This is a genomic window from Geobacter sp. AOG2, from assembly GCF_019972295.1.
GTDB lineage: Bacteria > Desulfobacterota > Desulfuromonadia > Geobacterales > Pseudopelobacteraceae > Oryzomonas.
This window is the reverse complement of the sequence record NZ_BLJA01000001.1, coordinates 1,657,762-1,715,432: the sequence shown is the minus strand read 5'-3', so window position 1 is coordinate 1,715,432 and position 57,671 is coordinate 1,657,762. Positions and strand designations below refer to the sequence as shown.

At 54.8% G+C, this 57,671-nt stretch carries 47 protein-coding genes, 3 tRNA genes, 1 other RNA gene, 1 pseudogene and 1 riboswitch; of the genes and pseudogenes, 21 read left to right on the top strand and 31 right to left on the bottom strand.

Annotated elements, in window-relative coordinates; translation table 11 throughout:
- Positions 1-518: 518 nt before the first annotated feature.
- Positions 519-873: a transfer-messenger RNA gene (gene ssrA / locus LDN12_RS07735) on the bottom strand.
- A gap of 45 nt (positions 874-918) precedes the next feature.
- A complete protein-coding gene (smpB, locus tag LDN12_RS07730) occupies positions 919-1,377 on the bottom strand; it encodes an SsrA-binding protein SmpB (RefSeq protein ID WP_223922090.1) in 459 nt (152 codons plus the stop codon).
- A gap of 139 nt (positions 1,378-1,516) precedes the next feature.
- Positions 1,517-1,683: riboswitch (M-box (ykoK) riboswitch) on the top strand.
- A 66-nt stretch (positions 1,684-1,749) separates the two neighbouring features.
- Here smpB and LDN12_RS07725 point away from each other — a divergent pair.
- Both LDN12_RS07725 and LDN12_RS07720 read left to right on the top strand, forming a co-directional pair.
- The gene (locus tag LDN12_RS07725; RefSeq protein WP_223922089.1) at positions 1,750-3,009 is read left to right on the top strand and encodes a magnesium transporter MgtE N-terminal domain-containing protein; all 1,260 of its coding nucleotides are present in this window, start codon (positions 1,750-1,752) and stop codon (positions 3,007-3,009) included.
- A 7-nt stretch (positions 3,010-3,016) separates the two neighbouring features.
- Positions 3,017-4,315, top strand: coding sequence for an Nramp family divalent metal transporter (locus LDN12_RS07720; protein ID WP_223922088.1), 1,299 nt, complete (start codon positions 3,017-3,019; stop codon positions 4,313-4,315).
- An 82-nt stretch (positions 4,316-4,397) separates the two neighbouring features.
- On the opposite strand, the gene LDN12_RS07715 is transcribed toward LDN12_RS07720, so the two are convergent.
- The 17 genes and pseudogenes from LDN12_RS07715 to LDN12_RS07635 all read right to left on the bottom strand — a co-directional run bounded on the left by LDN12_RS07715 (position 4,398) and on the right by LDN12_RS07635 (position 27,683).
- On the bottom strand, positions 4,398-4,937 hold the full coding sequence (locus LDN12_RS07715; protein ID WP_223922087.1) for a DUF4124 domain-containing protein: 540 nt from the start codon (positions 4,935-4,937) through the stop codon (positions 4,398-4,400).
- 19 nt (positions 4,938-4,956) lie between these two features.
- Entirely contained in the window at positions 4,957-5,304 is a 348-nt protein-coding gene (locus LDN12_RS07710; RefSeq protein ID WP_223924043.1) for a histidine triad nucleotide-binding protein, read from the bottom strand.
- A 21-nt stretch (positions 5,305-5,325) separates the two neighbouring features.
- Positions 5,326-6,051, bottom strand: a pseudogene (locus tag LDN12_RS07705) (TlyA family RNA methyltransferase); the annotation flags it as partial.
- A complete protein-coding gene (pyrE, locus tag LDN12_RS07700; protein ID WP_223922086.1) occupies positions 6,051-6,599 on the bottom strand; it encodes an orotate phosphoribosyltransferase in 549 nt (182 codons plus the stop codon). The gene pyrE and the pseudogene LDN12_RS07705, both read right to left, overlap by 1 nt.
- On the bottom strand, positions 6,592-8,019 hold the full coding sequence (gene purF, locus LDN12_RS07695) for an amidophosphoribosyltransferase (protein ID WP_223922085.1): 1,428 nt from the start codon (positions 8,017-8,019) through the stop codon (positions 6,592-6,594). The genes pyrE and purF overlap by 8 nt, the downstream gene beginning before the upstream one ends.
- A gap of 136 nt (positions 8,020-8,155) precedes the next feature.
- Entirely contained in the window at positions 8,156-8,983 is an 828-nt protein-coding gene (locus LDN12_RS07690) for a phosphoribosylformylglycinamidine synthase subunit PurQ (protein WP_223922084.1), read from the bottom strand.
- Position 8,984: 1 nt separating this feature from the next.
- Positions 8,985-11,975 (bottom strand): phosphoribosylformylglycinamidine synthase subunit PurS, encoded by a 2,991-nt coding sequence (locus LDN12_RS07685; protein ID WP_223922083.1) that lies wholly within the window; start codon positions 11,973-11,975, stop codon positions 8,985-8,987.
- A gap of 111 nt (positions 11,976-12,086) precedes the next feature.
- On the bottom strand, positions 12,087-13,223 hold the full coding sequence (locus tag LDN12_RS07680; RefSeq protein WP_223922082.1) for a mechanosensitive ion channel family protein: 1,137 nt from the start codon (positions 13,221-13,223) through the stop codon (positions 12,087-12,089).
- Positions 13,216-14,511 (bottom strand): adenylosuccinate lyase, encoded by a 1,296-nt coding sequence (gene purB, locus LDN12_RS07675; RefSeq protein ID WP_223922081.1) that lies wholly within the window; start codon positions 14,509-14,511, stop codon positions 13,216-13,218. The genes LDN12_RS07680 and purB overlap by 8 nt, the downstream gene beginning before the upstream one ends.
- Positions 14,512-14,663: 152 nt before the next feature.
- Positions 14,664-15,434 carry an MBL fold metallo-hydrolase gene (locus tag LDN12_RS07670; protein ID WP_223922080.1) on the bottom strand — a complete coding sequence of 257 codons (771 nt, stop codon included), beginning with the start codon at positions 15,432-15,434 and terminating at the stop codon, positions 14,664-14,666.
- Between the two features lie 336 nt (positions 15,435-15,770).
- A complete protein-coding gene (xerD, locus tag LDN12_RS07665; RefSeq protein WP_223922079.1) occupies positions 15,771-16,658 on the bottom strand; it encodes a site-specific tyrosine recombinase XerD in 888 nt (295 codons plus the stop codon).
- 101 nt (positions 16,659-16,759) lie between these two features.
- A complete protein-coding gene (locus LDN12_RS07660) occupies positions 16,760-16,987 on the bottom strand; it encodes a VF530 family DNA-binding protein (RefSeq protein WP_223922078.1) in 228 nt (75 codons plus the stop codon).
- 13 nt (positions 16,988-17,000) lie between these two features.
- Entirely contained in the window at positions 17,001-19,709 is a 2,709-nt protein-coding gene (glnD, locus tag LDN12_RS07655) for a [protein-PII] uridylyltransferase (RefSeq protein ID WP_223922077.1), read from the bottom strand.
- Positions 19,710-19,951: 242 nt separating this feature from the next.
- Entirely contained in the window at positions 19,952-20,944 is a 993-nt protein-coding gene (locus LDN12_RS07650) for an ADP-ribosylglycohydrolase family protein (protein WP_223922076.1), read from the bottom strand.
- A 249-nt stretch (positions 20,945-21,193) separates the two neighbouring features.
- A complete protein-coding gene (locus tag LDN12_RS07645) occupies positions 21,194-24,640 on the bottom strand; it encodes a pyruvate carboxylase (RefSeq protein ID WP_223922075.1) in 3,447 nt (1,148 codons plus the stop codon).
- A gap of 330 nt (positions 24,641-24,970) precedes the next feature.
- Positions 24,971-25,369, bottom strand: coding sequence for a response regulator (locus LDN12_RS07640; protein WP_223922074.1), 399 nt, complete (start codon positions 25,367-25,369; stop codon positions 24,971-24,973).
- Between the two features lies 1 nt (position 25,370).
- Positions 25,371-27,683 carry a PAS domain-containing sensor histidine kinase gene (locus LDN12_RS07635; RefSeq protein WP_223922073.1) on the bottom strand — a complete coding sequence of 771 codons (2,313 nt, stop codon included), beginning with the start codon at positions 27,681-27,683 and terminating at the stop codon, positions 25,371-25,373.
- Between the two features lie 435 nt (positions 27,684-28,118).
- Between LDN12_RS07635 and LDN12_RS07630 the strand changes: the two genes are divergently transcribed.
- Positions 28,119-29,561, top strand: coding sequence for a sigma-54 dependent transcriptional regulator (locus tag LDN12_RS07630; RefSeq protein ID WP_223922072.1), 1,443 nt, complete (start codon positions 28,119-28,121; stop codon positions 29,559-29,561).
- A gap of 114 nt (positions 29,562-29,675) precedes the next feature.
- Here the strand turns inward: LDN12_RS07630 and LDN12_RS07625 are convergent, their stop codons facing one another.
- From LDN12_RS07625 to serA, 6 genes are all read right to left on the bottom strand, one after another.
- Positions 29,676-29,981 (bottom strand): cytochrome c3 family protein, encoded by a 306-nt coding sequence (locus tag LDN12_RS07625; RefSeq protein ID WP_223922071.1) that lies wholly within the window; start codon positions 29,979-29,981, stop codon positions 29,676-29,678.
- A 564-nt stretch (positions 29,982-30,545) separates the two neighbouring features.
- Positions 30,546-30,622, bottom strand: a tRNA-Arg gene (locus tag LDN12_RS07620).
- A gap of 124 nt (positions 30,623-30,746) precedes the next feature.
- Positions 30,747-30,980, bottom strand: a complete 234-nt coding sequence (locus LDN12_RS07615) for a DUF1450 domain-containing protein (RefSeq protein WP_223922070.1) — start codon at positions 30,978-30,980, stop codon at positions 30,747-30,749.
- Between the two features lie 151 nt (positions 30,981-31,131).
- Complete coding sequence (locus tag LDN12_RS07610) at positions 31,132-31,653, bottom strand: ferritin (protein ID WP_223922069.1); 522 nt, start codon at positions 31,651-31,653, stop codon at positions 31,132-31,134.
- Positions 31,654-31,749: 96 nt separating this feature from the next.
- Positions 31,750-32,532, bottom strand: coding sequence for a prolipoprotein diacylglyceryl transferase (gene lgt, locus LDN12_RS07605; protein WP_223922068.1), 783 nt, complete (start codon positions 32,530-32,532; stop codon positions 31,750-31,752).
- Positions 32,533-32,545: 13 nt separating this feature from the next.
- Complete coding sequence (serA, locus tag LDN12_RS07600; RefSeq protein ID WP_223922067.1) at positions 32,546-34,171, bottom strand: phosphoglycerate dehydrogenase; 1,626 nt, start codon at positions 34,169-34,171, stop codon at positions 32,546-32,548.
- 153 nt (positions 34,172-34,324) lie between these two features.
- Between serA and LDN12_RS07595 the strand changes: the two genes are divergently transcribed.
- The 4 genes from LDN12_RS07595 to LDN12_RS07580 all read left to right on the top strand — a co-directional run bounded on the left by LDN12_RS07595 (position 34,325) and on the right by LDN12_RS07580 (position 37,983).
- Positions 34,325-34,807 (top strand): tRNA (cytidine(34)-2'-O)-methyltransferase, encoded by a 483-nt coding sequence (locus LDN12_RS07595; protein ID WP_223922066.1) that lies wholly within the window; start codon positions 34,325-34,327, stop codon positions 34,805-34,807.
- Entirely contained in the window at positions 34,807-35,187 is a 381-nt protein-coding gene (locus LDN12_RS07590; protein WP_223922065.1) for an HsmA family protein, read from the top strand. Before LDN12_RS07595 ends, LDN12_RS07590 begins: the two co-directional genes overlap by 1 nt.
- Positions 35,188-35,189: 2 nt before the next feature.
- Positions 35,190-36,410 (top strand): tRNA pseudouridine(13) synthase TruD, encoded by a 1,221-nt coding sequence (gene truD, locus LDN12_RS07585; RefSeq protein WP_223922064.1) that lies wholly within the window; start codon positions 35,190-35,192, stop codon positions 36,408-36,410.
- A 190-nt stretch (positions 36,411-36,600) separates the two neighbouring features.
- The gene (locus LDN12_RS07580) at positions 36,601-37,983 is read left to right on the top strand and encodes a TatD family hydrolase (RefSeq protein ID WP_223922063.1); all 1,383 of its coding nucleotides are present in this window, start codon (positions 36,601-36,603) and stop codon (positions 37,981-37,983) included.
- A gap of 60 nt (positions 37,984-38,043) precedes the next feature.
- Here LDN12_RS07580 and LDN12_RS07575 read toward each other — a convergent pair whose 3' ends face one another.
- The 4 genes from LDN12_RS07575 to LDN12_RS07560 all read right to left on the bottom strand — a co-directional run bounded on the left by LDN12_RS07575 (position 38,044) and on the right by LDN12_RS07560 (position 41,457).
- Positions 38,044-38,598: a nitroreductase family protein gene (locus LDN12_RS07575; protein ID WP_223922062.1), complete on the bottom strand. Its 555-nt coding sequence runs from the start codon at positions 38,596-38,598 to the stop codon at positions 38,044-38,046.
- 48 nt (positions 38,599-38,646) lie between these two features.
- A complete protein-coding gene (locus LDN12_RS07570; protein ID WP_223922061.1) occupies positions 38,647-39,411 on the bottom strand; it encodes an energy-coupling factor ABC transporter ATP-binding protein in 765 nt (254 codons plus the stop codon).
- Between the two features lie 159 nt (positions 39,412-39,570).
- Positions 39,571-40,374 carry a cobalt ECF transporter T component CbiQ gene (cbiQ, locus tag LDN12_RS07565; protein ID WP_223922060.1) on the bottom strand — a complete coding sequence of 268 codons (804 nt, stop codon included), beginning with the start codon at positions 40,372-40,374 and terminating at the stop codon, positions 39,571-39,573.
- 66 nt (positions 40,375-40,440) lie between these two features.
- Positions 40,441-41,457, bottom strand: a complete 1,017-nt coding sequence (locus LDN12_RS07560; protein WP_223922059.1) for an energy-coupling factor ABC transporter permease — start codon at positions 41,455-41,457, stop codon at positions 40,441-40,443.
- A 201-nt stretch (positions 41,458-41,658) separates the two neighbouring features.
- Here LDN12_RS07560 and LDN12_RS07555 point away from each other — a divergent pair, with 201 nt between their 5' ends.
- The 5 genes from LDN12_RS07555 to LDN12_RS07535 all read left to right on the top strand — a co-directional run bounded on the left by LDN12_RS07555 (position 41,659) and on the right by LDN12_RS07535 (position 44,738).
- A complete protein-coding gene (locus LDN12_RS07555) occupies positions 41,659-41,889 on the top strand; it encodes a ferredoxin family protein (protein ID WP_223922058.1) in 231 nt (76 codons plus the stop codon).
- 34 nt (positions 41,890-41,923) lie between these two features.
- The gene (locus LDN12_RS07550; protein WP_223922057.1) at positions 41,924-42,991 is read left to right on the top strand and encodes a 3-methyl-2-oxobutanoate dehydrogenase subunit VorB; all 1,068 of its coding nucleotides are present in this window, start codon (positions 41,924-41,926) and stop codon (positions 42,989-42,991) included.
- Positions 42,992-43,309: 318 nt separating this feature from the next.
- A complete protein-coding gene (locus tag LDN12_RS07545; protein ID WP_223922056.1) occupies positions 43,310-44,053 on the top strand; it encodes a thiamine pyrophosphate-dependent enzyme in 744 nt (247 codons plus the stop codon).
- A 17-nt stretch (positions 44,054-44,070) separates the two neighbouring features.
- A complete protein-coding gene (locus tag LDN12_RS07540; RefSeq protein WP_223922055.1) occupies positions 44,071-44,622 on the top strand; it encodes a 2-oxoacid:acceptor oxidoreductase family protein in 552 nt (183 codons plus the stop codon).
- A gap of 41 nt (positions 44,623-44,663) precedes the next feature.
- A tRNA-Gln gene (locus LDN12_RS07535) sits at positions 44,664-44,738 on the top strand.
- A 110-nt stretch (positions 44,739-44,848) separates the two neighbouring features.
- Here the strand turns inward: LDN12_RS07535 and LDN12_RS07530 are convergent.
- Positions 44,849-45,262: a hypothetical protein gene (locus LDN12_RS07530; RefSeq protein WP_223922054.1), complete on the bottom strand. Its 414-nt coding sequence runs from the start codon at positions 45,260-45,262 to the stop codon at positions 44,849-44,851.
- A gap of 75 nt (positions 45,263-45,337) precedes the next feature.
- The gene (locus LDN12_RS07525) at positions 45,338-47,407 is read right to left on the bottom strand and encodes an ATP-binding protein (protein WP_223922053.1); all 2,070 of its coding nucleotides are present in this window, start codon (positions 47,405-47,407) and stop codon (positions 45,338-45,340) included.
- Positions 47,408-47,644: 237 nt separating this feature from the next.
- Here LDN12_RS07525 and gap point away from each other — a divergent pair, with 237 nt between their 5' ends.
- From gap to LDN12_RS07480, 9 genes are all read left to right on the top strand, one after another.
- Positions 47,645-48,649, top strand: coding sequence for a type I glyceraldehyde-3-phosphate dehydrogenase (gene gap / locus LDN12_RS07520; protein WP_223922052.1), 1,005 nt, complete (start codon positions 47,645-47,647; stop codon positions 48,647-48,649).
- A 216-nt stretch (positions 48,650-48,865) separates the two neighbouring features.
- A complete protein-coding gene (gene pgk, locus LDN12_RS07515) occupies positions 48,866-50,065 on the top strand; it encodes a phosphoglycerate kinase (RefSeq protein ID WP_223922051.1) in 1,200 nt (399 codons plus the stop codon).
- A gap of 8 nt (positions 50,066-50,073) precedes the next feature.
- Positions 50,074-50,829, top strand: coding sequence for a triose-phosphate isomerase (tpiA, locus tag LDN12_RS07510; protein WP_223922050.1), 756 nt, complete (start codon positions 50,074-50,076; stop codon positions 50,827-50,829).
- A gap of 91 nt (positions 50,830-50,920) precedes the next feature.
- Positions 50,921-51,301 carry a preprotein translocase subunit SecG gene (gene secG / locus LDN12_RS07505; protein WP_223922049.1) on the top strand — a complete coding sequence of 127 codons (381 nt, stop codon included), beginning with the start codon at positions 50,921-50,923 and terminating at the stop codon, positions 51,299-51,301.
- A gap of 53 nt (positions 51,302-51,354) precedes the next feature.
- Positions 51,355-51,441: transfer RNA gene (locus tag LDN12_RS07500), tRNA-Leu, on the top strand.
- A gap of 236 nt (positions 51,442-51,677) precedes the next feature.
- Complete coding sequence (locus tag LDN12_RS07495) at positions 51,678-54,635, top strand: SLBB domain-containing protein (RefSeq protein WP_223922048.1); 2,958 nt, start codon at positions 51,678-51,680, stop codon at positions 54,633-54,635.
- Positions 54,635-55,855: a Wzz/FepE/Etk N-terminal domain-containing protein gene (locus LDN12_RS07490; protein WP_223922047.1), complete on the top strand. Its 1,221-nt coding sequence runs from the start codon at positions 54,635-54,637 to the stop codon at positions 55,853-55,855. The genes LDN12_RS07495 and LDN12_RS07490 overlap by 1 nt, the downstream gene beginning before the upstream one ends.
- A 99-nt stretch (positions 55,856-55,954) precedes the next feature.
- Positions 55,955-56,767 (top strand): phosphatase PAP2 family protein, encoded by an 813-nt coding sequence (locus LDN12_RS07485; RefSeq protein ID WP_223922046.1) that lies wholly within the window; start codon positions 55,955-55,957, stop codon positions 56,765-56,767.
- The gene (locus tag LDN12_RS07480) at positions 56,761-57,450 is read left to right on the top strand and encodes an HAD family phosphatase (RefSeq protein WP_223922045.1); all 690 of its coding nucleotides are present in this window, start codon (positions 56,761-56,763) and stop codon (positions 57,448-57,450) included. Before LDN12_RS07485 ends, LDN12_RS07480 begins: the two co-directional genes overlap by 7 nt.
- Positions 57,451-57,671 lie beyond the last annotated feature (221 nt).

Genomic DNA, 57,671 nt, shown 5'->3' with positions numbered 1-57,671 from the left:
GATTTGCAGGGATATGGGTGGGAGAATGTCTTCGATTCCAGAAAAGGCCATGACGAGACGCCTTCTTCGATGTTTAATTCTATTATGACCTTTCTGGATACGTCCGATGAGGGTTCCTGAGAGGCCGGCTTGCTCCGGCGGCATTGATTGCGGAATCAAGGACAGCATATTTCGGCTTTACCTTCGATCCCGGCCACCACTGGTACGACTTCGCCAATATTTTTTCTACAAGCTCTGCACAAAACCCCGTTACCGGTCTTCGGTGGCGGGGCTTTGTATTAATTGTGAACAGGTACAGAGGAACGGAACCAATTACGGTAGAAAGCTCCGTTTTGGTGGTATCCACTTCACGGTTTGGTGGTATTTGTGCTCGGCCCCAATCAATATACCCCCATAAATACCTCCAAAAATGCTGGCTTTAAGCATATCAAAGCGGACTTTGCCGGACAACACAAAAAGAAAAGCCCCTGATTTCTCAAGGGCTTTTGGTCTTGTCCGAACCATGCCGGACTATTAATTGGTGGAGGCGCCGGGAGTCGAACCCGGGTCCGAAGAACCTACAGTCTGAATTACTACACCGTTAGTCCTTTGCTCAATTTAACCGGCAGAATACGCCTAGGACAAAGCATCCTGCCAGCGGTCCCGTAAAGTTTCAGGTTGCGCTACGGGCGTTGCGCATCCCAATCCGATAGTGAATGACGTCCCCTTCTTACCATCGGCATCTGGGTCGGGGACGCCTGTTAAGCTGCGAGAGCTACAGGAGTGTTGTAATTGTCGGCAATTAATGCCGGTGCAGGTTTATTAAGGTCGGCCACCTGCCCCGACCCGGTGCAACCCAGATTTTCACTTCCCCGTCGAAACCTTTACGCCCCCCTTTGAAAATCTCCTACCAATTTTTCAGCGGCGTTATCCGCGCCGTTACGCCCTGTTTCTCGACTTCAGGGCTTGGGACATTTCGCGTTGCGTGTCCTTCTTCTTCAAGTCTTCACGTTTATCGTACAGTTTCTTACCTTTGGCAAGACCAATCTCCACCTTCACCAAGCCATCCTTGAAATAGAGCCTGAGCGGTATGACCGAATAGCCCTGCTCCCTGACCCTGCCGTAAAGCCGGGTGATCTCCTTGCGGTGCAGGAGCAGTTTGCGCTGGCGATCCGGTTGGTGGTTCGCGCGGTTGCCGAAGTCATAGGGCGCGATATGCAGGTTGTGCAGAAAGGCCTCACCTTCGCGAATCAGCATGAAGGAGTCGGTCAGGTTGACGTTGCCGCACCGTAGCGATTTTACCTCGGTCCCCTGAAGCACCACCCCGGCTTCCAGCTTTTCCTCGATAAAATATTCATGGTAGGCCTTCTTGTTGTTGCAGATCAGTTTCTCACCCATGGTGTCAATCATAGCAAAATCAACGATGAAAGGGAAATCATATCCTGTGTCACGAAACGGTAATTATTCCGTAACGTCTTTTTCACCGTGAGGAGGCTTTTGCGTGTTGACAAACAATTTTCTTTTGGATTATATGATTAAAGTTCCTCGTTAGCAGAGGCGTTTGCACAAACACAGGCTACTGCCCAAAAATGTCGAAAGACGCCAATGGGTAGACCAGGTATTGTCGGCCTAAGGCTTTACCTAAGGTAGCTGGTTTATCAACCTACGTTGTGCACTGCCGAAAGTCAACCAGTGGGGAAATGGTTTCTTTGCGCGCGCCAAAGGCCCTTTCTCCGAAAGGGCCTTTTTTTATTTCGCGAGGTTGCCATCATGAACACGGAATATAGCGAAATATACCTAAGCGCCGTCATTGGCCGTTCGGTAATCAACAGCAAGGGCGAAGAGCTCGGCATTCTCCGTGACCTCATCATGGTGCCGGGCGAGGTCTTTCCCGAGGTTTCGCACATTGTGATCAAGGGGCACAAGGGCAAGATGTCGCTCCCCTGGAACGAGGTATCACTGTTTACCCATGTGGTGATCTCGGCGTCCGGGATCACCCCGCCCGGCCTGTGCGCCTACGACTACCGCGAGGCGGAGATCCTGGTGCGCCGCGACCTTCTGGACAAGCAGATCGTGGACGTGGACGGAGCCAAGGTGGTGCGCGTCAACGATATCAAACTGGGCAAGCTCCACGACAAGCTGTGCATATTTAGCGTGGACATCGGCTTTCGCGGACTGCTGCGCCGTTTGGGATACGAACGGTTCGGCGAGAGTATGGCGCGGCTGATCAAAAAGGACATCCCCCATACCGAGATCAGTTGGGAGTATGTCCAACCCTTGGAACCCCACTCGTCCAAACTGGCCCTGAATATTGCCCGCAATCAGATGAACGAGATCCATCCGGCCGACCTTGCGGACATCATCGAGCAGATCCCGATCAAAAACATCAGGACGGTGCTGGACAGCATCGATGCCGAGACCACCGGTGATACACTTTACGAATTGGAACCGGAGATGCGCAGCGTGGTCATCAGCCAGATGGACGCGGAGCATGCCTCGGACATCCTTGAAGAGATGTCCCCGGATGATGCCGCCGACGTTCTCTCCGACCTGTCGGAAGAAACGGCCCAGCAACTATTAGAACTGATGGATGATGAGGAGAAGGAAGAGATTGAAGAGTTGTTGGAGCATGAGGACGATACGGCCGGCGGTTTCATGACCAGCGAATTCCTCACCCTGCCCCTGAACCATACCGTGGGCGCGGCCATCGCGGATGTGCGCCGTCTGGCAGGGGAGATCGAAAATATTAACTATGCCTATCTCCTGGACGACGACGAACACTTGGAAGGCACCCTCAGCATTCAGGAGTTGCTTGCCTCCCGGGATGACGAGCTTGTCGTTGATATCATGGAAGACAACATAAAAAGCGTAAACGTAGGCGACGACCCGGAGGAGATTTTGGAGACCCTTACCCGGTACGACCTGACGGCGGTGCCGGTGCTTGACGAGGAACAGCGCATGGTGGGGATCGTCACCGTTGATGATGTCCTTGCACACTATCTGCCTCGCCTGGTGAAGAAGAGAGGTTAGAGACGTAATGTTCACCGGTATATCCTTATTCAGGTTCCTCAAGCCGCTTAAAAGCGTGAATCCCCGGAACATCATGCTGTTTCTGGCGATTCTTGGGCCGGGTATCATCACCGCCAATGTGGACAACGATGCCGGCGGCATCACGACCTACTCCCTGGCCGGTGCCAACTACGGCAACGACCTGCTCTGGACCATGCTTCCCACCACGGTGGCCCTGGTGGTGATTCAGGAGATGTGCGCCCGCATGGGCGCCGTTACCGGCAAAGGGCTTGCAGATCTGATCCGCGAGTCGTTCGGGGTCAAGGTAACCTTCTATGTGATGATCGCTCTGCTCTTGACCAATATGGGCAACTCCATCTCCGAATTCGCCGGCATCGCAGCCAGCCTCGAAATATTCGGCATCAGCAAGTATGCCTCAGTTCCCATCAGCGCCCTTGTGGTCTGGCTGCTCATTGTCAAGGGATCGTACAAGACTGTGGAGAAGGTCTTCCTGGTGGCCTGCATGGTCTACGTCGCCTATCCCATCGCCGCTTTCATGGCCGGCCCCAAATGGGACATAATCCTTAAGGCCAGTATTACCCCGACGTTTCGATCCGACAGCGCCTTCACCATGACCATGGTCGGCCTTGTCGGAACCACCATTGCCCCGTGGATGCAGTTTTACCAGCAGTCGGCCGTAGTGGAGAAGGGGATCACCGCCGAACAGTATGCCTTTACGCGCCTGGATGTCATCTTTGGCTGCATCATGGCTATTGTGGTCGCTTTTTTTATCGTGGTGGCCTGCGCCGCCACCATCAATGTCCAGGGCTTGAAGGTTGAAACCGCCACCGACGCGGCCCTTGCGCTCAAGCCGCTTGTGGGCAGACACGCATCCACGTTGTTCGCCTTTGGCCTCTTCAATGCGTCGTTGTTTGCAGCCTGTATCCTGCCGCTCTCCACGGCCTTTTATATCTGTGAGGGCATGGGGTGGGAGTCGGGCGTTGACAAGGATTTCGAACGGGCCCCCCAATTTTTCTGGCTCTTTACCATCATCATCATCATAAGCGCCGGTCTGATCCTGATCCCCAGGGCGCCACTTCTCCAGATCATGTTTCTTTCCCAGGTCGTAAACGGGGCGGTGTTACCATTCATTCTGATCTTCATGCAGATCCTGGTGAACGACCGCAAACTCATGGGAAAATTTGTCAATGGCCCCATATTCAACACGATTGCTTGGCTGACGGTTGTGATTATGATCGTGATGACCCTCGTCATGACCATGGACATGGCCGTACCCGGTGCTATTAAGAACCTGCTGGCCTTCTAGCCGCATAATCTGCCCCATGATAAAAGGCCCGCCGAAATATCCGACGGGCCTTTATGGGTCTTCAGTTTTTGTGCGATTGCCGCTATTTTCTCAACTCCGCTGGCAGACCGACTTTGTTTGCGGCGTCATTCAGGTCGTTGTACGACTTGATGGCTTCATTATACCGTTTTTGCGTTTCCCTGAACTCCTGAGGCAACCCCCACATACGTTCCTGTGATATCCCCACAGGATTTTTGATAAGGCCCTCCAACTGCGTAAGCTCACGTTCCAACCGTTTGTATTCCGCTTCGCGGGCCTTGAACTCCTGCTGCCAAACCTCAGCCTTTTTTCCTCCGTACAATCCATTTGCGGAATCGGCTCCAGCAGTACCGGGATTACCAATCACTGATGTTGAAGGCCGCACCGGCTGCTGCCCCCCCCCATCCTTCGCAGTGTCGGCTGCTGCCGGCGCAGCATCCATATCCCCCAGCTTGCGAACCTTCCTGCGGTACTGTTTCGGTATGCTGGAATAATCGTCGCTGAAGTTGACGGTGCCGCTCTTATCGGTCCAGGTATAGGTCTCGGCCTTCACCGGCAACGACCAGAGGAGCGTCAGCGCCAAAACCGATATAATACGTTTCATGTTGTTATGTCCCCTTCTCTTACCCGGGAGGCCAAGTGAAATCGCGCCCAGCCAAAAGATGAAAGTGGATGTGGAAGACCGATTGCCCGGCCCCCTCACCGTTGTTCTGAACTATCCGAAATCCGCGTTCATCAAAACCCTTCTGGCGGGCAAGCTCCCCGGCGATTCGAAACAGGTGACCAACCCGCGAAGCGTCCCCTTCGGCCATATCAAGGCAGTTGGAAAAATGGCGTTTCGGGATCAGCAACAGGTGCAGGGGGGCCTTGGGAGCAATATCCTCGATTGCCACCATGAACTCGTCTTCATACACCTTGGTTGCCGGAATATCACCGTCGATAATTTTGCAAAACAGGCATTGCTGCTCCATATTCATATCCTCCGGTAGCGCTAACAATATCAGAAACTCCCGGTTGCCGTCCGCGCCCAGAATGGGAGAATCGCACACCCCGCACACCCGGATACCCAACTCCGTCGCAGCCTGCCGGACTCCGGCGACAGCCTTTTCATGCGCAGCCGGGTCACGGACGATCCCCCCCTTCCCCACCTCGCCCCGACCCACTTCGAACTGCGGTTTGATCAGGGCAATGATGCGGCCGCCTGGCCTGACAAGCCCGGCCACGGCCGGCAGGACCTTACCTAGGGAGATAAAGGAGGCATCGATGACCGCCAGTGCCGGGACCTCATCGAGCCGGTCCGGGGCAAGATAACGGACATTGGTCTTCTCAAGGTTGATGACCCTGGAATCCTGACGCAGTTTCCAAGCCAACTGGCCGTAGCCCACGTCCACGGCAAAAACTTTGCGCGCTCCAGACTGCAACAGACAGTCGGTGAAGCCGCCGGTGGATGCCCCCACATCTATGGCAACCAGACCGCCGACATCGACGCCGAATTCATCCAGCGCCTTCCTGAGCTTGAGACCACCCCGGCCCACATAGGGGAGAACCTCCCCCTTGATGCGGATCTCGGCATCCGCGCTTACCTGCTGCCCGGCCTTGTCGGCTGCATGATCTCCCACCACCACCTGGCCGGCCATGATGAGAGCCTGGGCCTTTTCACGAGAAGGGGCCAGGCCGCGGGTGACCATCAGCTTATCAAGGCGATCTTTTACCACCATTAAGCGACGAGTTCAGACCTTGTGAAAATGGTTTTCAACCAGAAACCTTCGGCCTCAATATTTTCCCGGCCGCCCTCCTCGCGGTCAACCAGGGTGACGATGCCCAGTACCTTCAGCCCTTCCTCTTCCGCCCGGCGTACGGCCTTCATGGAGGAACCGCCGGTGGTGACCACGTCCTCGACAATAACCACACCGGTCCCGGGGGGCAGATTCTTGCGCCCCTCCAGCCACTGGCCGGTACCGTGCCCCTTGGGCTCCTTGCGGATGATGAAGGCATGCATTCTTTTACCGTCCAGATGGGCGGCGATCGAGGTGGCTGTGGCTATGGGGTCGGCCCCTAGGGTGATGCCGCCTACCGCTTCAACACCTTCCACATCCTTGATCGCCTCGTAGAAAAGTTTGCCCACCAGAAAGCCGCCTTCCGCGTGCAAGGTGGTCTGCTTGCCGTCGAAGTAGAAATCGCTCTGCCGGCCCGAAGCCAAGGTCACAAGCCGTTTTTCATAGGACAGTTCCAGGATGATCTTTTTCAGTTGTTCACGGTCATTCATGCTCGCTGTACTCCTCTTCGAAAAGTCCCATCTGCGGCTTTAAGGCCGGCCGGGGGAATGCAACCGGGTAAGTTCCGGCAAAACATGCCTTGCAAAAACCGGTATTTCCCATACCGACCGAATTGACCAATCCCTCTTCGGACAGATAACCCAATGAGTCTGCGGTGATATAACGACAAATTTCGTCGTTTGTGTGGGAAGAGGAGATCAGTTCTTTGCGGTTAGGGGTATCGATACCGTAGTAGCAGGGATAGCTGGTGGGGGGAGAAGAGATGCGCATGTGCACCTCCTTGGCCCCGGCATTGCGCACCATCTTGACGATCTTGCGGGATGTGGTGCCGCGCACGATGGAGTCGTCAATGACCACGACACGTTTACCCTTAAGGATTTCCCGTACCGGGTTGAGTTTGATCTTAACTCCGAAATGGCGGATTGCCTGGGCCGGTTCGATAAAGGTCCGTCCTACATAATGGTTGCGGATCAGGGCCATCTCGAAGCGGATTCCGGACTCTTCGGCGTATCCCATGGCGGCCGGAACACCGGAATCGGGTACCGGAATGACGATGTCGGCATCGACGGCGTGTTCGCGGGCCAACTGCCGCCCCAATTCCTTGCGGGCCAGATAGACGTTCTTGCCGAATATATAGGAGTCGGGCCGGGCAAAATAGACGAATTCGAAGATACAGGGGGTCGGTTCGACCTTCTTGAAGGGAAACAGGGACTTCATGTTGCCGTCCCTGGTGCAGACAATCATCTCGCCCGGTTCGATTTCCCTTACGAACTCGGCCTCAATCAGGTCCAGGGCGCAGCTCTCAGAGGCCACGACCCAGGCATCACCCAGCCTGCCCAGGCAGAGGGGGCGAAAACCGTTGGGGTCGCGTACAGCAATCATGCGGCTCTCGGTCAAGAACAACAAACAGTAGGCGCCCTTGATACGATTGAGGGCATCCACGATGCGGTCCACCAAGGAATTGGTGTGGGAGATTGCCAGCAGGTGAATGATGATCTCCGTGTCCATGGTGGTCTGGAAGATGGAGCCGTAGGCTTCCAGCTCGGCCTTAAGCAGTTGGGCGTTCACCAGGTTGCCGTTGTGGGCCACGGCTATGGAGCCCCGGGAGTAGTCCACCATGATCGGCTGCACATTCTTCTCAACCGAGGCGCCGGCGGTGGAGTAGCGCACATGGCCGATGGCTGATTTTCCAGGCAGTTTCTTGAAAACCTCTTGATTGCCGAACACATCGGCTACCAACCCCATGCGCTTGTGGGCGTGCAGGGTCGTGCCGTCCGATGATACGATGCCGCAGCTTTCCTGCCCGCGATGCTGGAGAGCATACAGCCCCAGATACGTCAGGTTGGATGCCTCGGAATGATTGTAGACGCCGAAAACGCCGCATTCTTCGTGTGGCTTGGTGAAATCCATGGATTAAGGCTCCTTAAGCTTGAAACAGCGCATCGCCACAAAGACACCGAGACTAAGAGAAATGCAGGAGAAAACCAAAAGTATTTTTGCAAAATATTTTCTCTGTGTCTCAGTTACTCTGTGGCTGATTTTGAGTTTATACAAGATTTCCCCTCACATACTCCGCAGCGTTGCGGTACAGCTTCAACCCATCACCCTCTTCCGGCAGCTCTTCCCGGGTCCAACGGGGGTGTTGGGTGTAATGCACAAAGGCCTCGGGATGAGGCATGAGCCCCATCAAGCGGCCGGTCGGGTCACAAAGGCCGGCAATGGCGTTTTGAGCCCCATTGGGATTCAGCGGAAACTCCATGGTCGCAGCCCCGTAATCCGGTCCGGAGTATTTCAGCACCGCCAAGTGTTCCCGCTCGATACGCTCCAGGGTCGCAGCCGAATCGCAGAGAAACTTTCCCTCGCCGTGGCGCATAGGCAGGTAGATACCCTGTTCAATCCCTTGGGTAAAGACGCTGGGCGATGCGGGATCAGCCTTCAGGTACACCCAGCGATCCTGAAAGCGGCCGCAGTCGTTAAAAGTCAGGGTCGTGCGCTGGGTCAGAAAATCGCCGTCAAAACCGGGCAGCATGCCCATTTTGACCATCAGTTGGAAGCCGTTGCAGACCCCCAGGATCAGCTTGCCGGCAGCGATGAAGCGGGTGAACTGTTCCACCAACTTCTCGCCCGTACCGGCGACACCGGCATGTTTCAGGCGGTTGGCCTGGGCCTTGGCGCTCCCCAGGTCGTCGCCGTCCAGAAAACCGCCGGTCAGGTTAAGGAAATGGAAGTCGTCCAGACTGATCTCGCCGGAGAGGATCTCGGCGATATGGGCGATGACCGCCTCGTCGAAGCCCCCCAGGCGGCAGGCATGAGCCGCCTCGGTCTCGCAGTTGGTGCCGTTTCCGGTGATGACGATGGCACGGGTTTTTTTCATGTCACAGCTCCCTTAATGTCTTCTGCCAGGCTTCCTTCAACACCGCCAGCTCGGCGCGTACCACGGCAGTGCCGTTCAGTCCGGCAATGGCAAGCTCCGGCTCCGCGGTCACCACGCCGATGGAGGCGAAGCAGTTGCCGCTCATAACCGACTCGAACTCGTCCCGCTTCTCGGGATGGACCGTCACCAGGTGGCGCGACGCCGATTCGGCGAAGAGCAGCGCCGCATCGGATTTGCCCGCCGCGTCGCCCTTCCAGAGCGCCCGGGAGAGATCCAGACTCATGCCGTACCCCCCGGCAAAGGCCGATTCTGCCGCCGCCACAGCCAGGCCGCCGTCGGAAAGATCGTGACAGGAGGCCACCAGCCCTTGCGTGACCGCCTGGTGGTAGGCCTGGTACCGCTTGTACGCCCGGTTGGTGTCCACCAGGGGCACCTTGTTGCCGACGGCGCCCCTGAGGGCGAAATACTCCGAGCCGCCCAGTTCGTCGCCTGTCTTGCCCAGCAGATACACGATGTCTCCGGGCCGTTTGACGTCCATGGTGACAGCCTTGCGGGCATCCTCGATCTTGCCGATCACCGAGAAGAGCAGGGTCGGCGGAATCGAAATTTTGGTGGAGCCATCGTAAAAGTCGTTCTTCATGGAATCCTTGCCCGAAATCAGCGGCAGATTATAGGCCATGCAAATGTCGTACAGCGCCTGGTTGGAGCGCACCAATTGAGCCATCTTGTAGGGGCCGTCCGGGGTTTTCTCCGACAGGACCGGATCGCACCAGCAGAAGTTATCCAGGCCGGCCACCAAATCGAGGGAACCGCCCACTGCCACATAGTTGCGCAATGCCTCGTCGATGGCGTTGGCGGTCATGTGGTAGGTATCGATGTCGGAATAGCGGGGGCAGATGCCGTGGGCCGTCACCACACCTTCAAAGGAATCCAGAATCGGCCGCACCACGGCTGCGTCGGAGGGGCCGTCGTTGGTAACGCCGCCAAACGGCTTGACCACCGAGCCGCCCTGAACCTCGTGATCGTACCGCCGCACCACTGATTCCTTGGAGCAGATATTGAGGGACGACAAGAGGGCCGCCAGATCGTCGGAGTAATCCCCCTTGACCTCTACTACCGGCTCCGCATGCCGGGGCGGCACCCATTTGGCGGGCAGTTGCATGGGGGGCAGTCCCTCGTGCATGAACGCCATAGGCAACCAGGCCACGGTGCGGCCGTCGTAGAGGACGTGGAACACGCCGCTGTCGGTGAACTCGCCCAGAACCGTGGCCTCCACGCCGAAACGTTTGGCCATGCCCATGAACTCTTCGATCCGTTCCGGCGGCACCGCCAGGGACATGCGTTCCTGGGCTTCGGAGATGAGAATTTCCCACGGATTGAGACCGGGATACTTGAGGGGCGCCTTAGCCAGGTCCATCCGGCAGCCGCCACATTCGCCGGCCATCTCTCCCACCGAGGAAGAGAGCCCCCCGGCACCGTTGTCGGTAATGAAACGATAGAGCGCCTTGTCCCGCGCACGGATCAGGAAGTCGAACATGCGCTTCTGGGTGATGGGATCGCCGATCTGCACCGCCGTAACCGGCGAGTTCTCGTTCAACTCCTCGGACGAAAAGGTCGCGCCGTGAATTCCATCCTTGCCGATACGGCCGCCGGTCATCACGATCAGGTCGCCCGGATGGATGGATTTTTCATGGCTCGGCTGACCGTTGATTTCGCGCGGCATTATCCCGGCTGTACCGCAGAACACCAGAGGTTTGCCGGCAAAACGCTCGTCAAAGACCAGCGAACCGTTGACCGTGGGGATGCCGCTCTTGTTGCCGCCATGCTCGACGCCCTCCACTACCCCTTCGTAAATGCGCCGGGGATGGAGCAGGCGCGCGGGTAACGGTTTTTCATAAAACGGGTCGGCGAAACAGAAAACATCGGTATTGAAGATCAGTTTGGCCCCCTGCCCCGTGCCGAAGGGGTCGCGGTTGACTCCCACAATGCCGGTCAACGCCCCGCCGTAGGGGTCCAGGGCCGACGGCGAATTGTGGGTCTCCACCTTGAAGACCAGCGACTGTTGGTCGTTGAACTTGATGACCCCGGCATTATCCTTGAACACCGACAGGCAGAAGTCCCTGTCACCCAAATTTGCGCGCACATCCTTGGTGGTACGCTGGATGAACGACTTGAACAGGGATTTGATCTCCTGTTTGTTGCCCTCTTCGTCCTCGTACTGCACCGTGCCCGAAAATATCTTGTGCTTACAGTGCTCGGACCAAGTCTGGGCCAGGCACTCCAATTCCACATCGGTTGGGTTAGCGCCCAAACCTACGGTGGTGCGCTTCGCTATGACCAGCGGATCGCGGTAGTGGGCCTGGATGATCCGCATTTCTTCCAGGGTCAGGGCCAGTACCCCTTCTTTGCTGATGCGCAACAAATCCTCGTCGGAAACGTTCAGATCAATCTCGCGCACCTCAGCCTTAACCTCGGCCAGCACCTTGGGAACCGTCGGCGAAAACCCGCGCCGGGCCATGAAATCGGCCGCCGAGAGCACGCTATAACGCTGGATAAGGGTATTGCACAAGAGACCGGTGGCGATGCCTTCCACGTCGGACAGCTCAAAGGTCCCCTTCAGCAGGTATTGCACCGAATAGTAGACCCCCTCGCCGGCGGCAAAGGGACGGCCGGTCAGATATTCGACGGCTTCCCGGGCGGTGCGCCCCACGTTGTCGGTCACGCCGGGACGGAAGCCGACCTCCACGGCAAAATCGAAACCGGCCGCCAAGGGCCGTTCGATACTCCACTCCTGGATAACCGGGTCGCTGAACGGGCCAGCCGCAGTCTGATGGAGTTCTTCCTGCGTAAGAGGGGCATCCACGGTATAGACGTCAATGGTACGGACCTCGTTCACCTGCAAGTGCAGGAAATGCTCGATTTCCCGTTTGATCCGCTCTCCGCGGGCGTCGCGGACACCCTCCTTCAGGGCCACTTCGATTCTGTATGCCATGTCAATTGGTTCCTTTTTCCATTGGGCCTCCTGCAAAACTATTGCGGGGCCGATCTGCTGTGTTGCCGCTCGCTCGGAAACTCAACGTACTAAACAGTACGCCTCGTTCCCTCACTCGCTTGCGCCCTGCATATCGGCCTCCTCATTACGTTTTGCAGGAGGCTCCATGATCACCGTCCTGATGGGGAACGGGATTTCAATGCCGTTTTCGTTAAAACGGCGAATAATCAGCGAATTGATCTTGTCGGTGACGGAGAACAACAGTGAATATTCCTCCACCCAGAAAAACAGCGACATATTCAGGGCCGAATCGCCAAAGGAGACAAAATATGCTTCCGGCACCGGGTCGCGTAGTACGCCTTCAACCTCATGAGCCGTGGCCACCAGGAGTTCCTTGACGCGCTCCACGTCGCAACCGTAGGCCACACCGATGTTGATGCGCCCCTTGACACGGGCATCCGGGAAGGCCTGATTGATCAGCATGGTATTGCACAGGTCCGAGTTGGGAATGATCAACAACTGATTGTCCAATGTCCTGATCTTGGTGCTGCGCAGGCCAATGCCAGCCACATCCCCCACTTGGCCGCCCGACAGTTGGATGCGGTCACCGATTCGGAAGGGCTGGTCGAGCATGAGAGTGAAACCAGAAATCATGTTGGCCAAGGTGTCCTTAGCCGCCAGGCCGATAGCCAGCGAACCGATCCCCAAGGCGGTAACCACCGAGAAAATGTCGTAGTTAAAATGCTTGAGGATGACAATCAGCGCCGTACCCATCAGAAACAGCATGGTCAGCTTTTCGGCAATCGGAATCATGTGCCGGGAGATCAGGGCATCGTGATCGTGCTGCCGGCCGGCGATATACCATTGCAACAGCTCGTCAAAGGAGTGGTAGATCAGATTGAAAACGATAATCACCAGGGCGATGAAGAGCACACCGGAAAAAACCGTCACCAGCTTTTCATGCAGCGGCAGGGAGCGGATCGCCAGATAGATGCCCAGTGTGACCAAAAGCCGAGAAACATGGGGAATAACCTGTAGGAGAATACGGTCGTCCAGATCGGTACTGGTGAAGGCGGCTATGCGTTTGCCCCATTTGTTCAGCGCCAGAACGGCCAGTTGGGCCAGCATCCAGAAAAACGCCAGGATCAGCAGCGCGCCCAGAATATCCTTGGCCCAGAACAGAATGGGGCCATCCGCATCCTGCGGGCGGAAGAGCCCTTGAACAAATGAGAGAATCCTATTATTCACCGAAGACTCGCTTGAAGATGGTATCGACGTGTTTGAGGTGATAGTTGAGATCGAACGACTCACGGATCTTGGCCTCGCCCAGGGCGCCGACCACATCCTGGTCTGCCAGCAACTCTTCCTGAAAATCCTTGCCTTGTTCCCATACCTTCATGGCGTTGCGCTGCACCAGACGATAGGCGTCCTCGCGTGACACACCCGCCTGGGTCAGATCGAGAAGAATCTTCTGGGAGAAAACCAGACCCTTCATCTTGTTCAGGTTGTCCAGCATATTCTTGGGGTAAACCACCAGATTCTTGATCAGGCCACTGAGGCGCCGCAAAGAAAAATCGAGCGCAACCGTGGCGTCCGGGCCGATGTAGCGTTCCACCGAGGAATGGGAAATGTCCCGTTCGTGCCACAGTGCCACGTTTTCCAACGCCGGGATACACATGGAACGTATATAACGGGCCTGCCCGGTCAGGTTTTCCGAAAGGATCGGGTTTCGCTTGTGGGGCATGGCCGACGATCCCTTCTGCCCCTTGCTGAAAAACTCCTCCGCCTCCAACACCTCGGTACGCTGCAGGTGGCGGATCTCGATGGCGATACGCTCAAGGGACGAGGCGACCAATGACAGGACGCAGAAGTACTCGGCATGACGGTCACGGGGGATAACCTGGGTCGAAACCGGTTCCGGCGTGAGCCCCATTTTATTACAAACATACTCTTCCACATAGGGGTCGATGTTGGCAAAGGTGCCGACTGCACCGGATATGGCACCGGTAGCGATATTCTCGCGGGCTGCGGCCAGACGCCGGCGGTTGCGCTGCATCTCGGCATACCAGGAGGCCAGTTTGAGACCAAAGGTAACCGGTTCCGCATGGATGCCGTGGGAACGGCCGATGCAGACGGTATCCTTGTGCTCCAGGGCGCGTTCCTTGATGGCTGCCAGCACCATGTCCAGATCAGCCAGCAATTCGTCGGCGGCCTGAACAAGTTGCACCGACAGACAGGTATCCAGCACGTCGGAAGAGGTCATCCCCTGGTGAATGAAGCGCGCCTCCGGCCCGACATATTCGGACACTGAGGTGAGGAATGCGATTACATCGTGCTTTACCTCGGCCTCGATCGCATCGATTCGGGCTATGTCGAAGTTCCCTTTTTCACGGATGACCGGCACCACCTCCTTGGGAATAACGCCCAGTTCGGCTTGGGCTTCACATGCCAGGGTTTCTATCTCAAGCCAGATGCGAAAACGGTTTTCGGGTTCCCAGATGCGGGCCATGTCGGGGCGGGTATAACGTGGAATCATGTATCCTCCGTGCGGAAACGGTCTTTTTCCACTCTGGCCTTGGCTATCTGCGGCCTTGTTTGTGCGACGTACCGAGTGGTACGTCTCCGCGCAAGTCCTTGATATTCAAACCCAGAACGAAAAAATCCACGCTTCTGAATTATATCTATGAATTAAACTTCCAAAACATCACTTGCTTTATACTGATCACCGATCACAATCCGGGGAGCGCAAACGCTCTGGTCACGCAAAAAGGCATCCGTGGTGCGAACCACGTGATCAGGGTGGTTGTTGATCTCGGACAGGTGTGCCATGACCAACGCCTCCAGCCCGGCGTGGGCCAGATCAAACAAAAGAGCCAACGATTCCTCATTGGACAGGTGGCCGTGACGCGATTTGATGCGCTGCTTCAGCTCCCAGGGATAGGGGCCGTTCATCAGCATCTCCACGTCATGGTTCGATTCCAGGTTCAGCACCCGGCAACCGCGCAACTTTTCCGCTACCAGGCGAGTGACGATCCCCAAATCTGTGGCCGAGCCGCAACGACCCTCCCGCGACTCCAGAACAAAACCGACCGGGTCGCAGGCGTCATGGGTGATGGGAAACGGGTCTACCTGAGTATCCCGGAACGTCAAGGCGCAGCCGGCTTCGAACTCGATCAGACGTGTCTTATGCAGATATTTCTCCGCTTTTTTGCACACCAGATGACTGGCGACCACAGGCACCTTGAACTTGCGGGCGAAGGCCCCCACGCTCCGGATATGGTCGATATGCTCGTGGCTGACCAGCACGGCGTGAACACGTGCCGCGTCGATACCACAGACATCCATGCGCAGCAATGTCTCACGCAACGACAGACCCACATCGATCAGCAGACGGGTGTCACCGGTTTCGACGTACAGACAGTTTCCCTTGCTGCCGCTGGCCAGCGAACAGATTTTCACACAAACTCCAGGATTCCCGGACTGACGAAGCACATGTCCCCAAGGACACAAACAATAGAAGGATTTCGGATAGTTATAATTAACGCACGACGGCGTTTATGCGGCTTAATAATAAACTATATTTATACTCGAAGCGCAGAATAGTTTCAAGGGTAATCATGGCGCCCATGTTTCAAAATTCTTGCCACAGAATCACGGAGTCACTGAGGTATCTCAGAGATCTCTCAGGAATAATCACATAAACAAATGGGCGGCCTCGCAATTACTAAATAAGACTCCTTATGGATTTTTCCTCGTGTCTCTATGTATCCATGACAGATAGTTGGTTTGCGCCGTTTACCCCCGTGGATGGATCTCTTGGTGCAACCGTTTCAGTCGTTCACGGGTGACGTGGGTATAGATTTGGGTGGTAGAGAGGTCGGCGTGTCCCAACATGATCTGTACGCTACGCAGGTCAGCGCCGTTTTCCAGTAGATGGGTGGCAAAGGAGTGTCGCAGGGTGTGGGGCGAGATGTTCTTGCGGATACCGGCCAGCAAGGCCCGTTTTTTGATGATGTTCCAGAACGCCTGGCGGCTCATGCCCGAACCCAGACGGGAAAGAAAGAGAAAGGGGGTCTCCCCCAAGGGGTCGACTTTGGCGCGGACGACAGTAAGATATGCCCCAACCTTGTCGCAGGCCGATTCGCCAATGGGCACCAATCGTTCCTTGTTGCCTTTTCCCACAGTCATGAGATAGCCGGAGTCCAGATTAACCTCGCGCAGCCTGAGGCCGACCAGTTCCGAGACCCGCAGGCCGGTGGCATAGAGCAACTCCAGCATGGCCAGGTCTCGGGTATTTTCGGCCGCCGCCCCGGAACAGGCGGCGAACAAGGCATCCACCTCCTGAGTTGTGAGGAACTCTGGCAACTTGTGCAGAATGCGGGGCGCTTCGATTATCGAGGTCGGATTGGTTGCGGCGTAATTTTCCACCATCAGAAACTTATGGAACATGCGGATGGCGGAGAGGCAGCGCGCCCGACTGCGCGGGCCAATCCCCCGGTCTTTCAGCCGTCCCATGAAAAGTGCAATATCCGTGGACTTCACGCTATCGGAAGATGTGCACCCTTCTTTGTCGAGAAAATCCAGGTAGCGGGCCAAGTCGTGGCTATAGGCATCCTGCGTGTTGGCCGAGAGCCCCTTTTCCACAGCCAGATAGCTTATGAACAGGTCGAGGTAGTCGTTCATGGAATCCGAATCTCTCCCGGAATGGTGGGCAGCCTGAAAAGCTCTTGCGGAATAAGGAAGAAGGCACGTTGCTCGCGTGGTTCACAACCGAATCTATTGCCCTATGATTCTTCCAGTTTCCACCTCAAATACATCTCCTCCACCTTATCCCTGGCCCATGGAGTTCTCCGCAGAAACTTCAAACTGGACCCGATGCTCGGGTCATGGGTAAAACACCTGATATCGATCTTTTTTCCCAATTCCGCCCAGCCATAGTGATCGGCCAGTTCGGTTACCATCATCTTCAAGGTGACGCCGTGCAGAGGGTCTCTGGATCTTTCTTCCGTCATAAGCGCCTCTGGATCAGATCCATTCGTCGATGGCTCGTATCAGGCGCGACGTGATCTCTTCCAACTTCTCGTCGAATACGATCTTCTGCCCGAAGATGTCTCGTACGTAAAAAACGTCGGCTACCTGGTCAACCTTGGTTGAAATCTTGGAAACACCTATGTAGAGCCCCAGGTGGGTCAAGGTACTGGTGATCAGATAGAGCAGCCCGACCTTGTCATGGGTGTAGATATCGATGACCGTATAGTCCTCCGACACTTCGTTGTCGATTTCCACACGGGTCGGGAAACGCGGGATCGGGCGGGCTGTGAGGAGCGAAGGGCGCTGGCGGCTCTCCACAAGCTCCGCGACACTGACCTCGCCATGGAGGGCCCGACGCATGTCGTCCTGAACCTTTTGCCAGCGTTGCGCATCGGTGATGACCAAGCCTTGCGGAGAATTAACCTGGAGTATGTCCAACACCTTGCCGTTACGACTGGTGTTGATCTGTGCCCCCAGTATGTTTACGCCATTGGCGGCCATGACGCCGGTAATACGCGAAAACAAGCCCGGCATGTCGTGGGTACAGATGGTAAACTCGGAATAGCCGCTCTCCTGCTGGTGGACGATCTTCATGAGGAGGCTGTTCGTTTCCAGGCCAAGCAGCAGACGGGCGTGACCGGAGATCAGAGCCACGTCGTTGGAGAGCAGCAAACGGACCGGCATGGACTTGAGTTCTTCCCGGACCGCTGCCACCGGAAAATCGTCCTGCAACTGCTCCGTAACCTTCTTGATGACACCTTTGACCCGTTCGCTGCTGGCCTCCAGGTGAAAGTTGCCTCGTTCCAGCACATTGAAAGCCTTTTCATACAACTCCTGAAACAAAAGCGCCTTCCAATTGGTCCATACGTCCGAACCCACCGCCCTGACATCGGCTATGGTCAAAAGATAGAGCATCTTAAGGTTTTCGCTGGTCTCCATCTGGAGTGCAAACTGGACCACCATCCGTTCGTCGTGCAGGTCGCGACGTTGGGAAATGTGGGCGAACAGCAGGTGGTGTCGCACCAGGAATTCCAGTCGTTCGGTACCTTCCCTGGAAAGTCCCATGCGTCGGGCAATGGTGGGGATCATGGCTGCGCCTTTTTCGGCGTGGCCACCCCCCTCCCCCTTACCGATGTCGTGAAACAGGACTGCCAGGAGCAGCAGTTCACGCTTGCCGATCTGGGAAGCGACCTCACACGGGAAGGGAAGTACCTCCTTTGATTGGCCGGTCAGCATCTTTTCGGCCTCCTCCACGGCAAACAGGGTATGAATATCCACGGTATAGATGTGGTAGATATCGTGCTGCACCTTGCAGTAAATATGCTCCAACTCGGGTATGTAATGATTGAGAAACTCCAGGTGGTGCATGCTCCGCAAGGTTCCGGCCACATCCTTGGGCGAACGCAGGATGGCCAGGAACGATTGGTTCACATCGCGGTTGCGGCGGAACTTGTCGTTGACCAGATGCAGGTTTTTGCGGACCAGCGCCTTAACGCGAACATTCAGGGCGACGCCGTGTTTCTGGGCCAGCTCGAAGATGCGCATCAGAACAACCGGGTTTTTCTCCACCACCGTCTCGTCGGGGATGATCAACTCCCCCTTGAGCACGAAGCAGCCGTCTCCCACCGGTCGCCGCACGAAGTAGCCTAGAATCTTCAAGGCCCCCTCATCGCGCCAGATACAACGCGACACCAAGCTGGAGGCAAAGTGTTCGACCCGGTTGGCGTGACGGTAGTAATCCCGCATGAAATCTTCCACCGCAAGCACCCTGCCATGGTCGCGGTAGCCCATGAAACGGGCCAGATGCACTTGAGCATCAAAGGTGAGCTGGTCGTTCTTGCGGCCATTGAAATAATGCAATTCATTGCGGATGCGCCAGAGGTAGTCGAGGGCGGCATAATAGGTATCCAACTCCTCCTCCGCCAATATCCCCTTAATGATCAACTCCTTGGGGTTGGTAAACTTATACTTGACGCGCGCCGCCCACATGGCGGTCTGCAGGTCGCGTAAGCCTCCCTCGCCTTCCTTCAGGTTGGGTTCAAGAAGGTAAACAGTCGAGCCGTATTTTTCCCGGCGGGCCTTCATATCGGCCATCTTTTCCTTGATGAACTTGTCGCTGGACTTGGTCAATATCTGGGTAAAGATCACCTTGGAAAGAGAGTCAAAAAGCTGCCGGTTTCCGCTCAGGTAGCGGGCATCGATGAGGGCAGTCTTGACCGTACTGTCCGCGGCGGCCATTTCGACGCAATCGGCGATTCTTCGCACCGAATAACCTACGTCCAGGCGCATGTCCCACAGAAAATACAAAAGTTTCTGGGCCACGTCCTCCACGCGTGCCACCGGCATGCTACCGTCGTGAAGAAACATGATATCGATATCGGAGTTGGGATTCAATTCGCCACGGCCATACCCCCCCACAGCAACCAGGGTGATATGCTCCATCATGCTGCCGCCGTCAACGTCGTACAGGATACTCTGGAAAAGTTTGTTGTTAAGCTCGTCCATCATATCGCAGATCAAATGGGTCACCTCGTTGCCGGAGGCGCCCGCTTCGTGCAGTTTTTTTATCTCCTCGCGGTAGTTGCCGAGAAAATTTTTGCAGCCGGAAAAATACAACGGCCGTTTCTCTTCGAACCCGGCCATACCTGCGTCGCCAACTGCGCGTATGTCATCAGGAAAATATGGATCAATAAAAAATTGCATGGGGCTCCTCTTGGGGAAACAATATACTTATGGCTCGGCAGGCGTCGTTGGCGACCGTCCAGAAGGGGATTATACGTCACGCGGGCCGATGAGTCAAAAGCAATAAAGTGGCGGCAGAGCCGCCAGGAATCCGCTTATATCGATTTCAAATCCGGGGCGAGGTCAAAACGGCGGGCATTGAGAAGACAAAGGCGTACCTGTAGTACGCCGAAACGCGGATATGACATGATTTTGGACTGGCATTACTCCACCCTCATTAAACGTCCGACGCCATTCTCGATCTCGACATACGCCTTAAGGCGTTTCCTCCATTCGCCGGGGATGGCGGAAACGCCTAGAAATGCGCCCAGCCAGGACCCAACCATGGCCGCCCGCCCAGCGTTGTCGCCGCCGGCAGATGCCGTGGCCTTCAACGCTCCGCTAAAGTCATTGTCATGGTGCAGGGCGCTGTGCACTGCTGCCGGAAAACTATTGGCCAGCGGACAGGACTGACCGAACCTCGCCGTTACCGTACGTACCGGCAGGCTGCGGGACGAGCAGGCATCCCTGATATTCCGGCTCACTTCGGCGCCGGGATATCCCTCAGTCTCCATCTGTTCCGCCGCTTTGTTGAGTGCCTCCGACAGGGGGCGGCCTGAAAACAGTTCACGCAGGATCACGGCATGGGCCTTGAGATAGGCCACGGCACGCTCGTTATTCTGACAGACCCGCGTAGCCCGCTCTACCTGCGTTAGATAATCGCTGCTACGGAAATAGCGCGCCGCCAGCGGCGCCAACCGGCTGATGGTGGCGGGCTGGTCGTCGTCGGCACCATCCTGGAAACTGTAGGCCGCATCGGGGTGGGCCTCCCGGAATGCTCGAAAGTTGGCTAACGTTCCTGTAGTGGCATGATCACGGTACCCCTTGTAGGCCGGACATTCCATCATCGCCACGAAACGGCTCCCGAAATCGGCGGCGTCGAATCCATCCCGTTCCATCAACGAACGTAGCAGAAGCAACGCGGCATCCCCGTAGTGGGTCAGTTCACCCGGCCCCTTGCCGAAGTGGTAGTGCCCCTCGGCAGGCGGATCAAAACCTCGCGGCCCGCCAGGAAAGAGTCGGTCCAATTCATTGAGGTCATAGACCCAATGACTTCCAAGGCAAAAAGCGTCACCTACAAACTGCCCCCACACCGCCCCGGCAATGCGGTCGGCAAGGGAAACATCACGATTGTTGAAAGTTTCTTCAGCAGCCATAGCCATAACCTCCATCAACTGTACATTATTAATTATAACGCTTTCCAGCAACAATGGAAAATAATGCTGGTGTTTTGTGGTGGCCGACAACAGGTGGCACTGCCGCAAACAGCGGCCATGCTCCGAACCGAAATAATTCGTGCGAACAAAAAAGCCCCGTTTCGGAAGTCCGAAGCGGGGCGCAACTTTTGTCGGGCGGCATAGGCCTTGGTGGCCGGAACCGGGCAAGATCACCAGGATCAAATTAGTTTATCCCATGACGATGATAAGGTCTTCCTTCTCCACCTTTTCCCCTTCTTTGAACTTCACTTCAGCCACCTTGGCGTCGGCCTTGGCCTTAATGTTGGTCTCCATTTTCATGGCCTCGGTCACCATCAGTACATCGCCGGCCCTAACCAGGTCACCGGCTTTGACGTTGACCTTAAGCACTTTGCCCGGCATGGGGGCGCCGAGATGATTGGGATTGCCCTTGTCGGCCTTCTCGCGTACGGTTTCATCGCTCTTGACCGATTGATCGCGGATGACCACCGAACGGTTGTTGCCGTTCAGTTCGAAGTACACCGTGCGGGTGCCATCGGCCTGCACACGCCCCACGGCGTTGAGCTTGATGATCAGGGTCTTGCCCGGCTCGATCTCGATGGAAGTTTCCTGCCCGGGTTCCAGTCCGTAAAAGAAGATCGGCGTGGGAATAACCGAGGTATCGGAGTATTCCTGGCGGTGGCGGTCGAATTCGGGATACACATGCGGATACAGGATATTGGAGACAAGCGCCTTATCGCTGACCGCATGCTCCAGCTTTTCCTCCAGCTTGAGCCGCTCCTCTTCGAAATCGACCGGTTCCAGCAACTCGCCGGGACGACAGGTAATAGGCTGTTCACCCTTCAGAATAATCTTCTGTAACTCCTGCGGCCACCCTTGGTAGGGTTGACCAAGCATTCCCTTGAACATGCCCACTACCGATTCAGGGAAAGCAAGTTCATCCCCCTTGGTGAAAACATCCTGCGGTTCAAGGTTGTTTTTGACCAGAAACATAGCCATGTCGCCGACCACCTTGGAGGAGGGGGTAACCTTGACGATATCGCCGAACAGGAGGTTGACCTTGTGGTACATCTCCTTACATTCGTCCCAGCGTTCCAGCAGGCCCAATCCGGCCACCTGGGGCTTGTAGTTGGAATACTGGCCACCTGGGATCTCGTGGTGATAGACCTCGGCTGTGCCGGACTTGAGGCCGGACTCGAAGGGGGCGTAGTAGTCTCGAACCGTCTCCCAGTAGTTGGCCAGCCTTTGCAGGCCTCGGGCATTGACCTTTGGATCCCGCTCGCTCCCTTCCAGAGCCGCCACCAAGGCATTCAGGTTGGGCTGGGCCGTTAACCCCGAAAGCGATGACAGGGCCGCATCGACTATGTCCACCCCGGCTTCGCTGGCCTTCAGCAGGGTTGCGCTGCCGTTGCTGGAAGTGTCGTGGGTGTGGAGATGGACCGGGATGCCGACGTTTTCCTTAAGAGCCTTTACCAACTTGTAGGCGGCCAACGGCTTGAGCAGGCCGGCCATGTCCTTGATGGCCAGGATATGGGCACCCATCTTTTCCAACTCTTTGGCCATATTCACGTAGTATTCCAGCGGATACTTGTCCCGCTTGGGGTCGGTGATGTCGCCGGTGTAGCAGATGGCAGCCTCGCAGATCTTGCCGGTCTTGCGTACCGCCTCCATGGCTACCTGCATGCCGGTGGTCCAGTTGAGGGAGTCAAAGACACGGAAGATATCGATGCCCGAATTGGCGGCCTCTTCCACAAACTTCTGCACCACATTATCCGGGTAGTTGGTGTAGCCCACGGCGTTTGAGCCGCGCAGAAGCATCTGAAACAGGATGTTAGGAATCTGTTCGGAGAGCTTGTGTAACCGCTGCCAGGGGTCTTCCCTCAGAAAGCGCATGGAGACGTCGAAGGTGGCGCCGCCCCAGCATTCGAGAGAGAACAGGTCGGCCCCAAGGTGGGAGGTCGGCTCGGCAATCCTGAGCAAGTCGTAGGTGCGCACTCGGGTGGCCAGGTTGGACTGGTGGGCGTCGCGCATGGTCGTGTCGGTCAGAAGCAGTTTGTTCTGCTCCAGGATCCATTTGGAAAGCCCTTCGGCCCCCAGCTTCATGAACAAATCACGGGAACCGGCCGGGCGAGGTTTGGTCACGTCGGTTTCCGGCACCTGGGCCTCCAGCAGATCGGCTGATTTGAGCGGTTTTACGATACCGGGCGAGCCGTTGACGACCACATCTCCGAGAAATTTGAGCACCTTGCTGGCGCGGTCCTTTTTCTCGCGGACCTTGAGCAGTTCAGGGTGTTTCTCAATGAACGAGGTGTCACACCCACCTTTGAGAAAGACCGGATGGGTGACTACATTCTCCAGAAAACCGATGTTGGTCTTGACGCCGCGCACGCGGAACTCTTGCAGCGCGCGGTTCATGATATGGGCCGCAGCCTGGAAAGTCAGTCCCCAGGAACTGATCTTGACCAATAGGGAATCGTAGTGGGGGGTGATCTTCGCGCCAGTAAAGGCGTTGCCGGCATCCAACCGTACCCCGCAACCGGCCGCCGAGCGGTAGGTGGTCAGGGTCCCGAAGTCCGGGGCAAAGTTGTTGGCCGGGTCTTCGGTGGTGATGCGGCACTGGATGGCGTAGCCGCGCATGTCTATGGCACTCTGGCTGGAAATATTGATCTCCGGGTCGGACAATTTGTGGCCGCAAGCGATCAGGATCTGGTCCTGCACCAGATTGCGGCCGGTAATCATCTCGGTTACCGTGTGTTCCACCTGAATGCGGGGGTTCATCTCGATAAAGTACCAATTCCCCTCCTGGTCCAGCAAAAATTCCACGGTCCCGGCATTGCGGTATTTGACCTGGCCGGCTATCTTGAGGGCCGCATCGCACAACTCCTCGCGGGTCTTCTGGGACAGGGAGAGGGAAGGTGCGAACTCCACCACCTTCTGATGGCGGCGCTGGATCGAACAGTCACGTTCATAGAAGTGCACCAAATTGCCGAAATTATCCCCCAGTACCTGCACCTCGATATGCTTTGGATTGGCCAGGTAGCGTTCCAGGAAGACGGCCGGATTACCGAAGGCCGCCTTGGCCTCGCTGCCGGCAGTCACCAGCCCCTCCAGCAACTCCTTTTTGTTGTGGGCCACGCGCATACCGCGGCCGCCGCCGCCCGCAGCGGCTTTGATGATGATCGGGTAGCCGTGTTCCTTGGCGAACCTGAGGGCCTCCTCCTCTTTTTCGATGGGGTCCTCGGTCCCGGGAACGGTGGGGACCCCCGCAGCGAACGCCACTTTGCGGGCCGCCACCTTGTCTCCCAAGGCGCGCTGCATCTCGGCGGTGGGACCAATAAAGGCGATCCCGTTGGCCTCGCACTTTTCAGCAAACTCTGCGTTCTCCGCCAGGAAGCCGTAACCGGGATGAATGGCATCCACGTCGGCCTTAAGGGCCAAGGCGATTATTTCGTCAATCCCCAGGTAGGCGTCGATTGGGGCCTTACCCTTGCCCACCAAATAGGCCTCGTCGGCCTTGTAGCGGTGGAGCGACAGCTTGTCCTCTTCCGAATAAATGGCTACCGTGCTGATACCCAGCTCGGTACAGGCCCGAAAGATGCGGATAGCGATCTCGCCGCGGTTCGCGGCCATAACCTTGCGAAACTTCTGTTTCTGCATGAATATCCTCCGAAGTGTATGGGTACCCTGGAACGTTTAACGTGGTTGAAAATAGTGTGCCCTAAACGTCAAAACATTTAGCAAAACTAAATTTATTCAGCTATTTTAAATAGTTACACTGTAAACAATGGCGACAATAAAACAGATTGATGGGGCTTTGTCAACTACGTTTTTTCAGGCCGTGATACAGGGGATGTAGAGAAGGCCTTGCCGAACGGAAAAAGGAAAGGTCATAACGTATGGGAGGGGTCATTATGAAAAAAAGACAGTATAGGTACGCTGCTCGATGGCACAGGAGACTCTGCGGACAAAACGAAGCCGGTCCGCCAGCTACTTCTTCAATGTGATCGTTGAAATGCTTTTGTCGATGACGGCAAAGAGCTTTTCGTAATTGACCGGCTTGAGAACATAATTATTGACACATGGCTCGATGGAATCCAGCAGGTAGCTCGTCCCGCTGTGCGCCGTTAAAAAGATGATGACCGTTTCGGAGTTGATGGCCTTTATGGCGGCAGCCATCTCTATGCCGTCCATTATCGGCATGCTGATGTCCGTAATGACGATATCGTGGCGATGTTCCTTGAAGAGCGCGAGACCCCGCTCCCCGGTTTCCGCCGCGTCGAGACGCGAAAAACGGTATTTACTTTCAAATACCGAACAAAGAATCTCGCGTGCGCTCTGTTCGTCTTCCACGTATAGGACAGAAACCAATAATTGGTCGGTCTGCATATCAAACCTCTATGGTGAATTCCGCGCCATTTCCCGTATTACGGACACTAAGCCTGCCGTGCATGTTTTTTTCGATGATGGTCTTGGCCATGAACAACCCGATGCCGGTCCCTTTATCCGGCCCTTTGGTCGTGAAATATGGGTCGAATATCTTGTCGATGATATGGGCGGGGATGCCACCCGCATTATCGCTTATAGTAACCACGGACCCGCCGTCCCCTCCGAAGGCCCTGATCACAACCCTGGCCTCATCGATGTCTTGCTCGGAAAAGGCATCGCGCGCATTCAGCAGTATATTGAGAATCACCTGGGAATATTCGTTCGGGAAGCCGGAAACCCAGACATCATGTGCCGTATCCGCATCGATCTCGATATGGTGGGCCTTGAAGCTCTCATTGATCAGCGAGAGTGTTTGAAGAATGATGGCATGTACGCTGAAGGAGATCTTTTCCTTATCCGGCTTGAAAAAGTTTCTGAAGTCATCAATGGTCCGGGACATGTGATAGACCAGCTTCATTGCTTCCTGAGTGCTCTCTTGGAGAAATTCCGCGTTTAACTTGCCGGAGTTATAAAACAACAAGAGCCTCTGGATGATGAGCCCGAGAGTATTCAAGGGTTGGCGCCACTGATGGGCAATATTGCCGATCATCTCACCCATGGCTGCCTGGCGGCTCTGAAGCAGTATCAATCGTTCCTTTTCCCTCAAATCCTGTTCCGTGCGCAGACGTTCGGCTGTCTCTGCCAGCAATTGCTGCTCGGCAAGTTTCCGTTCCGTGATATCGGTATGGGACCCGGCCATCCGGTGGGGATTTCCATCATCATCCCGGAAGCAGGCGCCGCGCGTCAGGACCCAGCGATAGCTTCCGTCTTGGTGCCGCAGGCGGTATTCTAGGCAGAACTCGGGAATTCTCCCCTCCAAGTAACCATTCAGGGTTTCCAATGCGGTCCGATAATCATCTGGGTGGATCAAGTTCATCCACTCGTCCATGACATTGTCTATCTCATTTTCACCGTACCCCAACACCTCCTTCCAGCGGGACGAGACGAAAGCTGTGTTCGTTTCAAGATCCCAATCCCAGATGCTGTCGCTGGCCCCCTGGACGGCAAGCATGTAACGTTCATTGCTTTTGCGTAACGCCGACTCCGTTATCTTCCGCTCCGACACATCGCGAAAGATGATACACGCCCTGGAATTCCCATCCTTGTCGGCAAACAACGACGAGCTCAACTCGCAAGGGATCCTGCTGCCGTCTTTATGAAGAAACGTTACCTCTCCGCGCGCCTTGCCGGTCCGTACCCGTTCCTCAAGCAGGGCCGCTGCCTGCTGATCCGCCTCATCGATGATCTCCTGTCTGCTCCGGCCACATATCTCCACCTCGGTCATACCGAGGATACGGCAGGCTTCGGGGTTCGCCTCCAAAACGTCGCCTTCTGGGGTAGCAAGCAGAATTCCATCGATACTGTTATTGAAAAGGGACCGGTAGCGATCCTCGTTCTCACGCAAGGCATCTTCAACCCGTTCCCGTTCACAAATCTCCATCTGCAGGACACGAATCGTTTCCGCCAACTCGGAGGTTCGCTCGGCAACCCGCTGCTCAAGCTCTGCATGGGCCTGTTGTAGCTCCTGCTCAACCCTTCTTCGTTCGGTGATATCGGTGATGATCGAAAAAAGATGTGCCCTCCCCTGGAAACGGATTGCCCCGGAAGACACTTCCACACTCCGCTGGGAGCCATCTGCCAGGCGATGCTGAAAGATGAATCTGGAAGCAGTGCCGTTACCGGCACGATACATATTTTCCCTGATCTCATCCTGAGTTTGGACGTTGATATCAAAAATGTCCATGGCGGTAAGCTGCTCTCGCGAATAACCGTAAAACGAAACCGCCGCGGGATTGGCATCAACGATACTCCCGCTATGCGGCTCAATTATCAGCATGACATCGGTGCTGCTATTGAACAGGCTGTCGTAACGCGCTTCACTTTCTGCGCACGATATGCGCATCCGGGAATGCATCCTCAGAAAAGCGACCGAGAGCCATAACACAATCAACGCCAGAATCCTGTTGAAGACGGCTGTTCCGAAATGACTGGCAGGAGGCGTAACCAGAAGATCGACGATCATCAGCGGCGTACTGAGGCTTGCAAACCAGGTTACGGGTCCGGCCCCCAGGCTGCGAAACAGGAGCAGCGGCATAAAGAGGTAGGCGATCCACACCGCGGCGCCAGGCGGGGTCAGCAAATCGATAACAAAGATGGCGCCACATAACGCAAAAGCACCCATTAGTATTATAATTCGTTGCCTTGATTCAGCCATGACGGGACCGCCTGCTCCGGAAAAGGTTGTCGCACTTTGGTCTTCGCACAATAAAGACCACATTTATCTTGAAGCTATTACGTAGTATTCATAGCAAAAGATCATAACAATTTCACCTCTATATTTTCTAATGTTGCACACAGGAAAAAGGGGTCGGGATATGAGTTACAAACAACCATGCAGCAATTCAGTGCACCTGATGGAAAGCAACCTGCTCCGATACGCCGGGGAACCCGGATTCTTTTTCTATTTATGCAACAAATAATGCCTTTTATTACCCAGTTTTTTTGCAGAGCGATTGAAATGCTGATTTGTTTGATATAGTATTCAGGTAAATTAATTACACTGCGTCATTTATGACGCAGTGATTTGAGATAACGCATCATCGTTACGTCACGCGCAACAAGAAAAAATCCGACCATATGCGAGTTGACCATGGACAGCCGGAATAACAGCACAGCGCCGATCATGATAGTGGATGACGACCCCCAGGCATTATCATTGCTCAGGTCATTGCTCTGTCATGACGGATACGACAATGTCATAACATTTGACGACAGCCGCAGGGCGCTCGACTACTTCAACGTTCAGGAAGTAGCCGTCGTGGTGTTGGACCTATCTATGCCCAGATTTCACGGCATGTACCTGCTTGAGTTGTTTACCAAAAACAAACCGCATGTCCCGGTCATCATCGTAACGGCAGAAAACCAGATTGACTCGGCAATTGAGTGCATCAAGGCCGGAGCGGCCGATTATCTGACAAAGCCCATATCGATTAACCGTTTCATGGCCAGTATTACCCGAGCGTTGGAGTTGCGCTCCCTTAACGACGGCATCAGTTTTCTCCAAGACTCAACACAGGCCGTAACCCCGCCATCGACAATCGCCTCCCGACATTCCATTGTTACGCAAAACAAAAACATGCTCTCCCTCATGCAGTATGTGGAGATCATTTCAAACTCCCATCAGGCGGTCCTGATCAATGGGGAAACCGGAGTGGGCAAGGAACTCGTGGCCAAGGCAATTCACAACATGAGCAAGCAGAAGGGGGATTTCGTATCCGTCAACATCTCGGGACTGGACGATCTGATGTTCTCCGACACCCTCTTCGGCCATAAAAAGGGTGCCTACACCGGAGCGAACCAGGATCGGGAAGGCCTCATAAAAAGGGCGGCTCACGGCACCATATTCCTTGATGAAATCGGAGACCTGAACGAGATCTCCCAAGTAAAACTGCTGCGACTTCTCCAGGAAAACGAATACTACCCACTCGGGTCGGACAACCCTATCCAAAGCAATGCCCGCCTCGTGGTGGCCTCAAACCATAATCTTCGTCAGTTGGTAAACGAGGGAAAGTTCCGTAAGGACTTCTACTATCGTCTCTGCACCCACCAAGTGTCTATCCCACCCTTGAGGGACCGACTGGATGACATCCCGCTCCTTCTGGATCATTTTGTCGAAGAAACAGCTAGGATCATGGCGAAAGAAAGGCCTGCATATCGGAAGGAACTCGTTGATCTTCTCTGCAGCTACGACTTCCCCGGCAATGTACGCGAATTGAAAGCCATGGTCTTTGACAGTGTCACTAAGACCACTTCTTCTAAACTGTCAACCGAGTACTTCAGCAAGCTTATCGAGCGGGAACGGGATTCGTTCCCGTTTCAGGAACACAACCCGACTCCCAAGAGCAACACGGGAGCCAACGGCATCACCTTCGACCGGTTCCCCACGCTGAAACATGCCGAAACGGAACTGATCCGTAAAGCGCTGGAAATCGCAAAGAACAACCAGGGAATAGCCGCCCGGCTGTTAGGCATCACACGGCAAGCTCTCAATAATCGTTTGCAGCGGCTCAAAAAGGGTAACAGTTCCGCATAATTCTGGTTGATGCTGCGGCACTTCCCACGAGAGACCCAGACAAACTCAATCAAAAAGGCCCGCCTTTGAGGCGGGCCGGGAATGACCTGATGAATAGTTGGATAAATAAGCGCCCTACTTCTTGTGGCACTGATGACACTCGACCGGGCCTTTGTCATAGAGGTCGTGACACGAAATACAGAGCGTATGGGCAGTGTCCTTGCCCCAATTATCAATTTTTCCGTTCTCACGCGCGTGGCAGTGAAAACATTCGTTGTTCAGATCTTTCTGGTGCTTTCTATGCTGAAACGAAAGAGACATGACACCCATCTTGAGATTGATGAGCTCCGGGCCGAGGTTCGGTGGCTCCGCCGCTTGAACGGCTGAAGACATCCCACACAGCAGCAGTAGCACAATCATCGGCACAACAATTCGTTTCATAATTCAGGCTCCCCCTTGGCGTTGGTTTCAGCACACACTATCGAGAACGTAAAACTGCTACCTTAAAAAAAGCCGGATTCCTCATATTGACAGGTAATCCGGCTTTTTTCCATTTTAGTAGACCTCAACCAAGATTGGCGTTCAAAGGCCTAAGGAACTATTAATTTACTCTATAAATCTCATAAAAACGATGAATTGTGAACAAAAAAATACGGATATCTCCACCCAAAGTACATTGGGGTAGGTGCCCCCAGTGTAGATGGGTTCTCCTGGCCTGGGTTTCTACGGCAAACTTGCCGCAACCGGAACATTCGTATGGGCGACTGATCGGAAAAGACATCCTGAATTCCGGTGCAGTATGGACCTTTGGCAATGGAGATTGGGCCAGGTGACGGCGTGTAGGTATCCCGGCGCAAATCCCCAAAAGCGAATACAAAAAAGGCTGCCCAGTGATGGACAGCCTTTTTTGTTTGGTGGTCGGTATTCAAAATCAACCTGCTGCAACCCGTATGAAACCAGGAAAGCAAAAGCGGGTTTTACAATTTAGTAAACCCGCATTTTTACTGGCGCGCCCGACAGGATTCGAACCTGTGGCCCACGGCTTAGAAGGCCGTTGCTCTATCCAACTGAGCTACGGGCGCATACTCTGCTAACGAAGAGGAAGTTGAGATATATAGCACAAACCGCCATGGACGGCAACCGTCAATCACGCACCGCCAAGCCATTGGAAGCGAAAAACCAAGATAGAAACACGGCGCCTAGTGTTCATTCCTCTTTTGCCTGCTTCATGCGAATCGCTGCAACGATTTTGTTGTAAAGTTCATCCCCGTCACGGGCGGTGAGCTTTTTCTTATCCACCGTGGCCATGGGCATCTCCCGGCATGCGGAGCACTGTTTTATGCATTCCTTGACCTTGATATTGAGATCGGGGAATTCCTCGGTCAAGCGACGATATACCTTGCCTTTGCCCTTGTTATGTTCGCAGAAACGAATCTTCATGTCAGTGTCCTGTACGGTTAGCTGTGGGAAGTAATTCCAAGCTGGTCTGGCCGATTCCAAGGCGCAGCGACACGGCTATGGCAGGGTCTATGTCAAGAAGCCGTAACGACGGCAGCAGACAAAAGAGCTGGCGAACTCACCGCATGGGACACTAGACCGCGAACGGGGTACCTGCAGGCAGTACAAACACGCGTTTTGCCATGTCGGCATCGATCATCAGGATGCCGTGGCCATTGTCGCCGACCAGTTTGAGCTTGGCGATCAGGTCGCGGTCGTTATTTTCCTCCTCGATCTGTTCAGTCACGAACCATTGCAGGAATATCTGCGTCGCGTGATCCCTCTCCTGAGCAGCTTGCTCGCTCAGTTCGTTAATGCATTTGGTAATAAGCTCCTCATGGGCCAAGGTCCTCTGCATCATCTCAAGCAGCGACTTATAGGTGTTCGGCACAGACTTGCTGGACAGGAGTTCCACATTCACCCCCTGGTCGACAAGGTAGGCGTAGAATTTCATAAAATGAACCATTTCCTCCCGATACTGCACCATGAACCAGTTGGCCGCCCCTTTCAGCCCCATCTCGTTGGCACAGGACGACATGGAGAGGTAGATGTGCGCGGAATAGAGTTCAAGATTCATATGCTTGTTGAGTGAATCAGCCATTTTTTTGCTTATCATGGGGAAAAGCCTCCTGTCATATGTTTTACTTCAGTATACCCCTTAAACAGGGCATGTAAACGCCCTCCCTTCACATGAAGGGAGGGCGTTCTGGATTCAAAGAGAAGAAGGTCGCCGGGATAATCTGATGACCATGAAGCTGCCCACAAGGAACATGGGCAAGCTCAAAAGCTGCCCCATGGAAAAGAAACTGAGGAAGGTACCGATCTGCGCATCGGGTTGGCGGAAAAATTCGACAATAAAACGGAACAGGCCGTAACCTGCGCAGAAGGTCCAGGCAGGGATGCCGGTCACATCAGACTTACGGGCCATGATACGTACAATGAAGAACAGGACCACCCCCTCCAGAGAGGCCTCGTAGAGTTGCGAGGGATGGCGCGGGAGGTCGCCCCCTCCCGGAAAGATCATTCCCCAGGGGGCATCTGTCGGTCTGCCGTACAGTTCTCCATTAATGAAATTGCCGATCCTGCCGAGCCCCAATCCGACCGGCGCGCATTGCGCCGCCATATCGATCAGCACCCAGAAAGGAATCTTTTTGCGCCGAGCGAACAGAACAAAGGAAAGGATAACTCCCAAAAAGCCGCCGTGAAAGGACATACCTCCCTTCCAGACCGCAAAGACTTGCAATGGGTCGGCAAGGTAAACCCCAAGGTCATAGAACAGGATATAGCCGAGCCGTCCACCCAGAACAACCCCCAGGGCGCCGTAAAAAACCAGATCGGCTACGTCGTCCGGGGTCAGGGGAAGTTTTTTGCGCCGAACCTCGGCACGAAGAATGAAATAGGTGGCAACGAAACCCAAAACGTACATCAGCCCGTACCAGCGAAACTGGAGCGGGCCGATGCTTAGAAAAACAGGATTAATGTGGGGAAACTGCATGGAGACCGGGACCTCAGGCGCCGCAGCCGCAGCTGCGGGTACAGGCTCCGACGCGCATATGCAACGCCTTGATGAAGGAGGCATCGGTGGCGGTCTTTATCTCCTGAAGCACGTTATCGGGCACGGCCGAGTCGAGGGAAAGCAGTACCATGGCCTCTCCCTTCTTTTCACGCCGTCCCAGGTTCATTGAACCGATATTGATGTTGTACTGCCCCATGATGGTGCCGATCTTGCCGATTATGCCGGGACGGTCGTCATAGTTCAGGAGCAGCATGTGCTCTTCGGGAGTGAAATCCATGGAATAGTCGCGCAGCTTCACGATGCGGGGTGAACCTTCGAAGAGTGTGCCCGAAACCAGCCGGCGCTTGCCCTGCCCTTCGATCACCAGGGTAATGACATTGGAGAAGGCGCCCCCCTGGGTTGTCTTGGACTCTTCCACCACGATACCCATCTGCTCGGCGATCAGCGAGGCATTGACCATGTTGACGTCCTGGTCAACCACACGGTTCAGCAGAGCGGTCAGGCCGCAGACAGCCAAGGGTGAACAGTCGTAATGGGCAATACTGCCGGCAAAACCGAAACTGACCTTTTCCAGGTTATTGTCCACCAGTTGGATGCCGAAGTCGCACATAACGCTCATCAGATTGAGGAACGGACGCATCTGGTCCATAAGGGCCAGATCGAAGCGGGGGATATTGACGGCGTTCTCCATCGGCTTGTCGTCCAGATAGTTGATGATCTCGCGGGAGACATCGATGGCCACATTGACCTGGGCTTCGAAGGTGTTTGCGCCAAGGTGCGGGGTCACCACCAATTTGTTGTTGGCGATCAGTTGTTTGAGCGTCTCTGACGAAGGCGGTTCCTGACTCCAGACGTCCACGGCGCCGCCGACGACTTTGCCGGAGACCAGGTTGTCCAGCAAAGCCTGCTCGTTGATGATCCCCCCGCGCGCCACATTGAGAATGATGACGCCGCTCTTCATCAACCCGAATTCGCGAGGGCCGATCATGTCGCGGGTCTCATCGGTCAGCGGGGTGTGAACGGTGATGATGTCGCAATTTTTGTAGATTTCATCGTGGGAAACCAGTTTGACCCCCAAGTCGTTGGCACGCTTGACCGAAACATAGGGATCGCAGGCCAGCACTTCGCATTCGAAGGCCTTGAGCCGTGTCGCCACCCGGCCACCAACCTTGCCGAGCCCGATCACGCCGGCGACCCTGCCCTTCAGTTCGTGGCCGGTAAAGGGAGCCCGCTTCCATTCGCCGGCTTTCAGGCTGGCATTGGCAATGGTGACATTGCGGCAGAAGGAAAGAAGAAGCGCCAGGGTATGTTCAGCGGCGCTATTGGTATTGCCGAATGGTGCGTTTACCACGATGACGCCCTTGGAACTGGCGTAGTCCACATCCACATTGTCGATGCCGACCCCGGCCCGGGCAACGATCTTCAACTTGGTGGCCGCGTCCAACAGGGTTTTGTCAACGGTGGTGCCGCTTCGAGTGATGATTGCTTCATAGTCGCCGATGACCGCCAGCAGTTCCTCTTTTTTCAACCCCAGCTTCACATCCAGTTGAATGCGCGCATCCTGGGTCAACAGAGCAAGCCCTTCCGCAGATACTTCATCAGTTACGATAATCTTCATTGCAACTCCCCAGTATCAATAATTTGTGGGCTCATAGTAGCCTTGACGGATAAAAATTGCAAGAGCCGGTAGGGTATACGAAGTTGGCGCGGTTGATTTTGAAATATAAGTGGTCTATGGTTACAGCTTTTAAATAACTCTAAGGAACAATTCGTGCCCTCGAACACATCGAACATACCATTCAATATCGTACTGGTCGAACCGGAGATTCCTCCCAACACCGGAAATATCGCTCGTCTGTGCGCCGCCACCGGCAGCATCCTGCACTTGGTAGGGCCGCTTGGTTTTTCCATCGACGACAAGCACCTGAAACGGGCCGGGCTTGATTACTGGAAGCATGTGACTGTACGTCGCTGGGACACTCTGGAGGCACTCCAGGCGAGCACTTCCCAAAGCCGTTTTTTCTATCTCAGCACCAAGGTTGCCCGCAGCTACCTGAAAGCCGCCTTCCGGCCGGGAGATTTTCTGGTCTTTGGAAAAGAAACAAAGGGATTGCCCGAGGCGCTGCTCAACTCCAATCCGGATACCTGCATTACGATCCCCATGCCGGCCGGGGCAGTGCGCAGCCTGAACCTGTCAACCTCGGCAGGGATTGTACTTTATGAGGCTTTACGCCAAAGCGGGAGGATAGACTGATGCTGATGCGAGCTGTAATCTGGATGAACCTGGCCCTGGTCTTCTACACATGGGCGGTCTTTAGCGGGCGCAGGCAGGGGTTGCACCGCAAACATCTCGTCATCTTCGGTATAGGTCTTTTGTGCGACTACCTGGGAACCCACCAGATGAACCTGTTTGCCGTCGCTTACGGCAAAGCGCCCGAGTGGCACAATATTACCGGCATAGCCTCGCTGGCCGGCATGGCATTCCATTTTATGCTGGCGCTGGTGGCGTCGCTCGCCAATAAGACCGAGGCCGTCAACCGCGTCTTCCATCGAGTTAGCCTGACTATCTATACGTGCTGGCTGATCGCTTTTGCCAGCGGGGCGATCTCAGGCATGATGAGAATGAGGCATTGAATATGACGCCGGAAAACACCACATTCGCGCGCCCCTACCTAACCGCCGCCCTCCCCGGCACCGGCGGGGCGATCAAGGAGTCGTGCGACGACTTCCGGGTGGAGGAGATTCCGTCCTACCAACCTTGCGGCTCCGGCGATCATGCTTACCTGACCGTGGAAAAACGTGGCATCACGACCCTGGAGGCCATCCGCCGTATCGCCCGGCACGTAAACATTGCGGAGCGCGCCATCGGTTACGCAGGCATGAAGGATGCCGCCGGGGTTACCCGCCAGACCATATCCATCGAACACATCAAGCCGGAAACCGTTCTAGGGCTGGAACTGGACGGGCTAAAGATCGTTTCCGCAGCCCGTCACACCAACAAACTCAAACTGGGGCACCTCAAGGGGAACCGTTTCCGCATCGTCATCCGGGGCATCGCAGCGAATGCCGTGGAGATCGTGCCCGCGGCATTGGAAATTCTCGAACAACGGGGCGTGCCCAATTATTTCGGTTATCAGCGTTACGGTGCCCAAGGAAACTCCCACCTGATCGGCGCGGCCATGCTGAGGCGCGACTGGCAGGGAGCGATAGACCGGCTGATTGGCGAACCCACGGCGGTGCGCGACGATCAGTGGCGAGCCGGGATCGAAGCCTATCAACGGGGCGATCTGCCCCAGGCCCTGGAGCTGTTTCCCCGTCATTGCCGCAGCGAGCGGGAGGTGCTACAGCGGCTGGTGGCTCGGCCAGACGGACTCGAACGAGCCTTTGCCGCCATCCACCCCCGCCTGAAAAAACTCTACCTCTCGGCCCTGCAATCCTGGTTCTTCGACCAGGTTGTGGAACAGCGCATCGAACAGATCGACGCCCTGCTGCCGGGGGACCTTGCGTGGAAGCACGTGAACGGCGCCTGCTTTCTGGTGGAGGATGTCGAGAGTGAGACAGAACGGGCCAGTACCTTTGAGATATCCGCCACCGGCCCGATCTTCGGCTGCAAGATGAAGCAGCCGGCGGGAAAACCTCTTGAAATCGAACAGCACATTCTCGACAATGAACATATACGTCCGGCTGATTTCGACCTGGGAGGCGGTTTGAGGATGGAAGGCGAGCGGCGGCCGTTGCGGGTGCCGCTGGAAACGCCCTCATTTCGGATCGAAGCGGACAGATTGGAACTTGAGTTCAGCCTGCCAAAGGGAAGCTACGCAACATCAGTGATCCGGGAGATTACAAAAACATTCTGATTATCCTGCCAGAGAGAGATAATGTCTACGCAAACAGGTTTTTGCACTACTCAGGTTGTTCAAAAATAGTCAGATCGTCGCACCCGCAGAAAGCCCTGCGGAGGCGTAGCAGCGCTACGCCGCACAACGGGGCTTTCGAGGACGGTGGCGAGATGGCTGTTTTTCAACAACCTGTAAAAGGAACCAATAGATGACTAACAACAGCATCCTCATCGACTCCCACTCCCACATCTACTACCGCGACTACGCCGGCGACTTCGACGCGATGCTGAAACGCGCCGAGGATGCCGGGGTGGGCGCCATGCTGGTGGTGGGCACGGATATCGAGTCAAGCCGCGAATCGGTCGAACTGGCGGAGAAATATCCCCACATGTATGCGGCGGTCGGGGTCCATCCCCACGACGCCGGCCGGGTGACGGAGCAGTGCTATGATGTAATTCGTGATCTGGCCCGGTCCAGCGCAAAGGTGGTCGCCATCGGGGAAATCGGCCTGGACTTCTACCGCGACCACTGCCCCAGAGACGAGCAGGAAAAAGTGTTCCGCCGTTTTCTGCGCCTGGCAAACGAACTGGAAATGCCGGTCGTCATCCACGACCGCGACGCCCATGATCTCATGCTGGCAATCCTGCGGGAAGAGCGGGTGCACCGGGGGGTGCTGCACTGTTTCTCCGGCGATGCCGCCATGGCCGCCCAAGCCGTTGACATGGGGCTGTACATCTCCATCCCCGGTACGGTCACCTACCCTTCCAATGAGGCGTTGCGCGACGTGGTGCGTAGCGTCGGCATCGACCGCCTGCTGGTGGAGACCGACTGTCCCTACCTGACGCCGGTTCCCCACCGCGGGAAACGCAACGAGCCGGCCTACGTGCGCCTGGCGGCGGAGAAGGTGGCCGAGACCAAGGGGTTGTCCCTGGAGGATGTGGCCCGGATCACTACCAAGAACTGCCGCGACCTGTTCGGTATCCGCCTGTGGGACCAGTCCACCAAGATCGCCTACATGATCCGCAACTCACTCTACCTGAACATCACCAACCGCTGTTCGAACCGGTGCAGCTTCTGCGCGAAGTTCGACGACTTCACCGTCAAGGGGCACAACCTGCTTCTGGACGGAGAGCCCTCCTTCGAGGAGGTAATGGCGGCTGTCGGCAAACCGGAGGGGATCGATGAGGTGGTCTTCTGCGGCTACGGCGAGTCGTTGATCCGGCTGGATCTGGTCAAACAGGTGGCGACCGAGCTCAAGGGACGCGGCTACCGCATCCGCATCAACACCGACGGCCAGGCCAACCTGGTCCACCAGCGCAACATCCTGCCCGAACTGGCCGGGCTGGTTGACAGCATCTCGGTCAGCCTGAACGCCCCGGACAGCGACACCTACGGCCGGCTCTGCAACACCCCCTTCGGCGCAGCCGGCTTCGAGGGTGTCTGCGACTTCATCCGCACGGCACGGGAGTATATTCCCCAGGTCGTGGCCAGCGCCGTAACCGTACCGGGGGTCGATATTGAAGCCTGCCGCCGGCTGGCCGAATCGTTGGGTGTGGAACTACGGGTACGGGAATACAGCGAGGTGGGATAAGGCCGCAGCTCTCCTTGCCGCCACCTTGGTATTGTGAGCCCTCCTTAACCGGAGGCGCCTTCAGCCGGCGTAATGTACTGAACCCTTCCGCTTACGCTCGCCAAGAGCAAATTTGTTCTCATCCGCAGCATACCCGACAACGGCCGCACACTGGAGTTTATAGCCGTCCGGTATGCCTGCCTCTTGCACCAGGTCAAGGCTATTCGGGCCATTAAACGCCAGTGTCGGGGAAACGAGGTAGCACGAGCCTAAACCCAAGCTGGTCGCTTCGAGGAGCATGTTCTCAGCGGCAAGCGCGGTATTGACGGCACTGTAGGGGGCATCGGCCGGCCCGGAGAGCAGGAAAAGCACCGGAGCACCGTAAAGCGGCTGGTATCCGGGCAAAGCGGCTCTCTGCTGAAGGAATTCATTGCCTGAGTGAACCATTGCATCGAGCGTATGGTCATTGATTTTCTGTCGCAATCCCGCATTGCGGACAACTGAAATCTGAAAGGGACCGGCATTCGGCGCACATCGGGCCGCCTCAATTATCTTTTCCACAAAATCGACGGGAACCGGCGCGTCCAAGTATGCTCTGATGCTTTTTCTCGATAAAATCGCCTCTGAAACATTCATACTCATCCTCCCTGAAAATTGTGTAATTATGTGTTGCCCGAATGGCAATTACGTTGTCATTCGGGCACTACCGCAGACCGGGCAGCCCTGCATGGAAAGCGGTTTTTCGAGTCGGCACTCGGCGAGCAGGTCCGCATCGCCGAAAATGTCGCGAGTCGGGCCGTCCGCCTTGACCTCTCCCTCGTGAAGCACGATGGTACGCTCGCAGAGTTCAAGCACCATATCCAGATCATGGCTGGTAAATATCCTGGTATGGTGGAAATCCTTGATCAGTCCCATCAACTGCCGCCGGGCAAAGGGATCAAGCCCGTTGGTCGGTTCATCCATGACCAGGATGTCGGGGGACATGGACAGCACCGTGGCGATCGCCACGCGTTTTTTTTCGCCGCCGGAAAGCCGGTATGGCGGTTTGCTCTGCAAATGCGCCGCTCCGACCTTCGCCAAGGCCGCCTTTACGCGATCTTCCACCTCCGCTGGCGGTAGGCCGAGGTTGAGCGGGCCAAAGGCGACATCGTCGTAAACCGTTGGCATGAACAACTGATCGTCGGGATTCTGAAAGACCATACCCACCGTACGCCGGATATCCGGCAGGGTTTCCCGCGTAAGAGGAAAATCTCCGATGCGGATCTCGCCCGCCGTCGGCGTCAGATAGCCGTTAAGATGCAGCAGGAGCGTCGATTTGCCCGCACCGTTGGCGCCGATGATCGCTACCGACTCGCCATGGGTGATGCGCAGTGAAACATCCCGCAGGGCCAGCGTCCCATCGGGATAGGCGTGTTGCAGCCCTTTTACCTCAACAATGTGATGACTCATAGCCGTATCCCCGTTACAAGAGGTTGTTGAAAAACAGCCATCTCGCCGCCATCCTCGAAGGCCCTTTTGTGCGGCGTAGCGCTGCTACGCCTCCGCAGGGCCTTCTGCGGGTGCGACGATCTGTCTATTTTTGAACAACCTTAGACCTTAGTTGAGTTTTTAAAAACCTGCTAGAGCCCCGAGTAGATGAGCCACCGGCACCAGTCTTACGGTAATGAAGAACGCGCCCCACCCCACAAGGAAAACTGCCTCCCCAGCGCCGAAGCGGAACTGCCGCCGGGTGTGGAACACGCCGGAAAATCCGCGCGCCAGCATGGCCATGTGGATGCGCTCCGCCCGCATCCAGGTGCGGAGCAGCAGATGGCCGATCAGGGAGCCATAGGTCCCGATACCCCTGCCTCGGGAGCCGAATGTCCGCAGTTCCCGCGCCCGCGCCATCTGCCCCCCCTCTTCCGCCAGCACGAAGATGTAGCGATAGAGAAACAGCAGTTGCACGGCAAAGGGCTGCGGCATGCCCAGGCGTTCCAATGCGGCGCAGATGCCGGGAAAACCGGTTACGGCCACCAGGGCCAGGGCCGCGCTTACCGTGAGAACGGCCCGCACCACGATGGATGCAAAGGAGATCCACCCGCCCGTGATCCCCAGCGTTCCCACATGCAGGAGCACCTGCCGGTCGAACAGGGGGTTGAGCATGCCGATCATGACGGCAAACGGGATGACGACCGCAATCTTCTTTACCAGGTAGAGGAACGGGATGTTACCGAGGGTAATCATGAACACCGGGAACAGAAAAAAGGGGAACAACATCGTCAGCTCATATTTTCCGCATGAAACGACGGAGATGACGAAGAAAAGCGTCGCCAGTACCTTTGCGCGAGGGTCGAGACGATGGATAGCCGTATCCCCGTCAGCCAGGCGATCAAGGTTTTTAAAGTCCAGCAAGCCACCGTCAATACTGCACATTGGTCATCTCTCGAAAAAAAGGGAGAGCTGTACGCTCTCCCCGGTAATCTTGAGCGGATACCCGCTTCAGGCCGACCAGATTCGCCTTTTCAGCAGAAATCCACTCAAAAAGACGATAACCAACGTCATCAGGCCTCCCACAAACCCCGAGACGCTGGTGCCCAAGTTATCGGCCGTATTACTTTTTGTCCTGACTGTCGCGCTTTTGAACGAATAATCAGGCAGAAAAGCAGTTTTTTTCTGGAAAGAGGTCATGGCTGCATGCAGCCCCTCTTCCGGTCCTTTCAGCTCTTCCGCACCTGTGACCTTGGCAATAGCCCATTCGAGGCCATCGGGGTTTTTCGAGGCAAACCAGGAGAGGATACCGCCTGTCAGGAGGGCGGCCACCACAAAGGAGACCAGCACCGTGCGCAGGGGACGTTGCGTTACGGGACGGACCCCAAGGGCTTCCTGGATGATTTCCGGACGGGCCTTATGAACAAAAGAGATGATCGCAACGGTTGCCGCTCCTTCCACCACACCTATGGCCAGATGTATCGGCTGCATCAGCAAAGCAAAGGTCGAAAACGGCAGGGCTGAAATACCTGAAAAGGCCGTTTCCAGCACAACGCCCAAGGGCCCCAGTTGCAGACCGATAATCGCCGAGATCATAGTCGCGGCAATTAGACGTCTCCGGCCCGGAGCCGGACCGGAGATCTTTTTGTAGACAAGGGGATATACCAGAAAGGCAGGGATAAATCCCATATTGAAGATATTGCAGCCCAACGCCAGCAAACCGCCGTCGGCAAAGAATAGCGCCTGGACCATGAGAACCGATGAAATGGTGAGGAAGGCCGCGTAGGGTCCGAGCAAGATTGCCAGGAGAAGCCCGCCCCCCAGGTGGCCGCTGGACCCGGTGGCCGGAATGGTAAAGTTGATCATCTGGGCGGCAAAGAGGAACGCTCCCAGCACGCCCATAAGCGGCACCTTGCGATCATCCAGCTCCTTGCGCACCTTGGCTGAACAATACGCAATCGACCCGGCAGAAACGGCCCACATGGTTCCCCCGACCGCCGGCGATAAGAGTGCATCTGCCATGTGCATGGCATCCCCCTCTGTGTTACTGAATCAGATTTACGTAGCACGATAACTATACGACTATGCAACTAGAGGTGTCAATTAGAAAACCGTCGAAAGACCCAACCTCCGTTCCTGACATCAGCCATCAGTATGGAAGCGGCTTGACTCATATGAAGCAAATCTGATAGTTATATACATTCGATCCAACAAAAAGGAAAACTCATCATGGCGTATACCTACATCACCATTGACGAGGCGCGTTGCAAGGGGTGCGGCCTCTGTACCATCGCCTGCCCTCACAAGCTGGTCACGCTGAGCGATACCCCCAATAGCCAGGGCTTCACCGTTGCGGTCTTTTCCGACCAGGGGGCGTGCAGCGGTTGTGCATTGTGCGCCGAGATGTGCCCGGACGTGGCCATTATGGTATTTAAAGAAACGAAGAACCCTGTACGGTAAACTGACCGCACAGGCACTCGATACGGAGGCGCGGTTGTCCGAAAAACTGTTCGTCAAGGGAAACGAGGCGGTGGCCATGGCTGCCATTGAGGCCGGGTGCCGCTATTATTTCGGCTATCCCATCACGCCGCAAAGCGATATCCCCGAATATCTTTCACGGGAACTTCCCAGCCTGGGCGGAGAGTTCATCCAGGCCGAGAGTGAAATCGGTGCCATCAACATGCTGTTAGGGGCATCGGCCACCGGCGTGCGCGCCATGACCTCCTCATCCGGCCCCGGCATATCCCTCAAGCAGGAAGGCATTTCCTACATGGCCGGTTCGGAGCTGCCCGGCGTGATCGTGGACATCATGCGAGCCGGTCCGGGACTGGGCGGCATCGACGCGTCCCAGGCCGACTATTTCCAGGCCACGCGAGGCGGCGGTCACGGGGGCTACCGCATCATCGTGCTGGCCCCGGCGTCGGTACAGGAGATGTACGACCTAACCATGCTGGCCTTCGACCTGTCGGACATCTACCGCATACCGGCCATGGTGTTGGCCGACTCGGTCATCGGCCAGATGAAGGAGTCGATTACGGCGCACCCGCGTCCGCAGACCGATTTGCCTGCCAAGGAATGGGTGGTGCGCGGACGAGAGCAGGGGGAAGCGCAGAACGTAGTCAAATCCCTCTACCTTGGTGACGGCGAGATGGAGGCATTCCATTGGAAGATGCACGCCCGCTACCAGGAACTAGCAGAAAAGGAATGCCGCTGGGAGGAGGTCATGACCGAGGACGCCACATTGGTGGTGACCGCTTTCGGCTCGACCGCCCGCATCGCCAAAACCGCCGTCGCCATGGCGCGAGAGGTGGGCATAAAGGTCGGACTGCTGCGACCGATCTCTCTCTTTCCCTTCCCCAAGCAGGCCTATGAGACCATTTCCCGGCGCTGCAAGAATTTTCTGACCATCGAACTCAGCACCGGCCAGATGATTGATGATGTGCGCCTCTCCGTGGCCCGCGACGCCGAGGTAGGCTTCTACGGCCGCCCGCCGGGCGCCGGCTCGCTGCCGACGCCGGAGGAGCTCTTCGAGCAGATTAAAAAACAGTACCCGAATCAGTGATGCCGGAATGCCGCTGTGGCCTGGAGAGCCGGAGCCCGCACGCCGCCGTGGCGTGACTATTCACGTACTTGGCTGGTACTCCGACTGATCGTCGCAACCTTTTCGAACGCAAAGGCAGAGGCCTTCCGGACCAAGGCATGGAGGCATCACTGATTCAGGTACTAACAGATTGTTGAATATACCAGGTTGTTCAAAAATAGTCAGATCGTCGCACCCGCAGAAAGTCACGCGGAGGCGTAGCAGCGCTACGCCGCACAAGGGGACTTTCGAGGACGGCGGCGAGATGGCTGTTTTTCAACAACCTTAGTGAGGAATTCGATGAACCAAGTATTCACAAGGCCCGAAAGCCTGAAAGACGTCCAGACCCACTTCTGCCCCGGCTGTCACCACGGTTCCGTGCACCGTCTGGTGGCCGAGGCTATGGACGAGTTCGACATCAGAAACAAGACCATCGGGGTCGCTTCGGTGGGTTGTTCGGTTTTTCTGTACGGCTATTTCGACGTTGACGTCATCGAGGCGCCCCACGGCCGGGCTCCCGCCGTCGCCACCGGGGCGAAACGCGCCCGCAATGACCGGATCGTCTTCACCTATCAGGGAGACGGTGATCTGGCCGCCATCGGTACCTCGGAGATCATCCACGCCGCTAACCGGGGCGAGGATATCACCGTGATATTCGTCAACAACACCACTTACGGCATGACCGGCGGTCAAATGGCCCCCACCACCATGGTGGGACAAAAAACCTCTACCTCTCCCTATGGTCGCAATCAGGCCAAAGACGGCTATCCGATCCGTATGGCCGAGCTGTTGGCCCAGTTGGAAGGGGTTGCCTTCTCGGCTCGGGTGGCGGTCAACTCCCCAAAAAATGTCATGCAGGCCAAGAAAATGATCAAGACCGCCTTCCGCTACCAGGTGGAAGGGAGGGGATTTTCCTTTATTGAGGCCTTGGCCGCATGCCCGACCAACTGGGGCATGAATCCCCTGGCCGCCAATGAGCGGATAGGCAGCGAAATGATCCCCTACTTCCCGCTGGGCGTGTATCGCAATACCGCCAACCTTTAAATAAATTTGGAGTTACCATGCGCCACGATGTATTTATAGCCGGCTACGGGGGCCAAGGGGTGCTGCTGGCCGGCAACCTGCTCTCTTATGCCGCCATTCATGAAAGCATGAATGTCTCGTTCTTCCCCGCTTATGGTGTGGAAAAACGCGGCGGGTCGGCCATGTGTACCGTGGTCTTCTCCGACAGCGACACCGGATCGCCGGTGGTGGGAAGCCCGTCGGTCGCCATAATTCTCAACCAGCTTTCCTTCGACAAATACGCCAACAAGGTCAAACAGGGCGGAGTGTGTATCGTCAACTCGACTCTGGTGGAGGCCAGCAGCAGTGAACTGCCGGGAGTGGAACTCGTGGCGGTGCCCATGAACCAGATCGCCCTTGACCTGGGAGATATGCGCATGGTCAACATGGTGGCATGCGGGGCCTACGCCGCAAAGAGTGGGGCGTTGGGTCTTGAATCACTGGAGGTGGCCCTGAAAAAGGCCTTGCCGGAACGCAATCACCACCTGATCCCGGCCAATGTCAAGGCGATCCTGGCTGGGGCGGCAGCAGTAGGCGAAAGAAATACTTGACGCGACCGGCTGCAATTTGTTAAAAGGAGAGTCCAATTTATTGGGGTGTCGCCAAGCGGTAAGGCATTGGACTCTGACTCCAACATTCCGAGGTTCGAATCCTCGCACCCCAGCCACAAAACACAAGGGTTTGCAGATATTCTGCAAACCCTTTTTCGTGCAAAAATGACGCATCCCTACAACCGCTTTAGGTATCCGTCCCGGCAACCTGGTTGCCGCAGAGGCACTAGCGTCGGGGCTGAGGCGAGGCGATGGTTGCAGCCACATCAATGGCGCGGGACGGGTCGACAAGATTGGCGGTCCCTGCCGCTACCTTTTTTCTGATGCGGGCGTTTACCTGCGCCAGATTGAGCCCGTTGGCGGCAACCATTTCAGCCAGAATTTCTTCCGTCGCGATTATGTGGTAGGCCATACTTTCGGCCTTCTGAACAAGCATTTCAATCGTCTCACCCAAAGCTTCGACCAGCGTTGAAAGCGTTGCAAAGTTTGCAACCACCAACTCCTCACCGCTCATATCACTAATCGACTTTTCTGCCCGGACCTTCGTTTTTGCCGGAGCAGCTTTGGGAGAGAGCTTCTTTTTTGGCGGTGCCGCAACGGTACCCTTCTTACTGACAACCTGCTTTGCCGCTCTTGCCATAAATTCCTCCTCTTTCAGAGATCGCGTGATAACGGTTTCAACCGATAACAGAATGGTCTGGTACGGGAACGTGCATCAGTTTATGGTCCCAACGCCGGGTCCATCCGCCGGTGATAACGGTTTAATGGGCAATAAAATATGGAATGTTGTGCCCGGGCACGTGCTCTGATCGTAGCCTTGCGATTCCGCCCAGATAGACCCGCCATGCATTTCGACAACACCTTTTGCTATGGAGAGCCCAAGGCCGGCACCGCGGGATTTGAAAGCGACCTTGCCGGAACTATGCTCTTCAATATTGCCCACTTCGTAAAATTTATCAAAAATACGCGTCTGATCGTCCGCATCGATGCCGATCCCGGTGTCCGAGACGGCAATCTCCAAAAACGGCTGTTGGTCTTCGCCGACATTCAGCGAAAAAACACCATCAAAACCTGAAACCTGGGGATCCCGCAGCAACCGCCGGAGGGATGTTCGGACCGAAATATGTCCTCCATCCGGCGTAAATTTGATGGCATTGCCCAGAACATTCGACAATAGCTGGAGAAGCCGCGTCTTGTCACCGCGTATCATAGGAAGCGAATCGTCCAGCGTTACATTGATTTCCTGCCTGCGCAAGGCAAAGAAAAAACGTAACTCCCGCACGGTCTCCTCGATGAGGGCATTCACATCAACCTGTTCAAGCTTGAGATCAAGCTGCTTTTGATCAATCTTCGATACGTCAATCATATCCTTTACAACCGTATCGAGACGTGCGGCGGCGCTGGAGATATTTTGAACCATCTCATGGGCGGCACCGGGCAGTTGTTCTTTCATGTCGGATTGAAGCAATTCCGCATACCCCATGATAACGGTCAACGGGGTTTTCAGTTCGTGCGAAGCGAGTCCTAGGAACGAATCCTTCATCCTATTCAGGCGTGCCAGACCTGCGGCGCTTTTTTCAAGGTTGGTGATGATTTCCCGTTCCTTCGTGACATCTCGTATAATTACCTGCAACAGACTATTCTCTCCCATGGTGACGCAACTTGCGTAAATTCTCCCCACCAACTGTTCCTGGCGGTTATTGACAATTGTGACTTCTTCGGTCACATGGTTTCCACGGAAGGCGTCGGCAAGGCCTCTCAAGACCCCCTGGATGTTCTCGACCTTGAGCAATAAGAGCAACGTAGTAACGTGCTTACTGATGAAGTCGGCGGCCGGATAGCCGAGAAATTCCTCGGCCATTTTGTTGGCGATGATAATGCTTTCATTCTGATCAAGAATAATGATTGCATCTCCCGACTCCTCTAAAAGCTTCTTATAGAGATCTTCGGATTTCTCCAGTTCCAGGCTAAGTTTTTCCAACTGCTGGTATGAATCGTGGAGTTGGGAGTGCGTTGCCGACAGTTCCTTGTAATTATCCCTCAAAGCCGTGTCGCGGGCATCGAGTGCGGTTGCCATGGCGTTTATTTTAATGCTCAGTTCATTCAGCTCATAAACAGGGAGTTCCTGCATGGGGGTAGTAAAATCACCCTTGGAGATCCGGGTAACGCCATCAAGCAGGCTTGAAATGGGTTCTATGATGCTGCGTTTGACAAAATAGACAACGAGAGCGAAAGAAGCGATGAAAAATGCAAAAAAGACAATTATGGACCTTACAACGACGGCGCGAACCTTCTGATCGATGACCGACTGAGGAAAACCGATATGAATGAAAGCTGCCGTTTCGCCATCAAAGGCTTTGACAGGGGTGAGAGTGTCATAGTAACTGCCTCTGGGACCTTCTATCGTTTTGTTGTTCCGTGTGTTTTTATCACCGTCCCCGAGACCCGTCTGTGAGAAATCCAGCCGGGCGAAGGAGTTGTCACTGACAAACAGCACAGAACCATCCTTTCCCTTAATGACGCAATAGGCCATTTCAGGGTCGGACTGGACGATCTCATGGCATTTATCCGCCAGGCCAGCCACATCGCGAATATTGATCCCCAAGGCAAGCACCTTCTCGATATTTGCCTTAAATGCCGCCGCAAGCCCCTCGGAACGTAATTGCATTTCCTGGATGTAATCCCTGCGAAAAACGGCGATATCCATGCCGGTGTTGGCAAGGGTGGTCATCGAAAGGATGACGAAAGAAAACAGAATTATGCGTTTTTCGAGCGATTGCTTCATCTGATTAAGGGGGCCTGTTTAGTGATTCGGTCAACTTCTTGAGAAAGAAAAAATTTATTATACCACGATATAAAAAAAACTGAATTGCTAATTCCCGATTCTGATTGCCACGATTCGCGACACTCGGAAATTAATGGTTGACGATTTGTAAAGATGTTTTATTATGAGGAGACTGTGCTGTTTATGCAGTGAATGAAATACAATTCATCACCATAGAATCTGATAAAGGAGGGAAGCATGGCGTTACGGGTTGCGATCAACGGCTTTGGCAGAATCGGGAGGATGGTTCTCAGAGCGGCGTGCAAGGACAAGAGCATTGAGTTTGTGGCTATAAATGATTTGACCGATGCTGTGACCCTGGCACATCTGTTCAAATACGACTCCGTGCATGGCACCTTCCCCGGCAAGGTGGAGGCGAAAGACAACCAACTGATTGTTAACGGTAAGGCAATAAAGATTTATGCGGTCAAGGACCCGGCAGAATTACCTTGGAAGAAAGACAAGATTGATGTGGTTCTGGAGTCAACCGGTCTGTTCACCTCAAAAGAAAAGGCAGAACTGCACATAAAAGCGGGGGCCAAAAAGGTCGTCATCTCCGCGCCCGCTACAAACGAGGACATTACCATCGTCATGGGTGTCAACGACCACCTCTACGACCCGAAGAAACACCATATTATTTCCAATGCTTCCTGCACCACCAATTGCCTGGCGCCGGTGGCAAAGGTGCTTAACGATGTCTTCGGCATCGAAAAAGGACTTGTAACAACAGTACATTCATACACGAATGATCAACGTATCCTTGACCTGCCTCATAAGGACCTGCGACGCGCCCGTGCTGCCGCTCTTTCCATGATACCCACTACCACCGGCGCCGCCAAGGCCGTTGCCCTGGTTCTTCCCGAACTCAAGGGTAAACTGGATGGCATGGCTATCCGCGTTCCGACACCAAACGTATCTGTTGTCGATCTTGTTGCTACTCTGAAAAAGAAGGCCGATGCCACAAAAGTCAACGCAGCTCTGAAGAAAGCGGCCAAAGGGACGCTCAAGGGCATTCTTGACTATGTGGAGGAACCGCTGGTCTCTATTGATTTCAACGGCCGCCCGGCATCTTCCTCTGTCGACGCATCTTGCACCAAGGTCATTGGCGACAACATGGTTAAAGTCATCAGTTGGTATGACAACGAAGCGGGCTTCTCAAACCGGGTAGTGGATCTTTTCAAACTGATCGCTTCCAAAAAATAACCTACTTATGTGGATGTCATCTGAGGGGGAATCCGATTCCCCCTCTTTTTTTGCCACCACATCGTCACACCAATTTCGAATCAATGGTGAAATCAAGGCGGCAAGGATTGAAGAGAGGAAGGCGTACCGGTAGTACGTTGAGTAGCCGAAGACGAGTCAATGAAAATAGCACCTTGATTTGGAATTGGTATTACACCATTTTTTTAGGAGGGCCATATGCCGATCCGCTATATTGATCAACTAAAGGATTTAAAGGACAAAAGAATCTTTATCCGGGTAGATTTCAATGTCCCCCAGGACGACAAGGGAAATATCACCGAAGACACCCGAATTGTCGGTGCCGTGCCGACCATCAAGTATGCCGTGGAACAGGGGGCGAAGGTAGTACTGGCCTCTCATCTTGGCCGCCCCAAAGGCGAAAAAAAATTAAAGTACACCATGGCTCCGGCCGCCAAACGCCTGTCGGAATTGCTCGGCACCAAGGTGAAACAGGCCCCGGACTGCTTTGGCCCCGAGGTGAGCAAACTGCTCGACACAATGAAGCCGGGCGATGTGGTGATGCTGGAAAACGTTCGGTTCTATCCGGGCGAGGAGAAAAACGACCTTGCCTTCGCCAAACAGCTTGCCAATGATTGCGAAATTTTCGTTAACGACGCATTTGCTGTCTCCCATCGCGCCCACGCCTCGGTAGAGGCCATCACCAAATGCATCCCGACCATTGCGGCCGGATTCCTGATGCGCAATGAAATGACCTTCTTCGACAAAGCCATGAGCAATCCTGTTCGCCCGCTGGTTGCTATACTGGGTGGTGCCAAGGTCTCCGGCAAACTGGAAGTGCTGCAAACATTGGTCAACAAGGTTGACAAGATCGTGATCGGCGGCGGCATGGCATTCACATTTCTTAAGGCCATGGGGTACTCTGTTGGCAAATCACTGGTGGAAGATGAATTGATCCCCACTGCCAAAAGGATCATGGACAAAGCCAAAAAACGCGGGGTTACTTTCTATCTCCCCGTAGACTGCATCGTGGCCAATGCTTTCGAAGCCACGGCAACCAACTTCATCACCGCAGTGCAGGAGATACCCGAAGGTTGGATGGCCCTTGACATTGGTCCCGCCTCGGCGACCCTCTTTGCTGAAACATTACGGGATGCCAAGACCGTCATCTGGAACGGACCAATGGGCGTCTTTGAGATGGATGCTTTTGCACGCGGCACCTTTTCAATGGCCGAAGCGGTTGGCAACTGTTATGCCACTACCATCATCGGTGGCGGAGATACCGATGCGGCCGTTCGCAAGGCCGGAGTTGACGGAAAGGTCAGTTACATTTCCACCGGCGGCGGAGCCTTCCTCGAATTATTGGAGGGCAAGATCTTGCCGGGTGTGAAAGCCCTTGACATCAAAGCCAAAAAATAGGGGGAGACATGCGTACGCCTGTCATCGCAGGAAACTGGAAACTGTTCAAAACCATCGGCGAAGCTGTCAGTATGGTAAACGACCTAAAGCCCCTGGTTGCTGCAACCCAGGGGGTCGAGATCATCGTGGCCCCTGCATTCACCGCCTTGAGCCGCGTGGCTGATGAGCTCGCGGGGTCCGGCATCCTGCTTGCCGCACAAGACTGCTACTGGGAGGAGGAAGGCGCCTTCACCGGAGAGGTGGCCCCTAAAATGTTGAAGGACGCCGGTTGCAGCCATGTGATCATTGGGCATTCGGAACGACGCCAATACTTTGGCGAGACCGACGCTACCGTCAATAAGAAGGCCAAAGCTGCCATTAAGGCCGGTCTAACTGCGATCGTCTGTGTCGGCGAGACACTGACCGAACGCGAGGCAGACGAGACCTTTGCTGTTCTCGAAACCCAACTCTTGGGCGGGTTGGAGGGCCTCGTTCCAGAGGCCTTCTCCAAAGTGATCATTGCCTATGAGCCGGTCTGGGCCATAGGCACCGGAAAGACCGCCAGCGAAACCCAAGCGCAGGAAGTTCATGCCTTTATCCGTAGCCTCATGGCGCGATGTTTTGGCCAGGGGAACGCCGAGAGCATGCGCATACTCTATGGCGGCAGTGTCAAACCAGACAACGTCAAGGGATTGATGGCGCAACCAGATATCGACGGCGCCCTGGTGGGCGGCGCAAGTCTGCAGGCCGCGTCGTTTGCTGCGATCGCTAATTTTGCCGGTTAGGCTCAAGCCCCACAAAACTAATAAAAACTTTACAAATTCGAAACCCCTATGGTATAGATTCTCTTCGCACTAAACGTCCAAAGGATACGAGATGACTATAGCCCTTACAATATTGCATATTCTGGTCAGCATATTTATGATTGCCGTCGTCCTACTGCAATCCGGCAAAGGCGCCGAAATGGGGGCATCGTTCGGTAGCGGTGGAAGTCAATCCGTTTTTGGAGCCGGTGGTGGCACCACGTTTCTGAGCAAGATGACCACGGGCGCTGCCGTTATTTTCATGCTGACCTCGTTGACACTGGCCTATATCTCGGGGCAGCCTTCCTCATCGTCGATCATGTCCGGCAAGGGCAAATCCGCCGTTACCACAAAGGTGCCGACTCAAATGCCGCAGCCGTCGGCACCTGCCCAGCAGAGCAACCCGACCACCATGCCTACAGTACCGGCAGCGCCTGTTCAACAGCATAAATAGTTTTTTCTGCTTGATTACGCATCATCAGTTATGCTAATAAATTAAATTCAATTGCCGAAGTGGTGGAACTGGTAGACACACCATCTTGAGGGGGTGGCGGGCAATAGCCCATGCGAGTTCGAGTCTCGCCTTCGGCACCAAAAACTACTAAGGTCACAACTCCATAAGACACATATAAAACCGTTTTTACTCGCTATTTAGCATGGGAGTAAAAACGGTTTTTTCGTGCGTCGACAAAGCCTCCTACCACCCAATCCCATCACCATCACCATCACGACAAATAGCCTTCAACACGATTTTAAATTGCCTTAGCCATTTGTAAAATGGTATAAGTTTGCATTTACACAAACAAATATTATCATGGGGTTTCCGTAAAATGTCACAAATTAAATATCTGTTTCGTTTCCTACCCCTGACAGCAGCTTTGGTCGTGGTCAGTTTGGGGACAAATGCCTGGTCCCTGGACTCATACGATGGCTTTACGAACCAGACTGATGGTATATTTCAAGAACAGGGCTCGACAAAAACGGACCAATCCGCCCCCTATCAACAGAACAACTATTATCCCCAACAGCAGAACAGCGGCACCTATCCCGGCAATCAACGTTCCCTTTCTAATGGCACCTTTCGGGACGACCAGCGCATCACGCAGGAGCAGGAACTGACACCCGAGCAAGCCTTTGACAACGAACTTCTTGGCGGCACGCAAACAGAGGAAAAGATAACCACCGACATCGGCAAAACCGATACGGACAAAAGCAAACTGAAGCTCGGTCTTGTAGTCAAGGCTGAGGCAGGTGACGGTTTGGCCCGCCTCAGTTGGCAGCCAGCCGGATATCGCAAACCTCAGGAAAATGAAACTATTCAATATCGCATCCAGATCGGACTCGCTCCAAATAGACCGCTCAAGTCAATTGATGTCGGAAACGACACAACCTATACCCTACGGGACTTAAAAAATCACCAGGTTTACTTCATTCAGATCATTGCCATAAACCGTGAGCAAAGACGTATCATAAAGTCAGCCGAGATCAAAATTACCCCACTTCCCAGAGAAGAACTTGGCTCTTCTCTGGAAATGACTTTTTCCCACAAAAACCAGACCTTGCAGGATAAACTCACGCCGGAGCCATTCAAACGTGAACTCCGGCAATTCGGTTATGATTTTTTCAAGAACAGCGCCCAGTTGCTCGACGCGATGGACAACCTCCCCGTCGGGGACAATTACGTCCTGGGACCGGGCGATAGCCTCAACCTGGCAATCTGGGGCTCCATCAATGCCCGGTACAGCCTCACCGTGGATCGCAATGGCGAGATTGTTGTGCCCCGGGCTGGCGTCGTCAGGGTGTGGGGACTTTCCTATGAGAAAGCCAAGGAGGCTATTGGAAAGGCTGTATCGCGATACTTTAAAAACTATGACATGAATATTTCGCTTGGAAAGTTACGGACTATCCAGGTTTTCGTGGTGGGCGAGGTCGAATTGCCCGGCAGTTACCCCATCAGTTCCCTTGCAACGGTTGTCAACGCCTTGTCGGCTGCAGGTGGTCCCACGAAAAACGGCTCACTGCGCACGATCAAGCTCACCCGTAATGGTAAACCGGCTGAGAATATCGACCTGTACGATATGTTTCTTTCCGGCGACCGAAGCAAGGATGTCCGCCTGCAGAACGGCGACACCATTTTCGTGCCGGTTATCGGCCCCGTGGTTGCGGTTGCGGGCGAGGTGAAACGGCCAGCCATTTATGAAACAAAAGGAGCACAATCACTGGCCGATGTGATCCGGATGGCGGGCGGCATAACCGCCAGTGGATTTACCGGCCGGATACAGATAGAACGTTTTTCCGGCAACAGTTCCAGAATTGTCTTGGATTATGAACCCAAGGATGGTCATACGGATAGCGCAACGGCTGGGATAAAAATCCAGGATCGGGATATGGTCAAAATATTTCCCGTCCAGGAGGCGGTTCGCCAAGTTGTAAGTCTCAGGGGAAACGCCGTCAGACCGGGTGAATACCAGTTTCGCAAGGGTATGCATGTAAAAGATTTAATTCCAACCTTTGCCGACCTGTTACCGGAATCGTACTTGGAATCCGCCGAGATTACCCGTCTTGCCCTGCCCGATTATCATAAGGAAATTCTTCACTTCAACCTTCGTAAAGCGCTTGAAGGCAACGAGGCCGAAAATGTTGCCCTACAGGAGCAGGACACTATAAAGGTTTTTTCACGCTGGGAGATGCAGGAAAAACCGAGCGTGCTCATAAACGGCTTTGTAGTTAATCCAGGCAAGTATGATTTCCATCCCGGCATGACAGTGCGTGACCTTATTTCCGCCGCCGGCAGCCCAAAACGGAATGCGCTGCTCGACATGGCCGAACTCAGCCGGGTGGAAGTTGCAGGCGATAAGGCCACCGCGTCGCGCATGCAGATTGATCTTGGCAAGGCTATCAGCGGCGATCCTGCGCACAACCTCTTACTCAAGCCGGATGATGTTTTGATCGTTCGGGGCATCGTCGGGTGGACCGATTCTACAGATAAATTTGTTCGCCTCAAAGGAGAGGTACAATATCCCGGCGTCTACTCGGTGGGGCGGGGCGAGAGGCTGAGTTCCGTAATTGCCCGTGCCGGCGGTTTCACCGACAAGGCTTACCTGCGAGGAGCAAAGTTCACCCGGCGTTCCGTTCAAAAAGAGCAACAGAAACGAATGGACGAGATCATTGTCAAGACTGAGAAGGAAATTATCCAGAAGCAGGCCGCCCTGGCATCCATTGCCTCCTCCAAGGAAGAGCTTGAAGCCACCAAATCCGCTCTGGAGGGACTACAAAAGGATCTTGACCGAATGAAGACGCTGAAAGCAGAAGGCCGGGTCGTCATCCGGCTTACCCAGATTGATGAGTTGAAGAAGAGCAGCTATGACTTGGAGATGGAAGGTGGCGATATTCTTGAAATCCCCACCCGTACCAATGTTGTTAATGTTTTGGGCCAGGTGTACAACCCCACCGCTTTCGTGTATGTCCCTGAAAACAGTTCCGTTGAAAGCTATCTCAACAAGGCCGGTGGATCCACCAATGATGCGGAAACATCCGAGATGTTCATTATCAAGGCGGATGGGACGGTCTTCAGCCGACAGCAAGCATCATTCGGCATTAAGTGGAGCGACGATGCCAAGCAGTGGACTCTTGGCAGCTTCATGTCATCCTACCTGGAACCGGGCGACACCCTGGTCGTGCCGCAAAAACTGGAGCGCACTGCCTGGCTTCGGGATATCAAGGATATTACCACGATCATATCCCAGATTGCCCTTACGGCAGGCACGGTCCTGATAGGCCTAAAATAATGAGAGAAACAAAATACGAGATTCAAAACCAGAACCCGCTTTCCGAAGAAGAGGAAATCAACCTTCTCGAACTTCTGCAGATAATCGTCAGACGCAAGTCGGTTATTATCAAGATATGCACTGCTGCCGTTATTGTAGCGGTTTGTTATTCACTGTCTCTGAAGAACATCTATACTGCCAGCGCAAAAATACTTCCACCGCAGAAGGAATCCGGCGGCGGCCTTTCCGCGTTACTCAGTCAAGCCGGCGGCTTGGCCTCCCTTGCCGGAGGACTAGGCGGCTTGGGCGGTTCTACCGACCTCTACCTCGGCATCCTCAAGAGCCGTTCAGTGGCCGACGCCGTTATTAAACAGCTGAATCTCCAGAAGGAGTTCGAAGCAAAAAACATTGATGAAACCAGGAAAAGGCTTGAGGGGGCCGTCAAGTTTAAAGCCGGCAAGGACGGTATCATCAGTATTGATGCAGACAGCAAAGACCCCCAAAAGGCAGCACAACTTGCTAATAGCTTCGTGGATGAACTTGGGCGGCGTAGCGTTGAACTCAATCTTTCCAAAGCTGGAGCAGAGCGGATGTTTCTCGAAAAGCGTCTGGAAGTGGTAAAGCAGGATTTGCGCAATGCCGAGAACGACATGAAAACCTTCCAGGAAAAATATAAAACCTTCAAGGTGGATTCCCAAGCCACGGCTGCCATTGAAGGAATAGCACGTCTTAAGGCAGAGATTGTCACCAAGGAGGCGCAACTTGCCTCGCTCAGCAACTCTATGACCGATGAGAACAGTGAAATAAAAGCACTTCGGGCCGGTATATCCCTCCTCAAGAACCAACTTGCTTCAATGAGCGGCAGCGATGGCAATAATGTGATTCCGGCTATTGGCAATCTACCCGCATTAGGCGTTGAGTACGTCCGTAAAATGCGTGAGTTGAAAACGCAGGAGGCGATTTTTGAGCAACTCACCAAGCAGTATGAGGTGGCAAAAATAAGCGAGGCCAAGGACTCTTCTTCTATTCAGGTACTGGATGAGGCGGTCGTCCCATTGAAGAAGAGCAAACCCAAGCGATCGTTGATCGTCATGCTCGCCGCAATCACGGCCTTCTTCGCTTCAATATTTATCGTATTCATTCAGGAATACCTTTCCAAACTGCCACCTGAAGATGCAGCTATCATCCGCGACATCAAGAATTCATTACGATTTAGGCCCCGTAACCGTCAACAATCGTAACGCACCTTCTTTGCTAACTAGCTGTTCTATCTGGGTAGTGCCGGCTCATCTTTCGCCGGCACTACCCAGATAGTCTATTTCATTGTTTGCGGGGTTCTTTTGAAAAAATTGATCCTTGGTATGTTAACAACCCTCCTGTTGATTCCGACACTGGGATTCGCGTCCGAAACCGGGGATCTCTCCATCGGCAATGAAATTATCAACGGCATGTCAAGACTGGGGCATGAGACCGTTGAACTGGGCCGGACGCCCTTTCAAATCAACAACGGCAACTTCCTCATAACAATCGGGATGGGTGGTGCTGTCGGCCTAACGTACGCGTTTGACAAAGATATCCGCGGCAAACTGCAGACCAGCAAAAGCAAGTCCCTTGATAAGGCCACTGATGCCGGGTCCCTGGCGGGTAACCCTTTTATCCATCTGGGCTTTGCAGCTCTGGTCTACGGTGGCGCCATCATTGCGGACTCCAAAAAGTGGGAGGAAGTCGGTGAGATGATGGGAGAATCACTTATACTAGCCGATGCCTCTACATTTCTGCTCAAGGAGGCAACAGGCCGTGGGCGCCCCGACACAACCCTAGACAAAGGGGCATTCAAGCCATTTCGGTTCAAAAACGATTACGATTCGTTCCCATCCATGCACACCGCCAGTTCTTTTGCCCTGGCCTCCGTCTTGGCGGCCACTTCCGAAAGCTTCACCCTGAAGACCGCCTATTACTCGGCGGCAATGTTTGTTGGATTCTCGCGACTGTACCAGAATAAGCACTGGGCTAGTGATGTAGTTATGGGAGCTGTCTTGGGAGAATTGTGCGGGCGGGTCGTCACCCACTATCATGCAACGGGCCAGAAGGTGGCGGTAGTTCCTCAGGCCTTCGAAAATGGCGCGGGACTGGCAATGGTGGGCAAATGGTAATTTTTCCAGTGGGACTACAGGCCGATGCTGTCATCTTCGATTTCGACGGCGTTATCGTTGATACGGAACCGCTGCACTTCGAGGCGTTCCAACGGATACTGACACCGCTCGGACTCGGATTTTCGTGGCAGCAGTATGTGGATATCTATATGGGTTTTGATGATCGTGACGCCTTTCTCGCAGCATTCACGGCACACGGCAGAACACTCGATGCCGACATGCTTCATTCTCTTGTTGAACGTAAGGCGCAAATATTTCAGACGGTCATACAGGACGGCATTACCGCCTACCCAGGGGTCACAGAGCTGATAAATAAACTGCACAATAGTGGGGTGCCCCTAGCAATCAGTAGCGGTGCTCTGCGTTCCGACATTACCCCAATAGTGCAGCAACTCAACATAGCACACTGCTTTGATGTTATCGTGACCGCGGATAATGTTACGAAAAGTAAACCGGACCCGGAATCCTATCGCCTCGCGTTTGACCAGCTCAATGCTCGCGTCAACACTTCACCCGGCCACACCATCGCCATCGAAGATACGCCAGCGGGGATTACAGCTGCCAAGGGCGCAGGTTTGCAGGTAATCGGCCTCACTAACAGCTATCCCAAAGAACTCATCTCTGATGCTACAGTCATTATTGACTCACTCGAAGAGCTCATTCCTTTCGCCTTACATTCGTAGATCGTTTCAGGCATCTAACAGATGTTTTCGCTATTTTATGGTTTGTTTGGGGGCTGAAGAGGTATTGGCTGGTTGGTGAGATTTTATTTTTTGATCCTGAAACGCGAGCGAGCCCTTCAGATAGTTCTGAAGGGCTCGTTTGTGTAATTATTCCCGGCGGCGACCTACTTTCCCACACAGCTACCCGTGCAGTATCATCGGCCCTGAGGGGCTTAACTTCC

Coding starts and splice junctions, on each gene's coding strand:
- smpB (WP_223922090.1), bottom strand. CDS start 1,377: ATGGGTGAGAAACTGATCTGCAACAACAAGAAGGCCTACCATGAATAT.
- LDN12_RS07725 (WP_223922089.1), top strand. CDS start 1,750: ATGAACACGGAATATAGCGAAATATACCTAAGCGCCGTCATTGGCCGT.
- LDN12_RS07720 (WP_223922088.1), top strand. CDS start 3,017: ATGTTCACCGGTATATCCTTATTCAGGTTCCTCAAGCCGCTTAAAAGC.
- LDN12_RS07715 (WP_223922087.1), bottom strand. CDS start 4,937: ATGAAACGTATTATATCGGTTTTGGCGCTGACGCTCCTCTGGTCGTTG.
- LDN12_RS07710 (WP_223924043.1), bottom strand. CDS start 5,304: ATGGAGCAGCAATGCCTGTTTTGCAAAATTATCGACGGTGATATTCCG.
- pyrE (WP_223922086.1), bottom strand. CDS start 6,599: ATGAATGACCGTGAACAACTGAAAAAGATCATCCTGGAACTGTCCTAT.
- purF (WP_223922085.1), bottom strand. CDS start 8,019: ATGGATTTCACCAAGCCACACGAAGAATGCGGCGTTTTCGGCGTCTAC.
- LDN12_RS07690 (WP_223922084.1), bottom strand. CDS start 8,983: ATGAAAAAAACCCGTGCCATCGTCATCACCGGAAACGGCACCAACTGC.
- LDN12_RS07685 (WP_223922083.1), bottom strand. CDS start 11,975: ATGGCATACAGAATCGAAGTGGCCCTGAAGGAGGGTGTCCGCGACGCC.
- purB (WP_223922081.1), bottom strand. CDS start 14,511: ATGATTCCACGTTATACCCGCCCCGACATGGCCCGCATCTGGGAACCC.
- xerD (WP_223922079.1), bottom strand. CDS start 16,658: ATGAACGACTACCTCGACCTGTTCATAAGCTATCTGGCTGTGGAAAAG.
- LDN12_RS07660 (WP_223922078.1), bottom strand. CDS start 16,987: ATGACGGAAGAAAGATCCAGAGACCCTCTGCACGGCGTCACCTTGAAG.
- glnD (WP_223922077.1), bottom strand. CDS start 19,709: ATGCAATTTTTTATTGATCCATATTTTCCTGATGACATACGCGCAGTT.
- LDN12_RS07650 (WP_223922076.1), bottom strand. CDS start 20,944: ATGGCTGCTGAAGAAACTTTCAACAATCGTGATGTTTCCCTTGCCGAC.
- LDN12_RS07645 (WP_223922075.1), bottom strand. CDS start 24,640: ATGCAGAAACAGAAGTTTCGCAAGGTTATGGCCGCGAACCGCGGCGAG.
- LDN12_RS07640 (WP_223922074.1), bottom strand. CDS start 25,369: ATGCAGACCGACCAATTATTGGTTTCTGTCCTATACGTGGAAGACGAA.
- LDN12_RS07635 (WP_223922073.1), bottom strand. CDS start 27,683: ATGGCTGAATCAAGGCAACGAATTATAATACTAATGGGTGCTTTTGCG.
- LDN12_RS07630 (WP_223922072.1), top strand. CDS start 28,119: ATGGACAGCCGGAATAACAGCACAGCGCCGATCATGATAGTGGATGAC.
- LDN12_RS07625 (WP_223922071.1), bottom strand. CDS start 29,981: ATGAAACGAATTGTTGTGCCGATGATTGTGCTACTGCTGCTGTGTGGG.
- LDN12_RS07615 (WP_223922070.1), bottom strand. CDS start 30,980: ATGAAGATTCGTTTCTGCGAACATAACAAGGGCAAAGGCAAGGTATAT.
- LDN12_RS07610 (WP_223922069.1), bottom strand. CDS start 31,653: ATGATAAGCAAAAAAATGGCTGATTCACTCAACAAGCATATGAATCTT.
- lgt (WP_223922068.1), bottom strand. CDS start 32,532: ATGCAGTTTCCCCACATTAATCCTGTTTTTCTAAGCATCGGCCCGCTC.
- serA (WP_223922067.1), bottom strand. CDS start 34,171: ATGAAGATTATCGTAACTGATGAAGTATCTGCGGAAGGGCTTGCTCTG.
- LDN12_RS07590 (WP_223922065.1), top strand. CDS start 34,807: ATGCTGATGCGAGCTGTAATCTGGATGAACCTGGCCCTGGTCTTCTAC.
- truD (WP_223922064.1), top strand. CDS start 35,190: ATGACGCCGGAAAACACCACATTCGCGCGCCCCTACCTAACCGCCGCC.
- LDN12_RS07580 (WP_223922063.1), top strand. CDS start 36,601: ATGACTAACAACAGCATCCTCATCGACTCCCACTCCCACATCTACTAC.
- LDN12_RS07575 (WP_223922062.1), bottom strand. CDS start 38,598: ATGAATGTTTCAGAGGCGATTTTATCGAGAAAAAGCATCAGAGCATAC.
- LDN12_RS07570 (WP_223922061.1), bottom strand. CDS start 39,411: ATGAGTCATCACATTGTTGAGGTAAAAGGGCTGCAACACGCCTATCCC.
- cbiQ (WP_223922060.1), bottom strand. CDS start 40,374: ATGTGCAGTATTGACGGTGGCTTGCTGGACTTTAAAAACCTTGATCGC.
- LDN12_RS07560 (WP_223922059.1), bottom strand. CDS start 41,457: ATGCACATGGCAGATGCACTCTTATCGCCGGCGGTCGGGGGAACCATG.
- LDN12_RS07555 (WP_223922058.1), top strand. CDS start 41,659: ATGGCGTATACCTACATCACCATTGACGAGGCGCGTTGCAAGGGGTGC.
- LDN12_RS07545 (WP_223922056.1), top strand. CDS start 43,310: ATGAACCAAGTATTCACAAGGCCCGAAAGCCTGAAAGACGTCCAGACC.
- LDN12_RS07540 (WP_223922055.1), top strand. CDS start 44,071: ATGCGCCACGATGTATTTATAGCCGGCTACGGGGGCCAAGGGGTGCTG.
- LDN12_RS07530 (WP_223922054.1), bottom strand. CDS start 45,262: ATGGCAAGAGCGGCAAAGCAGGTTGTCAGTAAGAAGGGTACCGTTGCG.
- LDN12_RS07525 (WP_223922053.1), bottom strand. CDS start 47,407: ATGAAGCAATCGCTCGAAAAACGCATAATTCTGTTTTCTTTCGTCATC.
- gap (WP_223922052.1), top strand. CDS start 47,645: ATGGCGTTACGGGTTGCGATCAACGGCTTTGGCAGAATCGGGAGGATG.
- pgk (WP_223922051.1), top strand. CDS start 48,866: ATGCCGATCCGCTATATTGATCAACTAAAGGATTTAAAGGACAAAAGA.
- tpiA (WP_223922050.1), top strand. CDS start 50,074: ATGCGTACGCCTGTCATCGCAGGAAACTGGAAACTGTTCAAAACCATC.
- secG (WP_223922049.1), top strand. CDS start 50,921: ATGACTATAGCCCTTACAATATTGCATATTCTGGTCAGCATATTTATG.
- LDN12_RS07495 (WP_223922048.1), top strand. CDS start 51,678: ATGTCACAAATTAAATATCTGTTTCGTTTCCTACCCCTGACAGCAGCT.
- LDN12_RS07490 (WP_223922047.1), top strand. CDS start 54,635: ATGAGAGAAACAAAATACGAGATTCAAAACCAGAACCCGCTTTCCGAA.
- LDN12_RS07480 (WP_223922045.1), top strand. CDS start 56,761: ATGGTAATTTTTCCAGTGGGACTACAGGCCGATGCTGTCATCTTCGAT.